The following is a 50,392-nucleotide window of genomic DNA, read 5'->3' on the forward strand; positions in this document are numbered from 1 at the left end:
AGTAATACTGATAAAAAAATAGGGATTTAATTTATAATTTTTAAGAATTTTAAAGCATTTTATATCAAAAAAACATAAATTTACTCTTTAAACTCTTCAAGTGAAAATATACTAACAATTTGAAATTTAAAAACAAAAATAAAATTTTCTCTTTATAAAATTACTTCTTAAGCTCTTTTTTATGGGGGGGGGTATAATGGTTTTTTTATTTTTTGTATAAGGAGAATTTATGAAGCTTTCGTTTTCGGCGAGTAAAGTTTTAGTGGGTTTTGGCTTAGGTGCTGCACTTTGTAGCAATGTAATGGCAGTAGATTTAAATTCTAAAAATACCTTAGTTGAAACTCAGACAACACCAACTGAAATAGAACTAGATGGGATTAGCGGAAAAAATCTGCAAGATTATTTTGAAGTTAAAGGGCAAGATGTAGTTTTAATAAATAGAGATAGTTTAAAAGGCAATGATTTAACCATAAAATCAAACATTCCTAGATTTGATGATGAAAGCTTTTTAAATCCAGATGATAAAGATATCGATACTGATGAATTTAAGTATGTCTTTGATTTGGGTGATAAAAATACTTTAAATATCGAAAATGTTGGTATGGAAAGTTCTTACATTGCAAATCTTTATGTAAATGCTAAAGAAACCATACTTAAAGATATGAATTTATATGTCAATCAAAGCGGCTCGGTGTTCAATGGAGATTTAAGCCTTAGCGGAACTAATTTAGTAGAAGATGATACACAAAAAGGCTCAAGAGTATCTGTATATGGAAATAACCTTGTCGTAAATGGAAATTTAAATGCAGACAAAACCTTTTTTGAATTTGGCAATCCTTATGCAGTGCAAAATTATTCTATAAAAGTTGCTAATAATGCGAATATCACTAATTCTAAATTTAGCGTAAATGGTACATCTTTTAGAGATTTGCTTGCTAAAAACACACTTTTAATCCAAGCACAAGGATTTAATAAGGATATAAGCACATCAAATACAGCTGAAGCTTCATATGGCAAATTTGCAAGTGATTATATCGATATAGATAAAAATCAAGACACCTTTCAAAGTATAACACTTGATAAAAATTTGCTGGATATGGAATTAGTAGATTACAATTTAAAAGAAGTAAATTGCGGATCTAGCAAATGCTTGGTAGCAAATGGAACAGCAACTGAGCATTTAAAAAATACTCTAACTCAATTAAAAATTGACTTAAAAATGCTAGAAAAACTAATAAAACAATTTAATGATAATGAACAAATAAAAAAACAGCTTGAAGACCAAAAAAATAAATTAAATGAAATAATACAAAAAGGCGAAAACAATCCAAACTTAGACAAAGAAGTAGTAAAATTATACAACCTTAAAGAAGGAAGTGCTGAATATAATGCTGTACTTAATCTTAGAGAAATCGCAGACAAACTTGTAGATCAAGGTTTAGGACTAGATTTAAAAAGTTTTAGCGGTGTAAAACTAGCCCTACAAATCAAAAAAGACACAGACAATACAGGTAAATCTGTATCCAATCTCAATTCAGCTTCTAGTGCAGTAAATACCACTATGAATATTTCTAATGATGTTTCTATAGGTTCTCGTGTAGCAATGCTAAACAATCCTTTTGGAACTTATGCTTCTAAAATGAATGGCCTTAAATTTGCTGCTTTAGATAGTGATATGAGACCAAGCTATGTAAATGAATATACCAATAGTATTTGGGCTAATGCTTTTGGTGGTGCTAACATTATCGATGGAGATAGTGGTGCAATGTATGGTGCTACCGTAGGGGTAGATAAACAAGCTAATGATAATGTTTTATGGGGTGCTTATTTTACTTATGCAAATGCTAAAATCAAAGACAATAATTTAGAACAAAAAAGCGATAACTTCCAATTAGGTATGTATTCTACTATCAATATAGCTCCACAATGGGAACTTAATCTTAAAGCTTATGCTCAAGTTTCTCCAACTAAACAAGACAATATTCAAACAGATGGTGCATATAACTCAGATTATACAAGCAAATTCTTAGGATTTAGTGCTAATGTAGGTCGTGTGTTTGACTTTAGTGATAATACTTTATTTATTAAACCTTTTGCAGGGATAAATTATTATTTTAGTTATACTCCATCTCATACAGAAAATGGTGCTATTGCTAAAGATATTGATTCTATGAAAAACAATTCTGTAAGTGTTGAAATGGGTGCTGAATTTAGAAAATATATGAATGAAAACTCTTATATTTTTGTAACTCCAAAAATAGAACAATTTGTTATCAATAGTGGTGATGATTACACAGCTAACCTAGCTGTAAATAATGCTTTCTTTACTAGCGTAGAAGCTAACAACAAGAAAAAAACATACGGACAAATTATCGTAGGGGGTAATGTAGATTTTACAAATCAACTCAGTATAAATCTTGGCTTTGGTGCTAAACAAATACTAGCAGGTAAAGTAGATAATAAAAATGAAACTTACTTAAGTGGTCAAGTAGGACTTAAGTATAAATTTTAATCTTAAACTTTTTGAGAATTCTTTACAACGAAATTCTTGTTAAAACACAAGAATTTAAAAGTTTTAACCTATATAGTACGGCAATCTCTGCCGTGCATAGGATTAAAAGAGATATAACAAACACGCTTTTTTACTACGCAGTGTAGATTAAAATGTAAATGTTTTTAAGAAATTAAATTAGAAATAAATTTATTTTAAAATATTTTTAATCACTTTTACTTTGACTAAATTTAAAAACATCTTAAAAATTAATAATATTCCTTAATAAAAAAAGATAAAAAATGCTAAAGTTTAAAAAACCTAGTGTTTATGGAGATTAGAATGATTAAAGAACAATATTTATAATTGCTTTAATTGTTCTTATTCTTATAGCTAATTTAATCAAACAATAAAATATGTTAAAACCTTACTTAGTCAATCTTTAAACACAAATTCTTACTAGGCTTTGGTAGAGAGTTTAGCCTAGATCAAATCTCACCCCAAAATAAAAATCTAATTTAATTAAACTTATTTTATTAATGAAAAAAAGTCCTTAATATAAAATATCGAATTTAAGTATAAGAATTTTATAAATATTTAAATTTAAAAATCTCTCTTAAACTAAGAGAGATTGATAAAAAATTAAATTTTCACATTAGGATCATAAGAAAAACTAGGTTCAATTTGCTTTTTATTGCTTAATTCTTTATACCAATAAGAATGTAAAATATAAACCTCTTCTTCTTCTTTATAACCACTAATCATAGAATGGATACTGCCTTTGATTGCAAATACTGCCATATAAATATGCACGCCAAAAAACACTGCACACACTATACCCAAGAAATTATGCACTATAGCTGAAATTCTTAAAAGTTCAATTTGAGTTAAACCAAAAAGACCTTGAATTGCCGTGGAATTAAAATCAAGAAAATACATAAATCCACCTGTAATTATCATCAAAAATCCACCAAATACAGCTATATAATACCAAGATTTTTGACCAAAATTAAACTTACCTGCAGGTACAGGACGTTTTACTTTGCTTAAATAACCACCTACTATCATCATCCATCTGATATCATAACTTGCAGGAAGCATTCTTTTAATCCACCATAAAAACATAGGGATTATAGAGATGATAAATAAAACCGTTGCAAAAGCATGTAAATTTTTACAAACTCTTACAAAAAGTCCACCTCCAAAAGTCGCCCCAAACATCATCACAAAACCAGTTGGCACTAAAATCACCCAAGAAATTGCCGCGATAAAATGAAAAAGTCTTTCAAATAATGTAAAAGCATAAATTTTCTTTCCATCGTGTGAAAATTGCTTAGGTCCTATAACCATATAATGCAAAGCAAATGCAGACAATACCGCAATAATAGCGATTAAAGCTATAGTAGCTATATATTCACCTTGCAAAGTTGTCCAAAGTTTGCCAAAAGTATCATAATTTGGGATATTTGTAATACGATGAAAATCCCAAATTTGAGTATCTTGTCCCATTCTCTCGCTACCATAAGCAAATAAACTTACCACGCTTAACAAAAGCGTTACAAATACTTTTCTCATAAGCGTTCCTTTCCTGTGTAAGCAATCTTCCACTCCAAACTTTCTGAAGGATTTGGAATGCCATAATTTCTATTCATAAGTCTATTATGATAAATCTCTTCTATTTTAGAACTTTCACCTACTAAAAGTGCTTTTGTCGAACACATCGCAGCACATACAGGAACTTTTCCTTCTGCGATACGATTTTGACCATAAAGTTCTCTTTCTTTTTCTGAATTCGTTGCTTCAGGGCCACCTGCACACATAGTACATTTATCCATAATGCCTTTATTTCCAAAAACACTATCTTTTGGAAATTGTGGTGCACCAAAAGGACAAGCATAAAGACAATATCCACAACCTATGCAAATTTCTTTATCGTGCAAAACAATACCATCAGCACGGATGTAAAAACAATCCACAGGACAAACGATAGAACAAGGAGCATCATCACAATGCATACAAGAAATAGAAGTTGAAACTTCTTTTCCTTGAATTCCTTCATTTAAAGTAATTACACGGCGGCGGCGAATATGAATAGGAAGCTCATGTGCTTCATCACAAGCTACCGCACAACCATTACAATCAATACAACGCTCATTATCACAAAAGAATTTCAAGCGTTCTTTTTCCAAATTTGCAAAATTTACCTTACTCATTTTCCATCCTTACTGATTCTACAAAGCCCACCTTTAGTCTCTGGAATCTGACACATGATATCATAACCATAATTTGTTACCGTGTTAGCACTTTCTCCGCTTGCATAAGGCTTAGTTCCTTCTGGGAAATTGTGCGTTAAATCCACGCCTTGCATAACTCCTGTAAAATGGAAAGGCAAGAAAATCATATCTTTTGCTACACCTGGATTAACCTTCGCTCTTACATGAATTTTAGTGCCTTCTGGAGAATGCACCCAAATCATATCTCCTGCTTTAATGTCTTGCTCTTTTGCTAATTCAGGATTGATCTCACAAAACATTTCAGGTGTTAAACGCGTTAGATACATAGACGCTCTATTTTCCATACCTGCACCATTTAAATTCACAAGTCTTGCGGTAACAAGATTAAGCGGGAATTCTTTAGAATAATCCTTAGCTTGTTGCACAGAAACAAATTTAGTATCCACGCGGTAAAGCGCTTTTTGATCTTCAAAACTTGGATATTTTTGCACCAAATCGTTTCTTGGAGAATGTAAAGGCTCACGGTGGAGTGGAATTTTATCTTTAAAAGTCCAAACTACAGCTCTAGCTTTAGCATTTCCATAAGGAACTATGCCTTTTTCTATACATTTAGTTGCTATGATATTGCTATCATCATAAGACCAAGTTGATCCCATTTTTTCTTTTTCTTGAGCACTTAAAGTAATGCCTAAAACTTTTTCTATATTATCTTTAGTAATTTGTGGATAACCTGTATCAATAGGCGAATTTAAAGGCGCATTTTTAGCAAGTAAACTCTCTCCTTCATACTCAAGTCCAAAATTGTTTCTAAAGCCCATACCACCTTTTGCTACTTCAATGTCGGTATTATAAAGCACAGGAGAACCTGGATGCTTATCACTCCAACAAGGCCAAGGAAGCCCGTAATACTCGCCAGCAACTTCGTCTTTTCCTTCTAAAGTTACCTCATCAAATTTATCCCAGTATAAAGTATGTTTTTTAAGCCTTTCAGGACTCCAACCATTAAGCCCTATACTTCTAACTGCTTTTGCAATTTCTCTTGTTGCATTTTCAGGCCAAACGATCTCACCTTTTTCATCGCGTAAAGTCTTGGTAAAGTCTTCATAAAAACCTAATTTTTTAGAAAGCTCAAATAAAATTTCTTGATCTTCCATGCTTTCATAAAGTGGATCTACAACCTTAAATCTCCATTGTCCACTACGATTTGTAGCTGTTACACTTCCGCTTGTTTCAAACTGTGTTGCTGCAGGTAAAAGATAAATCCCATCTTTTCTTTCTGCGATAATCCCTGCTTCATTTACAAAAGGATCAGCCAAAACTAAAAGCTCTAAAGCTTCCAAACCTTCTTTAACTTTTACTTGTTGTGCGGTTGAAGTGATACCATTTCCCATAACTACTAAAGCTTTTAAAGGCGTTCCTGCATTATCGATAGCATCATTTCCATCTTTTCCATTTAAAGCTGCTGCCCACCATCTAGCAAGTGAAAGTCCGGTTTTATGCATCCAATCTTTACTTACAAAATTTCCTAAAAGCCATTCATAATCCACACCCCAAATTTTGGCATAGTATCTCCAAGTCGCTTCATTTAAAGGATAATAACCAGGTAAATTTTCACTCAAACAAGCCATATCCGAAGCACCTTGAACATTATCGTGTCCGCGTAAGATATTAACTCCGCCACCAAATTTACCTATATTTCCAAGTACCATTTGCACAATAGGTGCTAAACGTGTATTTGAAGTTCCTACAGTATGTTGAGTTAAACCCATAGCCCAAATAAGCGTAGTTGGTTTGTTTTTAGCTACTTCGTGAGTGATTTGCACCAAAAGTTCTTTAGAAATTCCCGTAACATTTTCTACTTCTTCGGCTGTCCATTTTGCTGCTTCTTCGCGAATTTTATCAATTCCAAAAACTCTTTCATCAAGATATTTTGTATCTTCTAAACCTTCATCAAAGATGATTTTTAGCATTCCATACATGAAAGCAATGTCAGTTCCTGGACGAATTCTTGCATAAATATCCGCTTTTGCTGCACTTTTTGTAAATCTAGGATCTACAACGATAAGCTTTGCACCTTTTTCTTTTGCTTTTAAGAAATGTCTAAAACCCACAGGGTGATTTACTGCTGGATTTGCTCCAATGATAATGATACATTTACTTCTTTGGATGTCTCCAAGATGGTTTGTCATAGCGCCATAACCAAATGTATTCGCCACACCGGCGACTGTTGCGCTGTGTCAAATTCTAGCTTGATGATCTACATTGTTCGTTCCAAAAAATGCTGCAAATTTTCTTATATAATAAGCTTGTTCATTATTAAGTTTTGCAGAACCTAAAAACATAACACTTTCAGGATTTTCTTTACGATAAGCAGCTAGTTTTTCTCCGATCTCACTTAAAGCTTGCTCATAACTTATGCGTTTCCATTCTCCATTTTCTTTTTTCATAGGATATTTTAAACGCACATGTGAACGCACCATATCGATCATATCAGATCCCTTGCAGCAATGTCCACCTGAACTCACAGGATGATCTTGAGCGATTTCTTGACGCACCCAAACACCATTTTGCACTTCTGCAATAATCCCACAGCCTACAGAACAGGCTGTACAAACTGTTTTTACTTTTTTACTACCTTCATAAGCTTCTTTAAGCTCATCAGCACTCGCTTCTCTTAAAGTTTCACTTCTAGCAAGCAACGGTGTTGCTAGGCTTGAAAGTGCTGCCATTTTAAGAAAAGAACGACGCGTAAGCTTGATATTTTCACCTACACTTGACATTACTCAGCCTTTATATAATAATTTTCCCAATTAGCACTTCTTTGAAAAAGCACTTCTTTTTTCTTACTTTTACCTTTAACCAAATCTTTTCTTTCTTCATCTTTAGCTAGAGCTAAAGTTGTGCTACCAAGCACTCCAGCAGCCCCTAAGGCAAAAGCGGATTTTTTAAGAAATTCCCTGCGATTTTTCACGAGTCCTCCTTTGTTTATTTGCTTCTCTTCTTAAAAATTCTGAACGCGATAGATCGTTTTGCACTTTTTTAGAATTTATTTTTGCAGGTTTTTCCACTTCAAAGCAAAGTCTTTCAAATTCCATAAAAGCCGATGCAATACTTGCAATTTCCTTATATAAATTCGCATTTTTATTCATGAAAACATCGCCTAAAAACTCATCAATGCTTTTATTGATCACTTTTTCAAAAAGCTCTTTGGCTAAATCATCTTCATTTTGCCTTAAAAATTCACTCATTAACAATAAACAAAATCCAACACTATCTTCACTTTCTTTAAAAAATTTTTCATTGCGTCTTATTTTACTTTTGACTAAAATTTGACGCACGCAAAGTAAAGGATTTGAATTTTCAAAACCTTCTTCTATGTAAGAAAAAGTCGTTGGGATGCTATTTTTAAGACTTAAAAAAAGCAAATCATATTCTTTAAAAAATGCTTGTATAGAATTTTCATCATCTAAATGCTTAAGCAAGATATCAAAATTTGATTTTAAATTTTCATCAAATAAACATTCTTGCATTGTCTTTAAATACTCTTGTAATTTTGACAATCTTTCTTCAGAAAATGAAAAAACAAAAAGCTCTCCTAGACATTGATAATAAAGACTTCTAGCTAATCTTAATTTTTCCAAATCCATTAAAGCCCCCATGCATTCAAAATTTTCAAAAATAGCTTTAAATTTTGCTTGAATGAATATTATGCAAAATATACCTAATATTCATTTTAAAGCCGATTTTTAAATCGATTTATCTTAATACTATTTGATTTAAAAATCACTGAATTTCAATAAAATTCCACAAGGATTTAAAATATTAAAAAATCATACCAAAATATTGAAAATTAGATATTTGAGTTGATTTTATATTTGAAAAAATAAAATACTTTGCATAAAATTTATATCTTTGATTCTCTTCCAAATAAAATTAACATTTTATGCAAATTATAAATAATACTAATTTCTTAAAGAATAATCCTTATAAGAAAATTCTCTTATCATTTGAAGTTCATTTTTTACATTTAAAAGCATGAGATTTGGAAGTCTTATACCATTAAAAGTTGTGTTTTTCACAATGGTGTAATGAATTTGATCTAAAAAAACAATTTTATCGCCGATTTTAAGCTTTTTATCAAAGGCGTATTCTCCCATTACATCGCCCGCTAAACAAGTATTTCCAGTAAGCAAATAGGAAAATTCGCTTTCTTTTAAGTCTGAAATTTTTTCATTTTCTCTTGTGGCTAAAATTCTAGCATTTAAAACTTCACTTGTATAAGGCATGATGATAGTATCTGGCATATGTGCTTCGCTTGAAGTATCTAAAATGGCAATTTGTTTTTCATTTTCTATGATATCTACTACACTAGCCACCAAATTTCCTGTTTGCCAACCCACCGCTTCGCCTGGTTCAAGATAAACTTGCACACCGTATTTATCACTGAAATTTTTACACAAAGCAATAAGTTTTTCAACATCATAGCCTTTTTTAGTGATGTGATGTCCTCCTCCAAAATTCACCCATTTCATTTGCCCTATCCATTTACCAAATTTCTCTTCAAAAGCCTTTAAAACAGCTTCTAGAGCATCAGCACTTTCTTCACAAAGTGCGTGAAAATGAAGTCCTTCTATAGCATTTAAATCCACATTTTCAAAATCTTTAGCACGAATTCCAAGTCTTGAGTATCTTCCACAAGGATTGTAAAGTTCTTTTGGGGCTAGAGAAAATTCAACATTACAACGAAGACCTAAGGAATTTTTTTGTGTTTTGCTTTGAAATTTATGAAATTGAGCTAAAGAATTAAACACTATGTGATGAGATAAACTGGCTATTTCACCTATTTCATCTTCTTTAAAAGCAGGCGAATAAGTATGAATTTCTTTATCCATGTATTCTTTAGCAAATTTTGCTTCCCAAAGTCCGCTACAAGTGCAACCTTTTAGGTATTCTCCGACAATTTTCATCGCTCCTGAAAAAGCAAAACCTTTTAAAGCTAAAAGCACTTTAGCACCACTTTTTTCACCAACACTTGCTAAAAGCTCACAATTTTTTCTTAATTTATCTTCTTCTAAAATATAAGCTGGAGTTTGAATTTTTTCATAAAACATTATTTTTCCTTGATTAAATTGCTAAAATCATAACAAAATTAAACCAAATTTTCAAAATAAATATTTACTAAAACTAAAAAAATAATGACTATAATATAAAAAATCAAGCAAAAGGAAAAACTAATGAATAGAAGAAATTTTTTAAAATTTAATGCACTCACTCTAGCAAGTATGGGTGTAGCCTATGCAAATCCTATGCACGATATACACTCCATGCATAAAAATCATTCTATAAATCATGACTTAGATACTTCTTTTATAAACTTTGCTCCAAAAAATTTAAAGCTTTTAGATCCAAAACAATTCCCCCAAGGAGAAATTTTAAAAGCCTTGCCTTTACTCAAAAATGAAAGTAAAGAAAAAAATATTTTTCGTGCTACCCTAGAAATCAAAGAAAATCATATAGAGCTTATCAAAGGTAAAAAAACCTTATTTTATACTTACAATGGCCTCGTGCCTGCTCCAAAAATAGAAGTTTTTGAAGGAGATAAACTTGAAATTTTAGTCAAAAACAAACTCAAAGAAGCTACAACTATACATTGGCATGGCGTTCCTGTGCCACCTGATCAAGATGGAAGCCCACATGATCCTATCTTAGCAGGAGAAGAAAGAATATATCGTTTTGAAATTCCTCAAGATAGCGCAGGAACTTACTGGTATCATCCACATCCTCATTATACGGCTTCTAAACAAGTTTTTATGGGTTTAGCAGGGGCTTTTGTGATCAAAGCAAAAAAAGATGCTTTAAGTCATTTAAAAGAAAAAGATTTGATGATTAGCGATTTGCGTCTTGATGAAAACGCTCAAATTCCAAACAATAACCTAAATGATTGGCTAAATGGTAGAGAAGGAGAATTTGTACTCATTAATGGACAATTTAAACCTAAAATCAAACTCGCCACAAACGAACGCATACGCATTTATAATGCTACTGCAGCAAGATATTTAAATTTACGCATACAAGGAGCTAAGTTTATACTTGTTGGTACTGATGGTGGACTTATAGAAAAAGCTATTTATAAAGAAGAACTTTTCTTAAGTCCTGCTTCTCGTGTAGAAGTTTTAATCGACGCTCCAAAAGATGGGGAATTTAAGCTAGAAAGTGCTTATTATGATAGGGATAAAATGATGGTAAAAGAAGAACCTAATACCCTATTTCTAGCCAATATTAACCTAAAAAAAGAAAATGTAAAACTTCCAAAAAAATTAAAAATTTTCAAACCTTCAGAAGAACCTAAGGAATTTAAAGAAATAATCATGAGTGAAGATCATATGCAAATGCATGGTATGATGGGAAAAAGTGAAAGCGAATTAAAAATCGCTCTTGCGTCTATGTTTTTAATCAATGGCAAAAGCTATGATTTAAAACGCATTGATTTAAGCTCCAAACTTGGAGTAGTTGAAGACTGGATAGTGATAAATAAATCTCACATGGATCATCCTTTCCATATACATGGCACGCAATTTGAACTCATCTCATCAAAACTCAATGGCAAAGTTCAAAAATCCGAATTTAGAGCCTTAAGAGATACTATAAATGTGCGTCCTAATGAAGAGTTAAGACTTAGAATGAAACAAGATTTTAAAGGGCTTAGAATGTATCATTGTCATATTTTAGAACATGAAGATTTAGGAATGATGGGAAATTTAGAAGTAAAGGAATAAAATGGTAAAAGTGGAATTTTTAGGCCCCATAAATAAAGAAAATTTAGAACTTGAGGTAAAAAATTTAAAAGAATTAAAAGAAATTTTGCAAAAAGATGAGAGTTTAAAAGAATGGCTAGAACTTTGTGCCGTATCTTTAAACGATGAAATCATTTTTGATGAAAACACTAAGTTAAAAGATGGTGATAAAATAGCACTTTTACCGCCAGTTTGTGGGGGTTAAATGAAACATTTTACACTTTATCAAGGTTCTTTAGATATTCCTAAAATTTATAGCCAATGGTATGAATTTGCCAAGGATAAAAACTGCGGTGCTTTACTGACTTTTTGTGGTATTGTGCGTGAAGAAGAAGGCATTGAGGCACTTAGTTTTGATATTTATGAACCGCTTTTAAAAAAATGGTTTAATGAGTGGCAAAAAAGAGTAGATTTTGATGGTATTAGCTTGCTTTTTGCTCACTCTATAGGCGATGTGGCGGTTCATGAAAGCTCTTATTTTGCAGGAATTTTAAGCAAACAAAGAAAATTAGGACTTAAACTTCTTAATGAATTTGTTGAAGATTTTAAAGCGAGTGCACCTATTTGGAAGTATGATGTGATAAACAAAGAAAGAATTTATGCCAAAGAAAGATCAACCAAACTTTGCGGTGCAGGACTTTTAAAAGGATAAAAAATGTTAATGTCTTATGAAGAAAGTTTAAAAATTTTACATTCTCATATCAAAACCTATGAAAAGATTGAAAAAATAGCTCTTACAGAGTGTTTAGGACGCATTTTAGCTCAAGACATAAAAGCCCCTAAAAATCAGCCTGAATTTCCAACTTCGGCTATGGATGGTTATGCGATCAAATTTGAAGATCAAAATAAAACTTTAAAAATTTTAGGCCTCACACCTGCGGGCACTATGCCACAATTTAGCGTGCAAAATGGTACTTGTGTAAAAACCTTTACAGGCTCACTCATGAGCGAAGGAAGCGATACTTTAGTCCCTGTTGAAAATGTACGCGTAGAAAATGATACTCTTTTTATAGAAAAAAAAGTTCCCCAAACTTTTGCCGTGCGTGCGGTAGGAGAAAACTATAAAAAAGATGAAATTTTACTCAAAAAAGGCACAAGGTTAAATTATAGCGAAATAGCTCTTTTGGCTGAACTTGGATTTTTTCACATTAGTGTGTTTATAAAGCCTATTGTAGGAGTTTTAAGTAGTGGAAGTGAGATCAAAGATCTAGGAGAAGCCTTAGAAAATCCCGCTCAAATCCGCTCTTCAAATCATATCGCCATAGCTAATTTAGCTAAAAATTTAAATTGTGATACAAGGGTTTTTCCTCTTTTAAAAGATGATGAAAAAGCCACTTTTTCTACCCTTGAAAGTGCTTTGCAAAGTTGTGATATTTTAGTTACAACTGGCGGAGTTTCTATGGGGGATTTTGACTTTTTGAAAAAAGCTGTCAAAGAATACGAAATCATCATCGATAAAGCCGACATAAAACCAGGTAGACATATCAAAATAGCCAAGGCTAATGAAAAATTCATTATCGCCTTACCAGGTTTTCCTTACTCGGCTATGGTAATGTTTAATCTTTACGCAAGAGAGATTTTAAACTCTTGGTTACTTCAGCCTAAAGACTATATTTGCAAAGCCTTCTTACAAGGAAGCTACAAGAAAAAAACACCTTATTTGGAATTTGTCGCTTGTAACATAAAGTTTGAAAATGGACGCATTTTAGCTAATCTTGAAGGTAAAAAAGAAGGCTCTAGTGCGATTATAAACAATCTTAACAATAAAGCTGCCCTTATGGTGGTGCCAAAAGAATGTGAAATGTTAGAAAATGAAAGTTTAGTGGATATTATCTTTATGCCTTGAAATTATTTAAATAATTTTATTTCGATTTTAATCAACCATAAATTTCAATAAATTTCAAATTTGCAACCTCCTTTTAGTGGAGTAATTAGCCCTAGCGGAGTTTCAATCCACTAGGGTTTTTAGTCCCTTTTTAAATTTCTTTATGGTAAAATCCTCCTGTTGTATTTGTGTATATCACATTAGTTTTAGTCCCTTTTTAAATTTCTTTATGGTAAAATTCTTCAAAAACCAAAAAGTCTAAAGTGTTGGTTTTAGTCCCTTTTTAAATTTCTTTATGGTAAAATAGATATTTACCAGATAATGAAAATTTCAGGGTTTTTTAATAAAAATAGCAAAAATTGCTATAATCTCATAAGAAATTTAAAAAGGGACTAAAATAAAGAGTTTGCGGGACTCTGCGGGGTTACAATCCTCTAAAACCGCTTTTAAAATTCAAATAAATTTTGCTGGTGATATTTTTCTTGTTTTTTGTTTATTTGAATTTCTTCATTATTTGAATTTTTGTATTTAAATTCTCCATGACTATCTATATCAAAAAGCGTTAAATTAGTTTCGTTATTAACTTTTTCGTTAAAAACTATGCCACCAAGCAAAAGCTCCATTTTATCAAACTGCTTTTCAGTGATGATTAAAGCCCTTACATTTCCATAAGGTGGCAAAATCTTTTTTACATTTTCAATAGAACTTTTTGCGGAACTTAAACCCTTGCAAATACGCATATAAACGCTAAATTGCAGCATAAAATAACCTAATTTTATAAGATTGTTTCTAAATTTACTTGCTAGTTTTTGCTCTTTTTTACTTTTAGTTGGCACATCAAACATCAAAAGCACACGCATAAATTTATCTTCAATCATCAAATTTCACTATCTTTAGTTCATCTTCATACAATAAAGCATTTTTAAAATTTGCCACATAATGATTTATCGCTCTATTTAAAGGATAATTTTGCCCATCAAAATTGATTTTGCTTTGTAAATGACCAATCAACGCTCTTTTGTCATCTTTGTTTAAAAACTCACTTTCACCCACAAGTTCTAAAACACAATCATCAACACTAGCCCTAAACACTTCTATCAAATCATCACAAAGCGCAAAAGAATTATAAATATTATTGTGCTTTATGCCAAGCCAAGGCAAAAGTCCACTGATACAAACTGCTCTAATAATACAAGCCCTAATGATTGCATAGCCATAATTTAAAGCAGAATTTTCAAAGCAAAGCTCATCTCTTGAAAAAGAAGCACCAAACAAAGTTTTAAAATACAACACCGCCGCAACAGCTTCAATATTTTTACTATCATTTAAGGTTACTTTTTTAGCCAAATTTACAAGCTCATTGCTTTGCTCTATTTTATTGTGTTTTTTCAAAACAAAGGCTTGATTTAGGATTTTGTTTTTAATGATTTTTTGCCATAAAATAGCCTTTTTTTGAGCACTTACATTCATTTGCTCTTTTGCGATTTTTGCACTTTGAAAATGCCCTAAAAAAGGAGTAAAAACACCATTTATACTATGAGTTTCATCACAGGTTAGCAAGATGATTTTATGCTTTGCAAAAGCGTTAAAAAGTGCGGAACTCAGGCTTGCTTGCAAGCTTTCTAAAACGATGATGTTTATATCTTTTAAAAACAATTTTGCTACATTTTCATCTTGCTTAATCACAAGATGATTTAGCTCTAAATTTAGCTTGGCATTAGAGCTAATAAGTAGTGTTTTAAAAGCTTCATCGTAACTCATTTTTTAAAATCTTCTCTTTGTCTAAACTCAGCCTTTGTCACTTCTCCAAGTGCTGAAACTATATATTTTTCAAATACTTTTAGATTTTGAATTCCTATGCTTTTTGCGATTACTTCTTTTTCATTTGCATTTTTAAACAATATTTTTTGATTTTTGCTTAGCGTTTCAAATTTATTATCGTGTTTTGAAACAGTTAGGCTAGCATTTGAGCTATCCAGCCTTTCATAATAAACAAGTTCTGGCTCTTGCATATCTTTAGTTTGAATTAAAATCAAACTATCTTTGTATAAAGAAAAGCAAAACTCATAATTTTCATCCATTAAAATCCAATCTTTTATAAGACCTGACTTTTTATCTTTACCTTGCACCACGGCTTTATTTGGTAATACTTTTAAAGCAAAATCCATGGTATAAATTGGCACAGCATAAAATTTATTTGTCTTTTTGTGTTTAAAAATATCCACTCTAAACATATCACCATTGCTAACGATTTTACCATTTACTTTGCGGATTTTACCAAGCTCTAGGGCTTTTAAAACTCCTTCTTTTCCGCCGTATGATTGATAGAATTCTTCTTCTTTTCTAAATGTTTCTTCATGTAAAGCTCCACTTGGCTTTTTTCTCTCAGGTTTTGAGACAAAAATTTCATCAATTTTATCTAAAAGCTTTTGCCTAAAACCACTAAAAGGCTCAAAAAACTTCCTTTTGTTTTTATAATCTAATTCACTAATTTTTTTTGCATAAAGTTCTGCAGTGTTGCTTTCTTGCTCTTTTTTAAAATCTGAAAAAGCCTTTACGATAGAGTTGTTTGCATAAGCAATAATTGCTGCATCGATGGCATGATGAAGATGGTTATTTCTATCCTTAGTGCTAAAGCCCCAAGTGTGTCTTAAAGTGGATGTTAGCATACCGCTTTTTGCTTCTACATGCACTTTTGAGCCTTTTTGTGTGTCGTTTAATTTTGTATTTTCATCATCACTTAAAGGTAAAAAATCTAAATAATCTTTAGTATAGTTTAAAACAAGCCTTGCGATGTAGCGAGTATCGTTTAGATTTCTATCTTTAAAGTCTTTTTGCTCTTTGTCTTTGTAGTTTTTATCTAAAATTCTTTTTTGCTTTTTAGTAGGTAAATTTTTTGCTAAAACTTCAATTTTCTGCCATTTTACTCTATCATTGCCAAAGGTTTCAAAGGGGGTTTTATTAAGTTTTTCTTGATTTTGCTTGGTAAAAACTAAAACTTTATTCATATAAGAATCATCAAAACTTCTAGAATAAGGGTAAATATGGTCAATTTCAAGCATTTTTTCATCTTGCAAATCACTAATTTTAATCTTTTCCCCACTATAAACACAAAATTCTTTTTGTTCTTTAAATAATCTTAATTTTAAAATATTTTTACTATTTATTTTTAAGCCTAGTTTCTCACATTCAAGTTCGGCGTCTTTTTTGGCCTTGTAGTTTTCGTTTTGCTCTTTTTCTATTTTAGCTCTTTGACTGTGATTTTTACCTACTTCTCTTGCTAATTCAATGTTTATTTTATGCACTTTACCGTATTTTTTAAGCAAGGCATTTAAGACCTTTCTATATTCTTTAATCGCCCTTAAAACCACAGAATTAGTTACTTCATCTTTGTAATAAGTTTCATTAAATGCGGGTAAAAAGTCTTTTTTATCTTCATTAATTGCTACTTTTAAATTAAGCTCATTGCAAGCTTCATCGTATTTTTTACCTTCAAGCATTAAAGGAGTGATAAGTTTTAAGGCTTTAAAACTTATATTTAAATGGTCTTTAAATTCCAATTTGCTTAAGCTATCAATTTGATTTTGATTTAAATCATATTTTGCTAAAGCCTTTTTAAGTTTAATCTCATCTTTTATAAGGGTAATATCTTTTGCTATTTCATTTAAATCATCTTGGCTTAAATTATGCTCACCTAGGGCTTTTACAAATTCTTTGTATTTTTGAAACTCAATAAAATAAGTTCCTTTTTCTCCTTTAAACTCATAATCATTACTTAAGCCCAAAAGCTTTTTTGTTTGTTTATAAGTTAGAGTGCCGTTTTTTAAAACTTCATTTAAAAGCGTGTTTAAATCATCTTTTGTATATAAAATTCCTTCAGTATTTTTAAGATTGTTTAAAAGATTGATAATTCTTGTAAGCGCTACAAACATAAAAGCTAAGGGCGAATTTTTTGGCGCTCTTTTTTCATCAGTAAAAAAACTACAATTTCCCACCAAATGAGAAAAATCTTTTAAAGCCCTTTTATAAAATGCTACACTAAGCACTTCTTCTTCAAATTTCTTTGAGAAAGAAAAGCCAAATTTTCTTTGTTTTTGAAAAATAAGCTTTAATTCGTCTTTTAAAAAACTTTGCGCTATGCAGCGTTCATAACTTTCTTTTTTATTTCTAACATTTATAAATTCTTTGGAATTTTCTTTGAATTTTTGAAAATACTCTTTATAAAGATACTCGCCTACACTTTGATAACTTACTAATTTTTCTTCATTTTGCTTGATAGCTTTTAAAATCTCGCCTTTTTCTTCATCACCATTATTTTTAATATCATCATAGCCACGCCTTTTTGCAATATGTAAAATCACTCTTGCAAAATCTTGCTTACTTAAAAGCTCGTTTAAAGCTCTAAATCTTAACTCATAAGGACTAATTAAAGAGCCTTTATAAGCCTTAGCTAAACTTTCATCAAAGCTTTGATAATCTTCGTAATTTAACTTAAATTCATTTGCGATTAAATGTTTTAAGTGATTTAGCCTTGCTTTGCGTCTAGCAAGGCGTTTTCTAGCACTTCTTGCAAGGCGTCTTGGCAAGGCTAAGGATTCTCCTGTTTTAGGATTTTCAGCCTTTGTAAAAATCCTAACTCCGCAATCTTTTAACTCATCATTTTCGCTAAATGCCCAGCCAATAGAGCTTATTCCTATATCAAATGCCAAAATTCTTGCCACACTAGATCCTTTTTAATATTTATGATTTGTTTATAATTATAATATAAAAATCATTTTTTATACAAACATAAACCTTTCAGTAACCAAACTATACATATTATTAATTTTATAATGCAAAAAATAAGTAAAATTTTAAATGAAAAATATTTATTAGTTAAATTTTAGCTAAAATAAAATAAAAGCTAATAATAACCTTAGGAGAAATCATGCCAATTTTTATGATATGTTCTACACTTTTAGCGGTAATTGTTGTTGCTTATTATATACTCAAAAAATACAATCCTATTTTTGTATTTTTTCTTTCAGGTATTATCTTGCTTATTTTTGCTTTTTACATCACAGGAGCACCTATACCAAAAGCCCCGAGCAGAGAACATGCAAGCTTTTTGAATGTTTTACTTGATAGCTATGCTTTTATCACAGCGACTTTTAAAAGTCAGCTTTCTGGAGTAGGACTTATTATCATGAGTGTGGCAGGTTTTGCTGCCTATATGAAACATATCAATGCTTCGGCAAAACTTGCTTTTTTAGCAAATAAACCCTTAGGAAAAATCAAAAATAAATACTTGATTTTAAGTGGAACTTTTGTTGTTGGAATGGCTTTAAAAATCGTCATTTCTAGCTATGCTGGATTGCTTTTGCTTTTGTTAGCATGTATTTATCCTGTTTTAATCTCACTTAAAATCCGTCCTATTACAGCTGTATGTGTGCTTTCTTTAATTGCGCTTGATTATGGTCCAAAAGATGGAAATTCAATCAATATGGCAGATATAGTAGGACAAAGTGATAATGTCGTAGGGCTTTTTTTAAATTACCAAATTTATAGTGTGATTGCCTATGTTGTAGTTATTGCCATCTTGATTCCTTTTTATTTTGCTTGGATTGATAAAAGAGATAAAGAAAAAGGTGTTTTAAATGATGAAGTTGAAATTCCGCAAATCATTGATCCTAAATGCCCTACTTTTTACATACTCTTTCCTTGGTTACCTGTTGTATTTTTATTTACAGCGTATTTTTTTACTATCAAGCTCGATGTTGTAACAGCAAATTTTGTAAGCATTTCTTTAGTTTTTCTTGTTGAATTTGCAAGACACAGAAATGCTAGAAAATTAGGCGAAGATATGATGGTGATTTTAAAAGCTATGGCTGAAATTTTTATCTCAGTCGTAAGCATAATCATCGCCGCTGGAGTATTTGCTGAAGGCATTAAAGCACTTGGTGGAGTTAATATCCTTGCTAACGCGGTTTCAAATCTTGGAACAGGAAATTTTGCATGGTTTGGAATTCTTTTGAGTATAGCTATTTTAAGCTTTTTAGTTTATTTTGCCACAGTGATTATGGGAAGTGGAATTGCTGCTTTTAATGCTTTTGGAAAACTATCTCCTGATATAGCTACAAAATTAGGCGTTGCACCTATTACTCTAGTTTTACCTATAGAAATTGCATCTTGTTTAGGTCGTGCAGCTTCACCAATAGCAGGCGGAATCATAGCTTTAGCTGGATTTGCAAAAGTAGCTCCAATGGATATTATAAAACGAACCACTCCTCTTTTACTTATCGCTATGCTTGTAAATGTACTCGTAGCCTTTTATCTAGCACAAACCAATCCTTTGCCAAAAGAACAAAACACTACAAAAATAGAACTTAAAATACACAAATAAAGCGTATTGACGCTTTATTTTCACTCTAAAACAATACCTTCATTAATGCAAATTTCGCCGATAATAAAGGCATCTGAATTTTCTAAAACCTTACTTACATTAGAAGGATCTACAACCATTACTAAACCCGCTCCCATGTTAAAGCTTCTATACATTTCGCTTTCTTCTACAGCCTGTCCTATAGTATAAAAAATTTCAGGAGTTTTAAGATGATGTTTGCGTATAGTTGCACCCATACCACGAGGTAAAACGCGTGGTAAATTTTCTACTAAACCACCCCCTGTAATATGTGCTAGAGCACTGATATAAGGCTTTAGTGTAAGAAAATCACGCACATAAATCCTTGTAGGTTCTAACAAAATATCAATTAAATTTTTACCCTCTATCTTGTCATCAAATTTTAATTTTAAACTTTCAAAAAGTACTTTTCTAGCTAAAGAATAACCATTTGAATGAAGTCCTGAACTAGGAAGTGCCAATAAAATATCACCATTTTTAACAAATTTACTTCTATCAATCTCATCTTCTTCAGCCATACCCACTGCAAAACCCGCAAGATCAAAATCATCTTTTGCATACATTCCAGGCATTTCAGCAGTTTCTCCGCCAATTAATGCACAATTTGCCATCTTACATCCCTTGGCAATGCCTGATACAACAGCCTTTGCTACTTCTACTTCAAGCTTGGCTGTAGCATAATAATCTAGGAAAAACAAAGGCGTAGCAAAATTACAAATCAAATCATTCACACACATTGCTACTAAATCTTGCCCTATAGTATCATATTTTTTAGCATCAATTGCCAAGCGAAGCTTGGTACCAACCCCATCTGTTGCACCTAAAATCACAGGCTTTTTAAAACCACTTGGCATTCTAAAAGCACCAGCAAAAGAACCAATTCCACCTACAACATTATCATTAAAAGTTTCTTTAACCAAAGGTTTTATAGCCTCTACAAAGGCATTTCCATTATCTATACTTACGCCTGCATCTTCATATGAAATTTTCATTTATTTTCCTTTAAGAACTAAAAAGGTATTTTAACGAAAAAAGTTTTAATAAGGCATAAGATGAAAAATGCTTTTTTTGTAACCGCTTCAATTGCTTGTGGCAAAAGCACTTTTATAGAAATAGCGAATTCTTTAGGCTTTAAAAGCATTAGTGCAGACAAAATCGCTCATAAAATTTTAGATGAAAATGCTTTAGAACTTGAAAAGATTTTTTCTCCCTTTAACTTAAAAAATTTACTCACAAAAGAAAAGAAAATCGATAGAAAAATCCTTGGAGAAATTGTTTTTAACAACAAAGAAGCTAAAAAAACCTTAGAAAATTTCACTCATCCTAAAATTCGAGCTAAAATTTTAGAACAAATGCAAATTCTAGATAAAGAAAATAAAGCTTTTTTTGTAGAAATTCCTCTTTTTTTTGAAAGCGGTGCTTATGAAAATTTAGGCAAAGTCATCGTAATTTACACACCTAAAGAATTAAGCCTTAAAAGAATCATGCAAAGAGATAAACTCAGCTTAGAAGCTGCAAAAGCAAGACTTGATTCTCAAATAGATATTGAAGAAAAACTTAAAAAAGCAGATTTTATCATTAAAAATACTAATTCTTATGCCGATTTTAGGCAAGAATGTGTTAAAGTAATACAAGAAATTTCTAAAGGAAAAATGTGAAATTTTATAAATATTGTGCAAGTGGGAATGATTTTGTCATCACAAATGCTGATAGAAAAGAAGATAGAAGTGCTTTAGCTAAAGAACTTTGTAATCGTTATGAGGGTATAGGTGCGGATGGCTTTATCGTGATATTGCCTCATGAAAAATACGACTTTGAATGGGAATTTTATAATAACGATGGCTCAAGGGCTGCTATGTGTGGCAATGGCTCAAGGGCTGCGGCACATTTTGCACATCATATTAACAAAATAAATCCTAACATGAGTTTTTTAACCGGTGCAGGAGTAATAAAAGCAAAGGTAAATCAAGATAAAGTTGAAGTATCTTTAGGTAAAATAAAAAGTGTACAAAATACTTTTGAAGAATTAGGAAAAACTTGGCAACTTTGCGACACTGGAGTTCCACATCTAGTACATTTTTGTCAAAATTTAGATGAATTTGATACAATGCTTTGTCAAAAAATGAGACAAAAATATAATGCCAATGTTAATTTTGTAAAAATTTTAGATGAAAATCATTTAAAAGTTCGCACCTATGAACGCGGAGTTGAAGATGAAACCTTAGCTTGTGGCACAGGAATGGGGGCTTGTTTTTATCTGGCATTTTTAAATAAAAAAGTACAAAATAAAGTTAAAATAACTCCTAAAAGTGGTGAAGAGGTAGGGTTTGCATATAAAAATGAAGAATTGTTTTTTGAAGGAAAGGTAAAGTATTGTTTTGAAGCCAATTATAATTTTTCTTAGTCTTTTTCTAATCCCACTTTTTGCTGCTGATGATCTAAAGAATGGATTTGGAGAGGAATATTACAAACTTGATATAGATCAAAAAAGACAAATTTTTTTTATAAAAATGAATGAAATGTTTGATCAAAGCTTTAAAAAAATTGAACAAGAAAGAGCCTTTATCGAAGCTTTTTTTAAAGATGCTTACAAAACAGGCTTTAGGACTTCAAACCAAACAAATCTTGAAAAACTTATCATGATAAAAAACAAATATCGTATTGAAAATCTTTATGATTTTGCAGAATATAAAAAACGTATTCAAAAAATTCCAAAATCCATGGGTATAGCCCAAGCTTTAGTTGAAAGTGCTACAGGTACCAGTCGCTTCGCAAGAGAAGCAAACAATCTTTTTGGAGAATGGACTTGGGGTGAGAAAGGTTTAATTCCTGATTTAAGACATCCAGATAAAAAACACAAAATTAAAATTTTTGATAGTCTGCAAGATAGTGTTGACTCTTATGTTTTAAATTTAAATCGTCATTTTGCTTATGAAAAGTTTCGCGATGCAAGAGCTAAATTTGAAAGCGAAGGCAAAGAGATAACAGGGCTAGAGGCTATTAAAACTTTAGATTCTTATTCTGAACGCAAGGGATATTATATCAATCTTATTACAAAAATCATCAAACGATACAACCTTGAAAAATACGATACAAAATCAAACAACGCCTAAAATCCAAGTGAAAATTTATCAAAAGATATGATTTCAAATTTAATCCCTTGCTCAAAAAAACTATCCTCGCTTGAAAGAGTGATAAAAATCACATGAAAAATTCCAAGTTCTAAAGCCTTTGGTAAAATTTTCTTAGCACGTAATTTAATCAAATCAATATCTAAAGTTGGACTTGAAATATAAGCAACTTTAGATATTTGACTATAAAAGTTAAAGTATTTGTTATAAAAAAATTCTTCTTTAAATTTAAACAACTCGCTTAAAACTAAATTTTCAAATAAATGTGAAAAATCTTTTGAAATACAAAGATTATTTCTTAGGCCAAAATCTTTAAAATAAATCTTTTGAAGTTTTTTTTCATCATGTTTTAAAGTATAAATCACATAAGTATTTTCTAATTTTTTTATAGCTTGATAAACACTATCTTTTGAAGTTTTTAATCTTTTTTTGAGTTCTATAAATATCTTAGAAATACTGATTTGCTGACCCAAATTTAAAGCTAAATACTTTAAAATTTCTAATTCTAAAAGAGTAAAGCTTTGTCTTAAAAGTATGTTTTTTTCTCCAAATTTACTCCGTCCACTTTGCAAAAAAAGACCTACTAAATTATTTATAGGTAAATTTTTCTTACTTACACTAATAAATTCTTCAAAATCAAAATAATCAAGTTCAAGTTCTTCAAACCCATTTACATTTAAATCTTTTATATTTGTACTTAAGATGATGGGAATTTTAATTTTTTCTAAATTAGGGATAAAATCCAAATTATAAAGGCAAAGAATTTTAATTTGTAAATTTTCATTCAGAAAATCAGAAAGTCTTTCTAAACTTTGTTTTTCAAAACGTGTATCATATAAATCTAAAAACAAAATTTCACTTGCTTTAAATTGAGATAAAAAATTAAAAATAAGCGTTTTTTTACCACAAAATCGTGGGCCTTTTATGATAATATTTAGTTTTGAAATTTGAATTTTTCTTTCATAACTTACTTCAAATTTAGGATGGTTTTCATAAAAAAAATTAAGTACTTTCAATTTTATCCTTTAAAAAAAGGATATTATAACCTAGTTAGTATAATTGGGGCATAAAGCCCCTTAAATTACATTTTGCAAGCACCTTGTAAAGTAGCGCCTATCATCCAAAGACTTTTTTCATATTTTGCGATATTTTCTTGCGCAAAAGCAACTGTTGTGGTATCACTTTCTTTTTCTGCTGCTTCATTGAGTTTTTTAAATTCTGCTAAAAGATATTCATAATCTTGTTTGATCAGTTCTATGACTTCAAGCGGAGTAAAGCAATCTTTTGCAACTTTTGGACTTTTTGCATTTTCCATTAAAACTTTTTGGCAAATGATAGCTTTTTCGCCAAGTTGTAAAACTCTTTCAGCACAACTATCAAAAAGTTCTGCCATTTCTTCATAAGCTTTTTCTGTGTACTCGTGTATAGAAAAAAATTGCAAACCTTTTACATTCCAGTGATAATTATGAAATTTAACCCATAGATGATGAGCATCTGCTTGCATTTGTAATAATTGTTTTGTAACTGACATGATTGACTCCTTTTTTTGATTTTTAAAATTATAGTATAAAATTCTTAAATAATAATTATTATTAATTAAAAATTTTTATTATAATTTTAACTTAAAATTATTATACTCTTTTTTTAATGAATTTTGATTAAGAAATTAATATATTTTTTAAGATCAACTTTCCAACTTCCACACCAGGTTGATCATAAGTGTTAATCCCTAGCATAACACCGCAAGTTGAAGTAAAAAGTTCATAATAATACATCAAATATCCCGCATGCCAAGCGTCAAGTTTTTCAAGTTCTATCACATCAACACTCAAATTTTCGGCGATTAAAGCATGCATAGTTGCATCACATTGGGCGTTTAAAAGTTCGTGAAGATTGACTTTATTACTTAAAGAATCTAAAAATTTAAAATGAATATCAGGGATAATAGGTGCTTTTTGAGCGTCTTTGATTTTTAAAAAAGTTACAGTTTTATTTTTAGGTCCATCCATGATGAGTTGTAAAAAACTATGCTGATCTCTTGCTCCAATGAGTGCAACAGGAGTTAAACCTATGCGTTTATAGCCTTGCTTTTTACCTAAACTTTCAGCAATAAGCTGGATATACCATTCGTTAAAGCCTTTAAAAGCATCACTATATGAAAAAAGCACATTGATATTGGCATTTTTGTGTGTGCAATAATGATAAGCCTTTTGTAAAATTTCATCTTTTTTGCGAGTAAAAAAATCTTCAAAACAAGCTTTAGCTCCTTCTAAAAGAGCTTTGGCATTATAGCCACAAAAACAAAGTGGAACTATACCCACGGCTGAAAGTATGCTAAAACGACCTCCTACATTTGCAGGGATAAAAAAGCATTTAATACCTAAATTTTCACCTTCTTGATGAAGTTTTGAATCCTTATCGGTAATAAAAACAAAGTATTTTTTTAATTCTTGCATATCAAGTTTAAAATGTTCAATAAGAAGTTTAAAAAGCGATACAACTTCTATAGTGCTACCTGTTTTACTGATGATTAAAAACAAACTTTCTTCAAGCTTGATTTTTTCTAAAGTCTTATTAAAAGAATGTGAACTTGTGTTATCGAGTATAAAAAGTTCTCTTTGATTACTTTTTTCATTAAAAAGCATATCACGCAAGGCTTTTACACCGCAACTTGAACCACCCATTCCCACTAAAACAATATTTTTTATGTGTTCTTTGTCTTTGATAAAAGCCAAACTCTCATCAATCAGGCTTAAGCTCGTGTCAATAAGATGATAATACCCTATATCTCCACTTTTTACCTCATCATTAATACGATTTGCATAAGAGCTTATAGTGTGAATTTCACTTTGTTTAAAAAAAAGTGTATTGTTTAACATTTACTTTTCTCGTAAAAATAATTTGTAGCCTCTACAAAGCCTTCTACACTTCCACAATCAAAGCGTTTCCCTTGAAATTTATAAGCTAAAACCATACCATTGGTTGCTTGAGTTAAAAGTGCGTCGGTAAGTTGAATTTCTCCATTTTTTCCTGCTTTAGTATTTTCTAAAATTCCAAAAATATCAGGAGTTAAAATATATCTTCCTATGATAGCAAGATTACTTGGAGCTTCATCAGGACTTGGTTTTTCTATCATAGAATTAACCATGATAAGATTTTCTTCTACAAAATTTCCAGAAATTACTCCATAGTTTGAAACTTGCTCTTTTGGTACTTCCATCACAGCTATGATGGTGCAGCGATATTTTTCATAAATTTTTACCATTTGAGCCATAACATTTAAGCCTTCTTCATTGACACACAAATCATCAGCCAAAATTACACCAAAAGCTTCATCGCCAACCAAAGGTTTACCTTTTAAAACCGCATCACCTAAGCCTTTCATTTGATTTTGTCTTGTAAAAGTAAAGGTGCAACGATTGATCAAAGAGCGAATTTCATCAAGTAAGTATTCTTTTTTTGTACCTGAAATTTGATGCTCAAGTTCATAAGAAATATCAAAATAATCCTCTAAAGCTCTTTTTCCACGTCCTGTTACAAATCCCATATTTTCCATTCCTGCTTCCAAAGCTTCATCAACCCCATAATGGATCAAAGGTTTGGTTAAGATAGGTAACATCTCTTTAGGTAAAGTTTTTGTTGCAGGTAAAAATCTCGTCCCATAACCTGCCGCAGGGAAAATACAAGTTTGAAGCATAAAAATTTCCTTTTATTTTTTTTATCATTATAGCTTATTTTTATGAATTTTTATGCAACAAGGCAAAGTTCTTTTTGCTTGTTATTCAAACTCTGCCTTAGCTAATTTAACAATGGTTTCTACTACTCCAGAATCTTCGAGCGTTGAAATATCTTGTTTGATTTCTTCACCTCTTGCTATAGTTCTTAAAATTCTTCTCATTATTTTACCACTTCTAGTTTTTGGTAAACCTGGAGTATAAAGAATTTTTTCTATTTTAGCTATAGGTCCTATCTCTACTCTTAAAATGTCATTAAGTTCTTTTAAAGTTTCTATAGCTCCGCCAAGATCACAACTGGATGCAGGACTTAAAACCACAAAAGCAAACAATGACTCGCCCTTAATCGCATCCAAAATACTCACTACAGCTGATTCTGCTACACTTGGATGTTTAGCAATAGCGCTTTCAATTTCAGCTGTTCCTATACGATGTCCTGCAACATTAACCACATCATCTGTTCTTCCTGTGATGGTAATATAACCATTTTTATCGTAAAAAGCACCATCGCCACTAAAATATACAGCTTTTCCATCTTTTTTAGCTTGAGAAAAATAACTTTCTATATAATGTTCATCATTACCCCAAATTCCACGAATCATCGAAGGCCAGGGTTTAGTTATACAAAGCAATCCATCTTCATCCTCATCTTTTTTATTGCCTTCTTCATCAATAACTTCTGCAAAAATTCCTGGTAAAGGCAAGGTGGCACAACCTGGTTTTAAAGGAGTAGCGCCTGGTAAAGGCGTGATCATATGTCCACCTGTTTCTGTTTGCCACCAAGTATCGACTATAGGACTTTTAGTTCCCCCTATTTCATCATAAAACCACTTCCAAGCACTAGGATTTATAGGCTCTCCAACCGTTCCAAGCACTTCAAGCGTACTTAAATCATATTTTCTTGGCTCATCAGGCGCATCAGCATGAAGCATTCTTATGGCAGTTGGCGAAGTGTAGAATTTGCTTATTTGATACTCTTCTATCATTCTCCACCAACGCCCAGAATTTGGATAAGTAGGAGTCCCTTCATGCATTATAGTCGTTGCTCCACATGCTAAAGGCCCATAAACTACATAAGTATGTCCTGTAATCCAACCCACATCAGCACTACACCAATAATTATCATAATCTTTAATATCAAAAACCCATTCCATAGTCATTTGTGCCCAAAGTATATATCCTGCACTTGCATGCATAACTCCTTTTGGCTTGCCCGTTGATCCTGAAGTGTAAAGCAAAAACAACAAATCCTCGCTATCCATGATTTCGGGTTCACACTTATAAGATTCATTTTTCACAAGTTCGTTATAAACATAGTCCCTTCCTTTAATATATTCTATAGGCTCATTATTGCGTATAACTATAAGTACTTTTTCTACACTTTCACACCCTTCACTTAAAGCCTTATCTACTGCAGGTTTTAACATATAAGGTTTGCCACGACGAAAAGCACCATCAGCCGTTACTACAAGTTTAGCTCCTGCATCTATAATTCTATCTCTTAAGGCTTCAGGAGAAAACCCTCCAAATACCACACTATGAATAGCCCCAATCCTTGCACAAGCTAACATTACTATAGCTGTTTCTGCAATCATAGGCATATAAATTACAACCCTATCGCCTTTTTTTACTCCGAATTTTTTAAGCAAATTGGCTGCCTTGCAAGTTTCATGCAATAATCTTCTATAAGTATAAACTTCATAATCCCCCATTTCACCTTCAAAAATCAAAGCAGCTTTATTGCGTCTTGTTTTCATATGACGATCAAGACATTGATAGCTTACATTTAAAGTTCCACCTTCAAACCATTTATAAAATGGAGCTTTATCCTCATTTAGCACTCTTGAAAAAGGCGAAAACCACTCGATCTTCTCAAGTGCTTGTCTTTTCCAAAAACCTTCAAAATCTTCCTTGGCTTCATCGCATAAATCATAGTATTCACATAAATTTTTTATACGAGCATTACGAGAAAATTCTTTACTTGGCTTAAAAAGCTCTTGATTATTTTGATTAAGCATAAAAACTCCTTTATGATTATTTTTAAACATTATATAAGAGTTTATTTGTATTAAATACAAATTTAAAAAATAATTAAGATAAATTTTATAAAAAATGAGAATATTTGTAATATTTTATTTAAATTTTATAATGTATGTTAATTTAAGAAACATATTGCATCTTCATAAAAATAAAGACTGAGTTCTTTGTATAATTTTAAATCGAATTTTAAAAATTCTTGTTTTTCTAAAGCAAATTCTAAAATTTTATCCATACAACTTACCCTTATAAAAACATCACTTTTCCTACTTCTAAGTGCTATAATATAACATTTTTCTAAAATAAACTCATAATTATTTTTTGGGATATTTTTAGAATTAAAAAAAGAAATTTTATAAGGATCAATCGCAATTTTACTTGGAGGTTTTTTAAAATCTTTATATTTTTTACAATTACTAAAATCTATAAAATTACAAAATTTTACACCTTGATTTTCTAGCTCAAAAACATTAGTATTTTCAAATTCTAAAATTTCTCCACTGTGTAAATAAAGTTTTTTTTGAGCCAAAGAATCTAAAAAATGTTTATCATGGCTTGCGATTAAAAAACCTGTATTGAAATTTTCGTGCATTTTAAGAATAGCTTTTTTAAATAAAAGCGTAGTATTTTTATCCAAAAAAGCACTCGGTTCATCAAGTAAATAATACTTCGCTCTTACGCTTAAAGCTATAGCAAAAGCTATTTTTTGACTTTGTCCTGATGAAAGTTCATTAGGATATTTACTTAAAAGACTTTCATCTAAATTTAAAAACATCAAACTTTCTTTTATACGTTCTTCGATATCTTCTTTAATCCCATAAGTTTTTAAAGTAAATAAAAAATTTGCCCTTACGCTACGATTTAACAAAATAGGCTCTGGAAAAAGCAAATAAATTTCACGCTTTTGTTTATTATTAAGTTTAAAATTTCCAAAATAAGAAATATTTTTTGAAAAATCTCCTTCTAAAAATTTTAATATTCTTAAAAATGTAGATTTTCCACTTCCATTCGTTCCCATTAAGATGCTAATTTTACTTGTATCAAGTTTTAAATTTTTAATTTTTAAAACTTCTTTGTTTTGATAGTTGAAAAAAAGATTAGAAATTTCTATCATTTTATGTTCTTTTAAGTTTGTGTGTAATGAAATTTAAACAAAAGGCAATGAGAATTAAAACCAAAGCCAAAGCTATACCACTAGCAAATTCGCCTTTGTTGGTTTCAAGAGAAATAGCCGTGGTTATGGTTCTAGTGTCGTATTTAATATTTCCACCCACTATCATCGCTACTCCTACTTCTGCTACAATGCGTCCATAAGCTAGTGCAACGACGCTAATCAAAGCAAAGCGTAATTCATAAATCATCATTAAAACAAGTTTTAAAGGACTTAAGTGAAAAGATTTTATAAGTAAAAAATGTTTTTTATTCATATTTTCTATCAAATTTGAAAAAAGTGCGATCACTATAGGAAGTGCTAAAATAAACTGCCCTAAAATTAAAGCCTTTATAGTAAAAAGTAGTCCAAATTCTCCCAAAGGTCCTCGACTTGAAATCAGTGCATAAAGTATAAGTCCTACCGCAACTGTTGGAAAAGAAAGGCTAGTATCTATGATAAGTTTTATAAAGCGTTTAAATTTAAAATCAAAAAAGCCTAAGATAAATCCCAAAGGAAAACCTATGAGCAAAGCTAAAACTATAGAAATACTTGAGCTTAAAAGTGTAGTTTTTATAGCTGAAATTACACTTTCATCAGCATTAAAAAGTAAAAATAAAGCTTGTTTAAAACCATCAAAAATATAATCCAAAAATATCCTTTTTAAAATAAGTAATTTTAGCATAATTATGCTAAAATATTTTTTTATGTAAATTTATAAGGAGAAAAAATGAAAAAAATCATTTCTTTAGCCCTTGCTTTAGCTTTAAGTGCAAGTGCAGCAGAACTTAAAATGGCAACCACAACAAGCACTGACAATACAGGACTTTTAGATGCTCTAAAGCCTCTTTATGAACAAGAAAGCGGCAATACCTTAAAATGGGTTGCAGTAGGAACAGGTGCGGCTTTAAAAATGGGTGAAGATTGCAATGCTGATGTACTTTTTGTACACTCTCCAAAAGCAGAAAAAGAATTTATAAAAAAAGGTTTTGGCGTGGATAGAACCCCTGTGATGTATAATGATTTTATCATCATTGCGGATAAATCAATAGCTTCTAAATTTAAAGGCAAAAATTTAAAAGAAAGTTTAGAACTTATCAAAAATGAAAAACTCACTTTCATCTCAAGAGGCGATAAATCGGGTACTGATAATAAAGAAAAAAGTCTTTGGAAAGATCTTGGTGGTGTGCCTGAAAAAGAAAACTGGTATCAACAAAGTGGACAAGGTATGCTAGCAAGCATTAAAATCGCTGAAGAAAAAAAAGGTGTGATTTTAACTGATCGTGGCACTTATATCAAATATGAAGCCAGTGAAAAAGGAAATCCAAGTTTAGTCATTGTAAATGAAGGTAATGATAGCCTTAAAAATTTTTATTCTGTTATAGCAACAAATCCTAAACATTGCAAAAATGTTAATTATACTGAAGCTAAAAAATTTATCAATTGGCTTACAAGTGACGATACTTTAAGTTTTATTAGCGGATTTAAACTGCTCTATAAACCTTTATTCGTAGTTGATGCAAAAACAAGGAAAGATTAAAATTAAGCAGGTTTTAGCCTGCTTAAAATATTATTTTTACTTATTGTAACTTTTTTATTTATTTTTCAAAACTTTCAGCTTATTTAAAATTCTTCTTTAGATACAATAAAATCAATAATTAAATATACAAGGTCAAATAATGTTCAAAGTAGATTTAAATAGTGATTTAGAGGAAAGTTTTGACACCTATAAAATGGGAATGGATGAAAAAAATTTTAAAAATTTGTAAGCTCAGCAAATGTCGCCTGTGGCTTTCATGCGGGTGATCCTTGTGTAATGGATAAGACCTTAAATTTAGCCAAGCAAAATGGTGTTTGCATAGGAGCACACCCATCTTATCCTGATCTTTTGGGTTTTGGAAGACGCAATATGCAAATAAGCTTTGAAGAAGTCAAAAACCATGCCTTGTATCAACTAGGAGCTTTGGCTTTACTAAGACAAAAGGTATGAAAATACAGCATTTTAAAGCTTATGGCACACTTTATAATATAGCAGCTATTGATAAAAATTTAGCGATAAACGCGTTGTAAAAATGATAAAAGAAGGCAAAGTTACAAGCATAAATGGCAAAGAAATTGATTTAAAAGCGGATAGTATTTGCGTTCATAGGGATAATGTAAAAGCTTTAGAATTTGTTAAAAAAATCAAAGAAAATTTAGAAAAAGAACAAATTCAAATTTGTGCTTTGGAAAATTTTATATAGGTTTTAACAATGTTTAGTGTGCATTTTAGTGGAAGCAAGGCTTTGCTTTTGCTTTTTATTAAACAAGAAATTTCACCTCAAATCAATGCTTATGTTTTAAGCACGAAACAAAGGATACAAAAAGCCCTAAAAGAAGGTGAAATTTTATGGTATTGATGAGTTGATAAGTACTTATGCAAGCTTGCTTATATACTTTAATCCTTGTATACTTTCTTTAAATTCTTTGCTTGATTTTTTGAAAAAAATTAAAAAGGATATTAAACTTACGGAGCAAAACTCAAGTCTTTGTATAGAAGTTCCACTTTGTTATGATGAAGAATTTGGACTGGATTTAGAATTTCAATCAAATTTAAAAAGAAGAACTTATATCTCTTCACACTAAGCCTTACTATCTTGTTTTTATGCTAGGTTTGGCAGGTTTTCCTTATCTTGGAGGTTTGGACAAAAAACTTTTTACCCCACGCCTTTCAAGCCCTAGAGCAAAAATAGAAGCTGGAAGTGTAGGTATAGCCAATAAACAAACAGGAGTTTATCTTATTTCAAGTCCAGGGGATTGGTAAATCATTGCTAGAACATCTTTGGAATTTTTTGATAAAGAAGATGAAAAAATTCCACTCTTTTAAAAGCGGGTATGTTTTTAAAATTTAAAGCCATTTCAAAAGATGAATTTTTTGAGTTCCAAGAGCAAGTTGCTAAAAAATCTATCAAAAGGAAATTTATGAGTATAAAATCATTGAAGCATTTATAAATTCGAGTTTGCAAGACTTTGGTAGAAAAAAATTTGCTAAATTTGGCATAGCAAGAAGTGGGGCTATGGATGAAGATGCCTTAAGAATGACAAATATCTTACTTGGAAACAAACAAGATGAAGCAGGAATTGAGCTTTATTTAAAGGGTGGAAAATATAAATTTTTAGATGAGAATTATTTTGTTTTAAGTGGGGCTGAATTTGAGGCAAAGCTTAATAATCAAAAAATAAAAACTTGCAAGGTATATAAAGCAAATAAAGGCGATATTTTAGAACTTGGTTTAGCAAAAATAGGTTTTCGTGGGTATTTATGCGTAGCAGGTAGCTTTGAAGTAAAAAGTTTTTTAAACTCTAAATCCAGCGATGCTAAAATGAGAGTTGGAATTTTTAAAGGAAGAGCTTTGCAAAAAGATGATATTTTAAATACTCATAATACTTTTATACCTTTTAATTTAGAAGCTAGAGAATGTGAAAATCCTATTTTTAAAAGCTCAAAAGATCCTATTATACGCGTTATTTTAGGAACAAATAAAGATGTTTTTACTCAAAAAGGCATAGATGCTTTTTTAAATACTAGTTATAAAGTGTGATAGAATGGTGATTTATACAGAATCTAGCAAAAGTATAGAGCATAAAAACTCAACAGATATTATTTCAGATCCTGCAGTTTTTGGAAGCATACAGGTACCAAAAAGTGGTATTCCTATCATTTTAATGGCAGTAGGACAAAGCACAGGAGACTATACAAAAATAGCCACGGTTATAGAAAATGATCTAAGCTTTTTTGCCATAAATATTGATAAAATATATAGCACCTATAGCCAAGGCACAACCTAACAAGGTAAGTGCATTTGGCACCTCATCTAGTATAAAATAGCTGCAAATTAAAGCACTAGCAGGAGTGATTAAAACAAAAGAATTTGCCTTAACACTCCCTAAAATGTGAATCCCATAATAATAAATACTAGTACCTATAATAGTTGATAAAAAAGCAACGACAAACATACTGATCCAAAATTTAAATTCAAAATGAAAAATTTCATAACTTTTTACATCAAACAATACCCAAGAAAACATTAAAACAGAAATGAGATTAATATAAAAGTTAATCGCCAAAGGGTGAGCTCCTTTGGCTTTATGATTAAACACTGCTATCAAAGCCCAAATAAAAGAACAAGTTAAAAATAAAATATTAAATTTACCAAATAAATCTTCTAAACTCCCTAAATTTAACAAACAAAATCCAGATAATAAACCTAAAAATAATCCTAAAATTTCACTCTTTGTGATCTTGTGAGTTGATTTTTTATCTTTTTGAAATAATATCGCTATCATAAATATAAAATAAGAAAAAATAGGAATCATAGTTGTAACCAAAACACCGCCTTTTCCAGCTAAACCATGCTTAATGGCAATAAAAAATACAAAAGTATAAAACCCATTTAAAATTCCTGCTATCAGCACCCATTTTAAAATAGATTTTTCAAGCCTTAAAGGAATTCTTAAAAAGCCTAATACCATCAAAGAGCCTAGCAAAACAAAGAAAAAACGCCAAAAAGTAATCACAGAAGTATCAGCATAAGCTGATAAAATCTTAGAAGTAGGCCAAGATGAGCCCCATAAAAACATAGCTAAAACAAGCAAGATATACAAATACTTTGTTCGAGTCAATGTTACACCTTGAAATTTTTAAGTCAAATTTTTTAAAAAATTTTTTTCAAGTGTAGTTCATACTCGTTTAGATATTTTTCCACTTGAGGATTTTTTACCACATCATTACACATAAAAGTTGGTAAAGCTTTCATACCTATAAATTCATGAGCCTTATGCAAATGCCAATACACCATATCTACACCCTTTCCTTCAAAAAATTCATTTTTATCATTAAAGGCTTCAAGAGGTGCATTCCAAGTGAGAGAAAACATGTATTTTTTACCATGATCTAAACCACCTTTTCCGTAGTTTTTACTAGGATTTTCATGAGTTCTTCCATCATTTTTAAAAAGCACTCCAGCACCCAAACCAAACACTTCATCGATATATTTTTTAACTATCCAAGGCTCGCCCATCCACCAAGCTGGCATTTGATAGATCACAGCATCAGCTTTTATAAATTTTTGTATCTCTTCTTTAGGATCATATCCTTGATCTATGTGAGTTTGATCTACTTCGTATCCTAATGTTTTTAAAATTTCTAAAGCATGATTATGCAATGTTAAATTAAGCTGTCCTTTTGAACTTCCAAATTCTTTAGCACCATTAAGCAAGAGTATATTTTTCATTTTTATCCTTTTTTAAATTTTATGATACAATTATAACTTAGCATAATATCATTTTCAATACAGAAAATAAAGTAAGATACTATACTAAAGGAATGTTAAATGACTAAAGAGAATTCTCAGTGCAATTTCGAAGAATGTGGATTTAACTATACTCTAGCATTAATTAATGGAAAATATAAAATGAGTATTTTATACTGCTTATTTCGCTATGAAATCGTGCGTTATAATGAACTCAAACGCTTTTTAAGCTCCATATCTTTTAAAACTTTAACCAATACCTTAAGAGAACTAGAAAATGATGGTTTAATTATCAGAAAAGAATACGCTCAAATTCCACCCAAGGTAGAATATAGCTTATCCAAACGCGGACAAAGTTTAATTCCCATTTTACAAGCTATGTGCAAATGGGGCGAGAAAGACAAAAAGGAAAAAAATGCTTGAATTAATTGGCGAACTTTCTTTACAAAATTATATGGGAGAATGGCTTGAAATGGCTAGAAAACCCGCCTTTTTTCAAAAATCTTGCCTAAATTCAAAGGCAAAATACGAGCTTAAATATAAAAATGGTGTTCCTTATGTAGAGATTGAGAATTTTTGCAGTAAAGAAAATGAAATTTCAAGCATAAAAGGTAAGGCAAAAATCGTTTCAAATAGACAATTAGCAGTGAGATTTAATATCTTTATGAACCTTTTTAATAGAGTAAATTATGAAATCATTTTTATTGATAGCGAGTATAAAGTTGCCATTGTGGGTAGTCCTGATAAAAAATATCTTTGGATTTTAGCAAGAAATATAATAGATGAAAAAAGCACAAAAGAGCTTTTAGACATCGCTAAGCAAAGAGGATTTGACATTAGCGATGTAGTTTTTGATAAGTATTAAATTATTCTTTTGTCATATCAATAACATAGCGAAATTTAGCCTTTCCTGAGGTTAGATTTTCATAAGCTTTATCGATTTCTTGTGGGGTAATAAGCTCGGTTTCTGGATAAATTCCATGTTTTAAAGAAAAATCAAGCATTTCTTGAGTTTCAGCAATACCGCCAATTAACGAACCATAAACCTTTTTGCCTGCCTTATGTACAAGCTCGTTTATGCCTATATTTACCTTATCTTCCACAGGAGGTAAGCCAACTATAGCCATTTCGCCACCAAATTTAAGTAAATCCAAATAAACAGCAGGATTATAAGGCGTTGGAATGGTTGAGATGATTAAATCAAAGCGTTCTTTTACGGCGTTTTTATCGCAGCTTGTGTAAAATGAGCTTACACCCATAGCCAAAGCATCGGCTTTTTTGTTTTCATTTCTAGCAAAAACGCTAACCTTTGCACCCATTTTAACAGCGTATTTTACAGCCATCATACCAAGTCCGCCAAAGCCTGCTATAGCAACGCTTGAGCCTTCTTTTATCTTAGAAAATTTTAAAGGCGAGTAAGTGGTAATACCCGCACAAAGCAAAGGTGCAACCTTATCCATCGGTGCACTTTTTGGCACACAAATGGCAAATTTTTCACTTACAACTATGTTGTTTGAGTAGCCCCCATAAGTGTTTTCATTGCCATGAAATACATCGCAACTATTGTAAGTAAAGATGGTTTTGCCATTTTCGCAAAACTGCTCTTGTGAGCGTTTGCAAGCATCGCACTCACCACATGAATTTACCATACAACCAACCCCTGCGTAATCTCCTACTTTAAATTTACTCACATTTTTACCCACAGCGATAACTTCTCCTGCTATCTCATGCCCAGGCACGCAAGGATAAGTAGCTTCTCCCCACTCGCTTCTTGCGGTGTGAATATCGCTATGACAAATGCCTGCATATAGGATTTTAATCAAAATATCATTATCACCAATAGCGTGGCGGCTAAATTCAAAGGGTGTAAATTTCGCATCCTTGCTAAGCATTGCATAACCTTTACTTGCAATGCGATTGTTTTCTAAAATTTTGTATTGCATTTTTGCTCCTTTTTTGATTTTTTATAATTATAAAACATTAGAGTAGCTATAAGTCAAGAGAGAAAATAATTTTTTAAAAATTAGAAAAATACTTGATGTGTTAAAATTTTTTTGATTTTTTAACGTATTTTTTTATAATGTTAAAAATCTTTAGAAATTTTAAAATATAAAAGAATTTATACAACCAAAGCTACTTCTAAATATAAAGAAATTGTGTGATAAAGGGGCGATTTAAATGAATGGAATATATAAAATAAAACAAATTTTTATAGCGAAGATTTCTTAGAGATTTTATTTTTTTATCCTTAAACAAGGATAGAATTTTTAATAAAGTATTAAAAATTTATAAAAATTTAATATTTTTAAAGTATATCAAAATGGATAAAAATCATTATTATATAAATATAAAACTTTTAAGATTTTTTTTAAAAGGAATTTTTAGATGCAAAGCAAAAAAAGAATTTTAGAAAAAATTAAAAATATTGCTTTTATTTATAAACAAATTCGTCTTATAACACTTGAAGGTTCAAGAGTAAATAAGAAAGCTAAAAAGGATAAATATCAAGATTATGATATTTCATTTTTTCTAAAATCTAAAAATTTGAGAAAATTATTAAACCTAAACAAAAGCAAAGATATCAAAAAAGCAAAATTACCTAAATTTATTAAAAATTTTGGAAAAATTTTATTTTATCAAGCGCCTGAAAGCTTTGAATTCTATAAAGCTGATTTGCCTAAAAATTGGGTGAGTTTTTTGGTGATTTTTAAAAATGGAGTGAGAATAGACTTTAAATTTATCCCCTTAAAATCATTGAAACATTATTATAAATTTGAACCTTTAAGCAAAGCGCTTATAGATAAAGATCAAAGATTTAAGAAAACTCAAAATGAGAATGTTTTTTGCATTAAGAAACCAACAGAAAAAGATTTTGATGAAATATGCAATGAGTTTTATTTTACTTTTACAAAATTAGAAAAAGCTCTTTTAAGAAAACAATTTATAATGTCAAATTATTTGTTAAATTCTATGCGTGAAACACTTTTTGATATGCTTAGTTTTAAAGTGGGGCTTAAATTTGGTTTTGAAATTTGGCTAGGTAAACAAAATACTGATATTCTAAACTTTTTAAAGCAAAAAGAAATAAAAATTATCTTAAATTCTTTTAATACTACTTCACTTGAACAAATTGAAAAAACAAGAAAAAAGCTTGAAAATTTATTTCACAAAAACACCAAATTTGTAGCAAAAAAGAATGACTTTAAGCTTTTTTCTTATCGAAAAAATGTAAAAAAATATTGCAAAATTTTAAGAAAATTGTAAAGTAACCGTTATTCAAATTAAAATATGTTATTATTGTTTTAAAATTAATTTAGGGTTAAAAATGAATTTTTCAGAGCAGGATACAAGGGTTAAAATTATAGATGAGAAATTAAAATTAGCTTTATGGAATGAAGAAAACATAAAAAGAAATTATTATTTTACAGATGGTAGGAAACTTTTAGGTGGTAAAAGAGCACAAAGAAAATTTGCAGATTATTTGCTTAGATATGAAGGAAACAACCTTACTATAATAGAAAGCAAAGATCCTTTAGATGGTTTATCTCAAGGCATAGAATATGCAAAAATTTTAAATGTGCCTTTTGTATATAGTAGCAATGGAGAAAAAATTTATGAATACGATATAAGAAGTCATAGTGGTAAATATATAGATAAATTCCCAAGTCCTAAAGAACTTTTTGATAGGATTTATGGCAATGTCAAAGAATGGCAATACAGGCTTTTAACTCAAAATGTTATGTATATTCCGCAAAAAGAATTAAGGTATTATCAAAAAATAGCCATAGACAAAGTCATAGAAGCTATTATAAATAACAAAAATAGAATTTTACTCACTCTTGCTACAGGCACAGGAAAAACAACCATAGCTTTTAATTTGTGCTATCGTTTGTTAGAGGCAAGATGGAATAAAGAAAACAAAGATCAAAAGCCTAAAATACTATTTTTATGTGATAGAGTGAGCTTAAGAGATCAAGCCTTAGGAGAATTTAATCCTATAGAAAGTGATTGTAAGGCAATTAGTGCCGAAGAAATAAAGAAAAATGATGGAAAAATCATAACAAATGCAAATGTTTTCTTTGGAATTTATCAAAGCTTAGCCGCAAATTCAAAAGAACAAGAAAACACCCAAGAAGAACAAGAGAGCAAATTTTATCTTCAATACCCAAAAGATTTTTTTGATCTTATCATCATAGATGAGTGCCACAGAGGTGGAGCAAACGAAGAAGGAAGCTGGAGAGCTGTGCTTGAATATTTTTCCTATGCGACTCAGCTTGGTTTAACCGCTACTCCAAAAAAAGAAGAAAACATAGACACTTATGAGTATTTTGGTGAGAGTGTTTATGATTATAGTCTTAAAAGTGGTATTGAAGATGGATTTTTAACCCCTTATAAAGTCAAACTCATAAAAACAACTTTGAGTGATGGTTATACCTATAATCCTGATGATTTGATACAAGGTGAGCTTGAAAAAGGCTTTTATAAACAAAGTGAGTTTGAAAGAAATATCTTTTTACCAAACTATAATGACTTTATCGCTAAGAAAATTTTAGAGCTTATAAATCCCATGGATAAAACTATAATTTTTTGTGCAAATCAAGCTCATGCAAACGAGGTAAAAAGAGCTATAGATAAATATAAAAGCGTTAAAAGAGATGATTATTGTGTAAGAGTTACGAGTGATGAAGGTAAAATAGGGCTTGATTATCTAAAATTGTTTCAAGATAATGACAAAAGCTATCCTGTCATACTTACTAGCTCTAAAATGCTCACAACTGGAGTTGATGCAAAAAATGTGCGAAATATAGTATTGCTAGCAAATATAGGTTCTATGGTGGAATTTAAGCAAATCATCGGGCGTGGCACTAGGGTTTATGAAGGCAAAGACTTTTTTACCATACTTGATTTTGTCGGTGCGACTAAGCTTTTTTATGATCCAAAATGGGATGGTGAAAAAATAGAAGAATTAAAAGAGCAAGATGAAAAAGAAAAAATCACTAAAGAGCATATAAAACAAACAAAAGAAGAAAGCAAAGAAAAAAAGAGCGTAACCATACACTTAAAAGGCACAAAACTTAAGGTTTTAGATATCACAACTACTTATGTAGGAGCACAAGGTAAGCCACTTAGCACTAAGGAGTTTTTGGAATTTTTGATAGGAAAGCTTGGTGAGTATTATGATGATGAAGCAAAATTGTGTGAAATTTGGAGTGATCAAAAAAATAGAGAAAGATTTTTAAAAGCCCTTGCAAATGATGGAGTAGATGAAGATGCTTTAAAAGATCTAAGAGAAATTTTTCAAAAAGATTGTGATATATACGATGTTTTAGCGCATTTAAGCTTTAATGCCGAGATAAAAACAAGGCAAGAGCGTGTTTTGCAAGTAGAAAATAGTGAGTTTTTGAAACGCTTTCAAAAAGAAAAAGCTATAAAATTCATAGAATTTTTACTAAATAGATATCAAGAATACGGCATAAAAGATTTTGATGATGGCTTAAAACCGCTTATAGAGCTTAGTTCTTTAGGCAATGTAAGAGAATTGGCCGATGAATTTGGTGGCTTAGAAATTCTAAAACAAAGTTTTGATGATTTACAAAGGGAGATTTATTTAAAATAATTATAATTAAATATTTCTAAAAACAAAGGAGATTTTATGGCAAAAAATGTAGTTGAATTGCATAATAAACAACTTGAGAAATATTCTGATTCATTAAATGAATTGGTTCAAAAATTAGGTATACCAATAGATGTATTTCAAAATTATAATGACAGAATAATAGTTATAGTTAATCTTGAAAATATTTTATCTCGCATTGAGAAACATAAATTACAACAAGCAAACTATATTTCAAAATTCATGGCTTCCATTTCTGTTGGTTTATTTGATGCTGCGTTAAACTATTTATGGAATGAAACTATACTAAATATCAGAAATAAAATAATACAATATGATATCTCTTATTTTTTAGAGCAATCTTCTTTAAATGAGAATAATAAACGACAAATTAAATCAGATGAAGATTTGAGTAAATTAACGGATTTTGATTTATTAAAAGGTGCCAAAGAAATTGATTTGTTGAGTGAGACTGGTTATAAAAAATTAAATTATATTAGAGAGATGCGAAATGAAATGAGTGCAGCACACCCAAATAACAATGCTTTGAATGCTTATGATATGCTATCGCATTTGCAAACTTGCATAGATGAAGTAATTTGTTCTAAAGAGTCAGAAATAGCAATAAAAGTGAAAAAATTTCTAGGAAATATTAAAAAAAACTCTTTATCTGAATTAGAGATTATAGAAATTGGAGCATTTATAGAAAATCAATCCGATAAAAAAATTAATGCTTTAGCATTAGGTTTATTTGGTATTTATACTGATGAAAATACTGCTAATTTTGTTATTGATAATATAGATGCTTTATATCCATATATATGGAACAATTTAAAAGATGAAATAAAGTATAAAATTGGTATTAAAATTGCGGAATATTCTGCAAATGGTGACAATAATAGAAGTGCTAAGGGAAAAGAGTTATTAAAAAATGTTGATGATGGAATGTCTTATTTATGTAAAGAACATAAAATTGTAGAACTAAAAAAAGAGTTGGAAAATCTTATCAATGCGCACAATGCATATGATAATTTTTATAAAGAGCCATATTATGCTAAAAAAATAGAGAATTTGGTTGGTAAAAAATTTGATATTCCAAAAAATATAGAATATGAGTATGTTTTAACTATAACTAATGTATTTTTGGGTAATGGATGTGGAATTTCATGGGAGGCTAATGAAATTTATTTGTTTCTTATGGAAAATTTTACAGAAAATCAAATTAAATTAGCTATACAATCAATTTTAGAAGATGAGATAAATAGAAAGTTAGAATTTAGTAAAATAGCAAGAGAACAATTTTTAAAAATGATTGGAATATTTAAGAAAAAATTAAAAAATTCTAATTTGATTAAAATATGTGAAGATATGGAAAAAAGTCAAAATTTATATGCTTTTTTCGGAAAAGATATTGATGAAGAGTCAAAAAAAAATATTTTAAATACTCGCTTTAGTTAATGATGAATTATTGGGAAGTTAAAAAGCTTGGTGATATTGCTGAAATTTCAAGCGGTGAAACACCATCAAGAAATAAAAAAGAATATTGGGAAAATGGAATTATACCTTGGGTAAAAATAAAAGACATTAAGGAAAATTTTATTTCTACCACTAAAGAATTTATTACAGAGAATGGCTTAAAAAATTCTTCAGCAAAATTATTTAAAAAAGGAACTTTGCTTTATTCTATTTTAGCTATTTGTGTTTTTATTATATTTGTTACTTTCATGATGAGTAAGTATTATTCACAACAAGCTATAGAAAGTTATAAAGAAATTATGATGGAAAATAATATATGTCAAAATTTACAAAAGTAAAATTAAAAAATTGTGCAACTTTTATAAATGGTATGGCTTTTAAGCCTATTGATTGGGATGTAAAAGGCTTACCTATTGTTAGAATTCAAAATCTTACAGGAACAAATAAAAATTTTAACTATTATTCTAAAGAATACAATCCTAAATTTGAAATTAATAATGGAGATTTGCTTATTTCTTGATCTGCAAGTTTGGGTATATTTATATGGAATAATGATAAAGCTATTTTAAATCAACATATCTCTAAAGTTGTATTTTACAAAATAGAAATTAATAAAAAATATTTTTATTTTTGCATCTTAGATGTTTTAGAAGAGATGAGTGAAAAAACCCATGGTTCTGTTATGAGACATATAACTAAAGGTGATTTTGATAATATTGAAATCCCATTACCATCACTTAAAAAGCAAGAAAGGATAGTGGGAATTTTAGATGAGTTAATACAAAGTGCTTTACAAAAAGCTTTTAATCCTTTAAAAGATAATACTAAGAAAAATTATCAACTCCCGCAGGGTTAGGAATGGAAAAGTCTGGGTGATATAGGGGAAATAATTACAGGAACAACGCCTAACAAAAATAATCCGAATTTTTATAGAAATGTATCCATTGTTTAAACCTAGTGATTTAAATGGAGATATGATAATAAAATATGCTAGCGATAATTTATCAAAATTGGGTTTTAACAATGCAAGAAATATACCAAAAGATACGATTTTAGTGGTTTGTATAGGCACTTATAGGGAATAGGATTAAGTGGAGTTAATGGAAGTTGTAATCAACAAATTAATGCTATTATCCAAATTCTAAATTTCTACCAAAATTTTTATTTTTTTATGCTTGAGTAATTATTTTCAAGAGATTCTTAAAAATAACGCATCTCAGGCAACTTTACCTATTATAAATAAAACAGAATTTTCTAAATTACAAATCCCCCTGCCTCCATTGAAAGAACAAAAGCAAATTGCTTCACATTTAGATGAGCTTTCTTTAAATATAAAAGATTTAAAGCAAAATTATCAAGCACAGATAAAAAATTTACAAGAGCTTAAAAAATCATTGCTAGATAGAGCTTTTAAAGGAAGATTATAAATGTTAAAAAATTTGCCAAATTTTAACACATTGGCTTGATATGTTAAAAATTTTTGATTTTTTTAACATATTTTTTTATAATGTTAAAATTTTTAGAAAAAATTAACATATTGGAAAATTATGAAAGAATTTATACCTCAAAAATTGCCTTTAAATATAGAATTAAATGCAAATATTTATAGTCTTATCATTAAAGCTTCTAGAAAATTAGCAGAGTTAAATGGACTTAGTAAAAGTATACCAAATCCAAGTATTTTAATCAATGCTTTGATTTTGCAAGAAGCAAAAGATTCGAGTGAGATAGAAAATATCATCACAACACATGATGAACTTTTTTTATCACGAGTTGATGAAAACAAACTCACAAGAGCAGCAAAAGAAGTGAAAGATTATGAAAGTGCTTTGAAAAAAGGATATGAGTTATTAAAAAAAGAGCAGTTATTAAGAAATGCACATATTTTAGAAATTCAAAAAAGATTAGAAAGAAATAATGCAGGTTTTAGAAAACAAAGTGGAACTATGCTTAAAAATCCTATTACAGGAGAAATCAAACACATACCACCCCAAAATCCTAATGATATACAAGAACTTATGGGAAATTTAGAACTATACATTAACGATGATAGTTTAGATGAATTTGATTTTTTAGTAAAGATGGCAATTATACATTATCAATTTGAAAGCATTCATCCTTTTTATGATGGCAATGGCAGAACGGGTAGGATTATAAATATACTTTATTTAGTATATAAAGGACTTTTGGATTTTCCTATTTTATATCTTAGTGCTTATATAGTAAAAAATAAAGATGAATATTATAAGCTTTTGCAAAAAGTGCGTGATGAAGGAGCTATTTTAGAATGGATAGAATACATACTTAAAGGCATAGAGCAAACCGCTGTAAAAACTATTGAAACTATTATTACGATAGAAAAAATGATGCTAAATGTAAGCGAAATTTTACAAAATAAAACGAATTTTTATAGTAAAGATTTTGTGGAGCTTTTGTTTTCTCATCCTTATACAAAGATAGAATTTTTAATAAAAACATTAAATATTTCTAGACAAAGTGCTTCAAAATATCTTAAAATTTGTGAAAATTTAGGGGTATTAGAGTGTATTAAAATGGGTAGAAATAATTATTATATTAATATAGAACTATTAAAACTTTTCAAAAAAGGAATTTTTTAATACAAAATAAAATAGATAAAATTACAGATATTTTAAGAAGAGATGATGGTATAAGCGGTGCTATGCACTATACAGAACAAATTAGCTGGATACTTTTTTTAAAATTTTTAGATGATTATGAGACAAATTTAAAAGATTTAGCGTTTTTAGATGGCAAAGATTATAAAAGCATTTTGCAAGAAAAATTTAGCTGGAGTATTTAGGCAGCGCCTAAAAAAGATGGCAAACTTGATGTAAAAAATGCTTTAAATGGATCAGATTTGCTTGAATTTGTAAATAAAGAGCTTTTTCCTTATCTTAAAAATTTTAAAAATAATGATGATTTTAAAAGTATAGAGTATAAAATCGGTGGAATTTTTGAGTTTATAGACAACCGCATAGCAAATGGACATACTTTAAGAAAAGTGATAAATATCATTGATGAGATTAGTTTTAATAAAGAAGATGAAGTATTTGCCTTAGGTGAAGTTTATGAAAAACTTCTAAAAGATATGGGTAGCAATGGTGGAAATAGTGGAGAATTTTACACCCCTCGTCCTTTGATAAAGGCTATGGTGGAAGTAATAGATCCTAAACCAAAAGAAAGAATTTATGATCCATCTTGTGGTAGTTGTGGATTTTTAGTTGAGAGTTTTTTACATATTTTATATAAAGACAGAACCAAAGGCAAAAAAGCAAATTTAAGCGTAGAAGAGCTTGAATTTTTAAAAAATGATGCTCTTTTTGGTAAAGAAAAAACTCCACTTAGCTACGCAATGGGCGTTATGAATATGATACTTCATGAAATTTCAAGTCCAAATATCATAAAAACAAACACTTTAAGTAAAAAAATCACAGATATAACAGAACAAGAAAAATACGAAGTAATACTTGCAAATCCACCTTTTGGAGGTAAAGAAAAAGAACAAATTCAAGAAAATTTTCCTATAAAATTAAACGCTACTGAACTTTTGTTTTTAAACACATTTTAAAATCTTTAAAAAACAACGGAAGATGTGCGATCATCGTGCCTGAAGGTGTGCTTTTTCAAAATTCAAATGCCTTTGTGAGTGTAAAAAAGATTTACTAGATGATTTTAATTTAGAATGCGTTTTGAGTTTGACAAGTGGGGTATTTTTGCCTTATAGTGCTGTTAAGACTAATGTGCTTTTTTTCTCTAAAGGTAAAAAATGTATTTGTGAAGGCGATGGAGTTTATTACTACGAGCTTATACCGCCTTATAAACTTACTAAAAACAAGCCTTTAGAATACGCACATTTTAAAGAATTTCTAAAATGCTACAAAGAAAGAAAAATCACTGCTAATTCTTGGCTTGTTAGCAAAAAAGAGCTTGAAGAAAGAAATTATGATTTAAGTGCTAAAAATCCAAATGTAAAAGAAGAAAAAATCCTAAGAACTAGTGAAGAGATTTTAAATTCTTTAGAAGAAAATCTAAAAACACAACAAGAATATCTAAATGAGCTTAAAAGCATACTAAAATGATTGCAAGTTTTTTGATAAAACTAATTTACAAATAACTTATAAGCTCAATTTACAATAAATATTTATTGCTTGCATTCTACTTTTTAATATCATCAAGCAAATTTAGAGCATTTAAAGCCCTTGGATAACCGATATAAGGAATAAGAGCTGCAATGATATTTAGCAACTCTTTTCTACTTTGCCCCATATTAAGATTGCCTTGTATATGGGCTTTTACTTGATTATCTAGACCGCCAAGTGAGATAAGATATACAAGGGTTAAAAGCTCTCTAGTTTTTAGATCAAGTCCCATGCGTGTATAGTAGTCTCCAAAACAATTCGCACTCAAAAAATCATTTATAAAAGCTTTATCTTCTGGTGTAGTTTCTATCATTTTAGTGATATTGGCTTCACTAAAAATAGCATTTTGTATTTCCCTGCCTTTTATTTTGCGATTTTCTTGCGTAGTAGTACCTTGTGGAGTTAAAACTAAGGCGATATTTAGTTTTTTAAACACTTTATTGCAAAGGCTTAAAAAATCACATACTCTAGCAAAACCCACATAAGGCGTAGCTTGATAAATCACTTCTTTAATGACAATAGGACTTATATCGTTCTTGATTACACCTTGAAGTAAAGCTTTAAACTCTATTTTTCCACCTACTGCTAAAGTAGAAGCAAGAGTGATTAAAAAATATTTTTGTGTATCCAAATTTGCTTTTATAAAGCTCTCATCAAAAGTAAAATTTATATGATTGATAAAATACTCTTTATCACTTGCAAAAAGTTGATCCTTTTTTGCTCCTCCTAAGAGTTTTTCAAAAATTTCTCTTGCTTTTTGTCTTAATTGCATGGTTTTATCCTTTGTGGTTTTTAAAATTTGTGAAAAAAGAGCATTTAAAATACTCCAAAAACATAAAAGTTTTTATAAAATTTTTGTGTTTTATTTACAAATTTCTTTACTCTCTTGCTTCTTTTAAGGCATTTTCATATTCTTCATCGCTTACAAGCTCAAGCCATTCTACATTTTTACCTTCTTTTTCGCCTGTAAGTGCTATGTGTGCTCCACTACTTGTATTAGTTGCACCATGAAAATGCTTTACTCCTATAGGACAGCTTATCACATCGCCTTTTTTAGCTATAAAGGCTTTTTGCCCTGGAACTTTTGTGATGATTTCGCCCTCTGTTACGATTAAGGTTTGTCCTTGAGGATGAGTATGCCATGCACTTCTAGCACTGGCTTCAAATTCAACCAAAGCCCCACTAAAATTTCTCCACTCATTTGATTTAAACATCATAGAAACTTTTACATTTTTGCTAAAAAATTTACTATCGCCTTTAAAACTTCCATGAATTCCTTTACTTTCAAGTTCTTGCATTTACACTCCTTTAACAAAACTACATAAAACCATTACAATAAGAAATAAACCAAACTTTTTATTTCCCAACTCTAAGAGCTGCTTCACCGGCATACCGATCCCCTTTGATTATTATTTTTTCTAAAATACTCTTTAAATGATTTAATTCTTCTTGAGTAAAATGAGTATTAACAGCATTAATATTTTCTTCTAACCTTCGTAAATTTGTTGTTCCAAAAATAGGCACAATAAATGTTTTTTGCACCAAAACCCAAGCAAGAGCAATTTGTGCTAAAGTAGCATTTTTAGCTTTTGCTATATCTTCTAATGCATAAACTAAATCCAAATTAGCTTTTAAATTCTCGCTTTTAAAACGTGGAACTTGTGATCTAAAGTCATTATTTTCAAAAGTAGAATTTGCATCAAATTTACCTGCTAAAAATCCTTTTCCCAAAGGAGAAAAAGGAACAAAACCTATATTTAATTCTTCCAAAACTTTTAAAAGTTCTTTTTCTGGTCCTCTCCACCATAAAGAATACTCACTTTGAACCGCACTAAGCGGAAATACTGTATGAGCTTTTTTAATGCTTTGCACTCCTGCTTCACTCATACCCCAAGCTTTAATTTTTCCTTCCTTATAAAACTGACCCATTAAATTAGCAACTTCTTCAACTGGAACATTTGTATCAACTCTGTGTTGATAATAAAGATCTATACAATCTGTTTGCAAACGCTTCAAACTACCTTCTAAACTTTCTCTGATTTTATTAAGCGTGCTATCAACAATTTGCTTAGCACCCTCAATTCTAACACCAAATTTTGTTGCTAATACCACTTCATTTCTAAAAGATTTTATTGCTTTACCTACTAATTCTTCATTAATAAAAGGACCATAAACTTCGGCTGTATCAAAAAAATCAATACCAAGATCCTTTGCCCTATGAATGAGTGTTATCATCTCTTTTTCATCTTTAGTTTCTCCATAACCAAAGCTCATTCCCATACAACCAAGTCCTAAGACACTTACTTCCAAATTTCTTAATTTTCTTCTTTGCATTTTTATCCTTTTTTTATTTTTTATTAAAAACTAATAGTTCTTAATTATTAAAACATTTTTCTATCATGTTAATCAAAAGTATAAAACCTAACATCTGGTGTAAGTCAAGAATAAAATTAAATATTTTTAAATTTTTACTCGTTTTTTCCGTTTAATATAATCTTTACTTAAAGGATTTAGCTCATCTTTATTTTCCATAACCATTTTTTCATAATAATCTATTTTAAAATCAAGTTTTTTTATAATACTCTCCAATTTTTTCATATCTTTTAGTGTTTTTTCTTTTAATTTTAAAATAATCTCTAATCTCTCTTTTGCAGTACTCTTTCCTTTAGCACATAAAAAAATATATCTTTTAAGATCCTCGATACTCATGCCAATTTGTCTATAACAATCCACCCAAATCACCCATTCTAAATCTTTTTCACTAAAATAACGCACTCCATTTTTATCTTTTTCCACAAAGGGAAATAAACCTTTATCTAGCCAAAACCTAAGTGTTCTACTAGAAACTCCTGTTTTTCTTTCTACCTCTATGATCGTATAAGCCATTCTAATCCTTTATAAGTATAAATTTCATACAATTCAATTTTTAACTAAATATTTTATTATTTTATATTAATGCTACTTTTTAGAAAAATACATATAATTTTCAATTAATATAATTAAATTTTTAAATTTTCAAGATAAAAGTCAAGAAATATTTTATATTTTTTGATAAAATAATACTAGATTTAATTTTAAATTTAAAAATAAATACAAATAAAGGAAAAAAATGAATAGTATAAAATTTAAGCTTTCTCTTATTGCAAATTTAATTGCAATTTTTGCCTTAATTATTCTAGGTATTGTAAGTTTTTATTTTACAAAAACCTCACTACATGAAAGTACTCTTAAAAATCAAACTGACCTGCTTAAAGTTACGCAATCTACTGTTGAAAATTTTAGGTCAACAAATATATCTTTTACTGAGAATTTAGAAAAAGATATAATAAATTTACCTTATCAATCTTTAAATACCGAAGAAAATATTATTAACAATGTTGGTCCAATATTGAAATATTATCGCCATAGTACAGACGCATTAAATACTTATTTAGGTTTAGCAAATGGAAAAGTTTTACTCAGCGAACAAGCTAATGATAACAAAAAAATAATGCCTAATTTATATGATAATTTGGATATAAAAGCAAAAGAATGGTATCAAGGAGCGTTAAAAACGAATAATGTTTTTATTACACCAACATATTTAGATACTGCAACAAAACAATATGTGATAACATATTCTAAAGCTATTTATAAAGATGGTAAATTTATTGGGGTGTTAGGTATAGATATGCCATCTGAAGATTTACAAAATTTAGTTGCAAAAACTCCTGGAAATACTTTTTTATTTGATGAAGAAAATAAAATATTTGCTGCAACCAATAAAGAATTATTAAATCCGTCTATTGATCATTCTCCTGTTTTAAATGCATATAAGGCTAATGGAGATTATAACTTTTTTACCTATGGATTAAAAGGACAAGAAAGACTTGGAACTTGTACTAAAGTCTTTGCTTATACAGCTTGTATTACCGAAAGCGCTGATATTATAAATAAACCTATTCATAAAGCTGCATTTATTCAAGCCATTGTTGTCATTATTGTAGTAGTATTTAGCGTCATCCTCCTTTATTTCATCGTATCAAAATATCTCTCTCCACTTGCAGCTATCCAAA

At 29.9% G+C, this 50,392-nt stretch carries 41 protein-coding genes and 7 pseudogenes; 24 read left to right on the forward strand and 24 right to left on the reverse strand.

Features of this window, described 5'->3' with window-relative positions; genetic code table 11:
• Nucleotides 1–1,396: 1,396 nt before the first annotated feature.
• Nucleotides 1,397–2,512: pseudogene (locus AJ884_RS10285) on the forward strand (autotransporter outer membrane beta-barrel domain-containing protein); the annotation flags it as partial.
• 621 nt (nucleotides 2,513–3,133) lie between these two features.
• On the opposite strand, the gene AJ884_RS02815 reads toward AJ884_RS10285, so the two are convergent.
• The 6 genes from AJ884_RS02815 to nspC form a co-directional block, all read right to left on the reverse strand.
• Nucleotides 3,134–4,066, reverse strand: a complete 933-nt coding sequence (locus tag AJ884_RS02815; protein WP_044778902.1) for a formate dehydrogenase subunit gamma — start codon at nucleotides 4,064–4,066, stop codon at nucleotides 3,134–3,136.
• Complete coding sequence (gene fdh3B / locus AJ884_RS02820) at nucleotides 4,063–4,704, reverse strand: formate dehydrogenase FDH3 subunit beta (RefSeq protein WP_002851264.1); 642 nt, start codon at nucleotides 4,702–4,704, stop codon at nucleotides 4,063–4,065. The genes AJ884_RS02815 and fdh3B overlap by 4 nt, the downstream gene beginning before the upstream one ends.
• Entirely contained in the window at nucleotides 4,701–7,505 is a 2,805-nt protein-coding gene (locus AJ884_RS02825) for a formate dehydrogenase subunit alpha (protein WP_079889223.1), read from the reverse strand. The genes fdh3B and AJ884_RS02825 overlap by 4 nt, the downstream gene beginning before the upstream one ends.
• A complete protein-coding gene (locus AJ884_RS02835; RefSeq protein WP_002851537.1) occupies nucleotides 7,505–7,696 on the reverse strand; it encodes a twin-arginine translocation signal domain-containing protein in 192 nt (63 codons plus the stop codon). The genes AJ884_RS02825 and AJ884_RS02835 overlap by 1 nt, the downstream gene beginning before the upstream one ends.
• The gene (locus tag AJ884_RS02840) at nucleotides 7,671–8,384 is read right to left on the reverse strand and encodes a molecular chaperone (RefSeq protein ID WP_002851502.1); all 714 of its coding nucleotides are present in this window, start codon (nucleotides 8,382–8,384) and stop codon (nucleotides 7,671–7,673) included. The genes AJ884_RS02835 and AJ884_RS02840 overlap by 26 nt, the downstream gene beginning before the upstream one ends.
• Nucleotides 8,385–8,687: 303 nt before the next feature.
• Complete coding sequence (gene nspC, locus AJ884_RS02845; RefSeq protein WP_002881767.1) at nucleotides 8,688–9,836, reverse strand: carboxynorspermidine decarboxylase; 1,149 nt, start codon at nucleotides 9,834–9,836, stop codon at nucleotides 8,688–8,690.
• A gap of 123 nt (nucleotides 9,837–9,959) precedes the next feature.
• Here nspC and cueO point away from each other — a divergent pair, with 123 nt between their 5' ends.
• The 4 genes from cueO to AJ884_RS02865 are packed head-to-tail and all read left to right on the forward strand — an operon-like array spanning nucleotide 9,960 to nucleotide 13,365.
• Nucleotides 9,960–11,501, forward strand: coding sequence for a multicopper oxidase CueO (gene cueO, locus AJ884_RS02850; protein WP_002871116.1), 1,542 nt, complete (start codon nucleotides 9,960–9,962; stop codon nucleotides 11,499–11,501).
• 1 nt (nucleotide 11,502) lies between these two features.
• Nucleotides 11,503–11,724 (forward strand): MoaD/ThiS family protein, encoded by a 222-nt coding sequence (locus AJ884_RS02855; RefSeq protein WP_002779488.1) that lies wholly within the window; start codon nucleotides 11,503–11,505, stop codon nucleotides 11,722–11,724.
• On the forward strand, nucleotides 11,725–12,171 hold the full coding sequence (locus AJ884_RS02860; protein ID WP_002871117.1) for a molybdopterin synthase catalytic subunit: 447 nt from the start codon (nucleotides 11,725–11,727) through the stop codon (nucleotides 12,169–12,171).
• A 3-nt stretch (nucleotides 12,172–12,174) separates the two neighbouring features.
• A complete protein-coding gene (locus AJ884_RS02865) occupies nucleotides 12,175–13,365 on the forward strand; it encodes a molybdopterin molybdotransferase MoeA (protein ID WP_002881768.1) in 1,191 nt (396 codons plus the stop codon).
• A gap of 425 nt (nucleotides 13,366–13,790) precedes the next feature.
• On the opposite strand, the gene cas2 is transcribed toward AJ884_RS02865, so the two are convergent.
• The 3 genes from cas2 to cas9 are packed head-to-tail and all read right to left on the reverse strand — an operon-like array spanning nucleotide 13,791 to nucleotide 18,065.
• On the reverse strand, nucleotides 13,791–14,222 hold the full coding sequence (cas2, locus tag AJ884_RS02870; RefSeq protein WP_002797817.1) for a CRISPR-associated endonuclease Cas2: 432 nt from the start codon (nucleotides 14,220–14,222) through the stop codon (nucleotides 13,791–13,793).
• The gene (gene cas1, locus AJ884_RS02875; protein ID WP_002881128.1) at nucleotides 14,215–15,105 is read right to left on the reverse strand and encodes a type II CRISPR-associated endonuclease Cas1; all 891 of its coding nucleotides are present in this window, start codon (nucleotides 15,103–15,105) and stop codon (nucleotides 14,215–14,217) included. Before cas1 ends, cas2 begins: the two co-directional genes overlap by 8 nt.
• Nucleotides 15,102–18,065, reverse strand: a complete 2,964-nt coding sequence (cas9, locus tag AJ884_RS02880; RefSeq protein WP_070286427.1) for a type II CRISPR RNA-guided endonuclease Cas9 — start codon at nucleotides 18,063–18,065, stop codon at nucleotides 15,102–15,104. Before cas9 ends, cas1 begins: the two co-directional genes overlap by 4 nt.
• Nucleotides 18,066–18,271: 206 nt before the next feature.
• Here cas9 and dcuC point away from each other — a divergent pair, with 206 nt between their 5' ends.
• Nucleotides 18,272–19,726, forward strand: a complete 1,455-nt coding sequence (gene dcuC / locus AJ884_RS02885; protein ID WP_002881123.1) for a C4-dicarboxylate transporter DcuC — start codon at nucleotides 18,272–18,274, stop codon at nucleotides 19,724–19,726.
• Between the two features lie 20 nt (nucleotides 19,727–19,746).
• On the opposite strand, the gene purM is transcribed toward dcuC, so the two are convergent.
• Entirely contained in the window at nucleotides 19,747–20,736 is a 990-nt protein-coding gene (purM, locus tag AJ884_RS02890) for a phosphoribosylformylglycinamidine cyclo-ligase (protein ID WP_002862173.1), read from the reverse strand.
• Nucleotides 20,737–20,796: 60 nt separating this feature from the next.
• Between purM and coaE the strand changes: the two genes are divergently transcribed.
• From coaE to AJ884_RS02905, 3 genes are read left to right on the forward strand one after another with little or no spacing between them, the layout of a single operon-like run.
• A complete protein-coding gene (coaE, locus tag AJ884_RS02895; protein ID WP_002909035.1) occupies nucleotides 20,797–21,402 on the forward strand; it encodes a dephospho-CoA kinase in 606 nt (201 codons plus the stop codon).
• Entirely contained in the window at nucleotides 21,399–22,148 is a 750-nt protein-coding gene (gene dapF, locus AJ884_RS02900) for a diaminopimelate epimerase (RefSeq protein ID WP_070284001.1), read from the forward strand. Before coaE ends, dapF begins: the two co-directional genes overlap by 4 nt.
• Nucleotides 22,123–22,857, forward strand: a complete 735-nt coding sequence (locus AJ884_RS02905; protein ID WP_070278705.1) for a glucosaminidase domain-containing protein — start codon at nucleotides 22,123–22,125, stop codon at nucleotides 22,855–22,857. The genes dapF and AJ884_RS02905 overlap by 26 nt, the downstream gene beginning before the upstream one ends.
• On the opposite strand, the gene AJ884_RS02910 is transcribed toward AJ884_RS02905, so the two are convergent.
• The 7 genes from AJ884_RS02910 to tupB form a co-directional block, all read right to left on the reverse strand.
• Nucleotides 22,854–23,891 carry a DUF4143 domain-containing protein gene (locus AJ884_RS02910; protein WP_070278706.1) on the reverse strand — a complete coding sequence of 346 codons (1,038 nt, stop codon included), beginning with the start codon at nucleotides 23,889–23,891 and terminating at the stop codon, nucleotides 22,854–22,856. The genes AJ884_RS02905 and AJ884_RS02910 overlap by 4 nt on opposite strands.
• Before the next feature lie 65 nt (nucleotides 23,892–23,956).
• Nucleotides 23,957–24,406: a Dps family protein gene (locus tag AJ884_RS02915; protein ID WP_070243204.1), complete on the reverse strand. Its 450-nt coding sequence runs from the start codon at nucleotides 24,404–24,406 to the stop codon at nucleotides 23,957–23,959.
• A gap of 127 nt (nucleotides 24,407–24,533) precedes the next feature.
• Nucleotides 24,534–25,754 (reverse strand): glucose-6-phosphate isomerase, encoded by a 1,221-nt coding sequence (locus AJ884_RS02920; RefSeq protein WP_070278707.1) that lies wholly within the window; start codon nucleotides 25,752–25,754, stop codon nucleotides 24,534–24,536.
• Nucleotides 25,748–26,572, reverse strand: coding sequence for a UTP--glucose-1-phosphate uridylyltransferase GalU (gene galU, locus AJ884_RS02925; RefSeq protein ID WP_002871129.1), 825 nt, complete (start codon nucleotides 26,570–26,572; stop codon nucleotides 25,748–25,750). The genes AJ884_RS02920 and galU overlap by 7 nt, the downstream gene beginning before the upstream one ends.
• An 81-nt stretch (nucleotides 26,573–26,653) precedes the next feature.
• Entirely contained in the window at nucleotides 26,654–28,627 is a 1,974-nt protein-coding gene (gene acs / locus AJ884_RS02930; protein ID WP_070286428.1) for an acetate--CoA ligase, read from the reverse strand.
• Nucleotides 28,628–28,764: 137 nt separating this feature from the next.
• Nucleotides 28,765–29,760, reverse strand: a complete 996-nt coding sequence (gene tupC, locus AJ884_RS02935) for a tungstate ABC transporter ATP-binding protein TupC (protein WP_044778913.1) — start codon at nucleotides 29,758–29,760, stop codon at nucleotides 28,765–28,767.
• Between the two features lies 1 nt (nucleotide 29,761).
• Nucleotides 29,762–30,448 carry a tungstate ABC transporter permease TupB gene (gene tupB, locus AJ884_RS02940; RefSeq protein WP_002871132.1) on the reverse strand — a complete coding sequence of 229 codons (687 nt, stop codon included), beginning with the start codon at nucleotides 30,446–30,448 and terminating at the stop codon, nucleotides 29,762–29,764.
• Nucleotides 30,449–30,526: 78 nt separating this feature from the next.
• Between tupB and tupA the strand changes: the two genes are divergently transcribed.
• The 4 genes and pseudogenes from tupA to AJ884_RS09800 all read left to right on the forward strand — a co-directional run.
• Nucleotides 30,527–31,336, forward strand: coding sequence for a tungstate ABC transporter substrate-binding protein TupA (gene tupA, locus AJ884_RS02945; protein WP_002862184.1), 810 nt, complete (start codon nucleotides 30,527–30,529; stop codon nucleotides 31,334–31,336).
• A 139-nt stretch (nucleotides 31,337–31,475) separates the two neighbouring features.
• A pseudogene (locus AJ884_RS02950) lies at nucleotides 31,476–32,039 on the forward strand (5-oxoprolinase subunit PxpA).
• Nucleotides 32,040–32,048: 9 nt separating this feature from the next.
• Nucleotides 32,049–32,768, forward strand: a pseudogene (locus tag AJ884_RS09870) (5-oxoprolinase subunit B family protein); the annotation flags it as partial.
• Nucleotides 32,754–33,576: pseudogene (locus AJ884_RS09800) on the forward strand (biotin-dependent carboxyltransferase family protein); the annotation flags it as partial. The pseudogenes AJ884_RS09870 and AJ884_RS09800, both read left to right, overlap by 15 nt.
• Here the strand turns inward: AJ884_RS09800 and AJ884_RS02965 are convergent.
• Both AJ884_RS02965 and AJ884_RS02970 read right to left on the reverse strand, forming a co-directional pair.
• Nucleotides 33,562–34,458 (reverse strand): DMT family transporter, encoded by an 897-nt coding sequence (locus AJ884_RS02965; RefSeq protein WP_070278709.1) that lies wholly within the window; start codon nucleotides 34,456–34,458, stop codon nucleotides 33,562–33,564. The pseudogene AJ884_RS09800 and the gene AJ884_RS02965 overlap by 15 nt on opposite strands.
• A gap of 32 nt (nucleotides 34,459–34,490) precedes the next feature.
• Entirely contained in the window at nucleotides 34,491–35,069 is a 579-nt protein-coding gene (locus AJ884_RS02970; RefSeq protein WP_002867872.1) for an NAD(P)H-dependent oxidoreductase, read from the reverse strand.
• 99 nt (nucleotides 35,070–35,168) lie between these two features.
• On the opposite strand from AJ884_RS02970, the pseudogene rrpA reads away from it, so the two are divergent.
• Nucleotides 35,169–35,515: pseudogene (rrpA, locus tag AJ884_RS02975) on the forward strand (MarR family transcription factor RrpA).
• Nucleotides 35,503–35,952, forward strand: coding sequence for a lipocalin family protein (locus AJ884_RS02980; protein ID WP_070278710.1), 450 nt, complete (start codon nucleotides 35,503–35,505; stop codon nucleotides 35,950–35,952). The pseudogene rrpA and the gene AJ884_RS02980 overlap by 13 nt, the downstream one beginning before the upstream one ends.
• Before the next feature lies 1 nt (nucleotide 35,953).
• Here the strand turns inward: AJ884_RS02980 and AJ884_RS02985 are convergent, their stop codons facing one another.
• A complete protein-coding gene (locus tag AJ884_RS02985) occupies nucleotides 35,954–37,030 on the reverse strand; it encodes an NAD(P)-dependent alcohol dehydrogenase (protein WP_053872489.1) in 1,077 nt (358 codons plus the stop codon).
• Between the two features lie 442 nt (nucleotides 37,031–37,472).
• Here AJ884_RS02985 and AJ884_RS02990 point away from each other — a divergent pair, with 442 nt between their 5' ends.
• The 8 genes and pseudogenes from AJ884_RS02990 (at nucleotide 37,473) to AJ884_RS03020 (ending at nucleotide 46,277) form a co-directional block, all read left to right on the forward strand.
• Entirely contained in the window at nucleotides 37,473–38,351 is an 879-nt protein-coding gene (locus AJ884_RS02990; RefSeq protein WP_070274150.1) for an aminoglycoside 6-adenylyltransferase, read from the forward strand.
• A gap of 61 nt (nucleotides 38,352–38,412) precedes the next feature.
• Nucleotides 38,413–40,704: an EcoAI/FtnUII family type I restriction enzme subunit R gene (gene hsdR, locus AJ884_RS02995; protein WP_070286429.1), complete on the forward strand. Its 2,292-nt coding sequence runs from the start codon at nucleotides 38,413–38,415 to the stop codon at nucleotides 40,702–40,704.
• A 36-nt stretch (nucleotides 40,705–40,740) separates the two neighbouring features.
• Complete coding sequence (locus tag AJ884_RS03000) at nucleotides 40,741–42,159, forward strand: hypothetical protein (protein ID WP_070233902.1); 1,419 nt, start codon at nucleotides 40,741–40,743, stop codon at nucleotides 42,157–42,159.
• Between the two features lie 2 nt (nucleotides 42,160–42,161).
• Nucleotides 42,162–42,515, forward strand: a complete 354-nt coding sequence (locus AJ884_RS03005) for a restriction endonuclease subunit S (protein ID WP_214283696.1) — start codon at nucleotides 42,162–42,164, stop codon at nucleotides 42,513–42,515.
• Nucleotides 42,494–42,697, forward strand: a complete 204-nt coding sequence (locus AJ884_RS09875) for a hypothetical protein (protein ID WP_173403810.1) — start codon at nucleotides 42,494–42,496, stop codon at nucleotides 42,695–42,697. Before AJ884_RS03005 ends, AJ884_RS09875 begins: the two co-directional genes overlap by 22 nt.
• 48 nt (nucleotides 42,698–42,745) lie before the next feature.
• Nucleotides 42,746–43,604: pseudogene (locus AJ884_RS09880) on the forward strand (restriction endonuclease subunit S); the annotation flags it as partial.
• A 120-nt stretch (nucleotides 43,605–43,724) separates the two neighbouring features.
• Entirely contained in the window at nucleotides 43,725–44,795 is a 1,071-nt protein-coding gene (locus tag AJ884_RS03015; protein ID WP_070278713.1) for a Fic family protein, read from the forward strand.
• A pseudogene (locus AJ884_RS03020) lies at nucleotides 44,795–46,277 on the forward strand (N-6 DNA methylase). The gene AJ884_RS03015 and the pseudogene AJ884_RS03020 overlap by 1 nt, the downstream one beginning before the upstream one ends.
• Before the next feature lie 76 nt (nucleotides 46,278–46,353).
• Here the strand turns inward: AJ884_RS03020 and AJ884_RS03025 are convergent.
• The 4 genes from AJ884_RS03025 to AJ884_RS03040 all read right to left on the reverse strand — a co-directional run bounded on the left by AJ884_RS03025 (nucleotide 46,354) and on the right by AJ884_RS03040 (nucleotide 49,223).
• Nucleotides 46,354–47,109 carry a carboxymuconolactone decarboxylase family protein gene (locus AJ884_RS03025; RefSeq protein WP_070278715.1) on the reverse strand — a complete coding sequence of 252 codons (756 nt, stop codon included), beginning with the start codon at nucleotides 47,107–47,109 and terminating at the stop codon, nucleotides 46,354–46,356.
• Nucleotides 47,110–47,215: 106 nt separating this feature from the next.
• Nucleotides 47,216–47,635: a cupin domain-containing protein gene (locus AJ884_RS03030; RefSeq protein WP_070247970.1), complete on the reverse strand. Its 420-nt coding sequence runs from the start codon at nucleotides 47,633–47,635 to the stop codon at nucleotides 47,216–47,218.
• 58 nt (nucleotides 47,636–47,693) lie between these two features.
• Entirely contained in the window at nucleotides 47,694–48,671 is a 978-nt protein-coding gene (locus AJ884_RS03035; protein ID WP_070233908.1) for an aldo/keto reductase, read from the reverse strand.
• A 126-nt stretch (nucleotides 48,672–48,797) separates the two neighbouring features.
• The gene (locus AJ884_RS03040) at nucleotides 48,798–49,223 is read right to left on the reverse strand and encodes a MerR family transcriptional regulator (RefSeq protein ID WP_070210380.1); all 426 of its coding nucleotides are present in this window, start codon (nucleotides 49,221–49,223) and stop codon (nucleotides 48,798–48,800) included.
• Nucleotides 49,224–49,446: 223 nt separating this feature from the next.
• Here AJ884_RS03040 and AJ884_RS03045 point away from each other — a divergent pair.
• On the forward strand, nucleotides 49,447–50,392 hold a 946-nt coding region (locus AJ884_RS03045; protein WP_215424409.1), incomplete at its 3' end, for a cache domain-containing protein.

Source organism: Campylobacter sp. BCW_6463, assembly GCF_001762785.1.
Taxonomy (GTDB): Bacteria; Campylobacterota; Campylobacteria; order Campylobacterales; family Campylobacteraceae; genus Campylobacter_D; species Campylobacter_D jejuni.

What these genes read in the sequence shown, in the direction of transcription:
- AJ884_RS02815 (WP_044778902.1), bottom strand. Translation starts at nt 4,066, where the DNA reads ATGAGAAAAGTATTTGTAACGCTTTTGTTAAGCGTGGTAAGTTTATTT.
- fdh3B (WP_002851264.1), bottom strand. Translation starts at nt 4,704, where the DNA reads ATGAGTAAGGTAAATTTTGCAAATTTGGAAAAAGAACGCTTGAAATTC.
- AJ884_RS02840 (WP_002851502.1), bottom strand. Translation starts at nt 8,384, where the DNA reads ATGGGGGCTTTAATGGATTTGGAAAAATTAAGATTAGCTAGAAGTCTT.
- nspC (WP_002881767.1), bottom strand. Translation starts at nt 9,836, where the DNA reads ATGTTTTATGAAAAAATTCAAACTCCAGCTTATATTTTAGAAGAAGAT.
- cueO (WP_002871116.1), top strand. Translation starts at nt 9,960, where the DNA reads ATGAATAGAAGAAATTTTTTAAAATTTAATGCACTCACTCTAGCAAGT.
- AJ884_RS02855 (WP_002779488.1), top strand. Translation starts at nt 11,503, where the DNA reads ATGGTAAAAGTGGAATTTTTAGGCCCCATAAATAAAGAAAATTTAGAA.
- AJ884_RS02860 (WP_002871117.1), top strand. Translation starts at nt 11,725, where the DNA reads ATGAAACATTTTACACTTTATCAAGGTTCTTTAGATATTCCTAAAATT.
- AJ884_RS02865 (WP_002881768.1), top strand. Translation starts at nt 12,175, where the DNA reads ATGTTAATGTCTTATGAAGAAAGTTTAAAAATTTTACATTCTCATATC.
- cas2 (WP_002797817.1), bottom strand. Translation starts at nt 14,222, where the DNA reads ATGATTGAAGATAAATTTATGCGTGTGCTTTTGATGTTTGATGTGCCA.
- cas1 (WP_002881128.1), bottom strand. Translation starts at nt 15,105, where the DNA reads ATGAGTTACGATGAAGCTTTTAAAACACTACTTATTAGCTCTAATGCC.
- dcuC (WP_002881123.1), top strand. Translation starts at nt 18,272, where the DNA reads ATGCCAATTTTTATGATATGTTCTACACTTTTAGCGGTAATTGTTGTT.
- purM (WP_002862173.1), bottom strand. Translation starts at nt 20,736, where the DNA reads ATGAAAATTTCATATGAAGATGCAGGCGTAAGTATAGATAATGGAAAT.
- coaE (WP_002909035.1), top strand. Translation starts at nt 20,797, where the DNA reads ATGAAAAATGCTTTTTTTGTAACCGCTTCAATTGCTTGTGGCAAAAGC.
- AJ884_RS02915 (WP_070243204.1), bottom strand. Translation starts at nt 24,406, where the DNA reads ATGTCAGTTACAAAACAATTATTACAAATGCAAGCAGATGCTCATCAT.
- AJ884_RS02920 (WP_070278707.1), bottom strand. Translation starts at nt 25,754, where the DNA reads ATGTTAAACAATACACTTTTTTTTAAACAAAGTGAAATTCACACTATA.
- galU (WP_002871129.1), bottom strand. Translation starts at nt 26,572, where the DNA reads ATGCTTCAAACTTGTATTTTCCCTGCGGCAGGTTATGGGACGAGATTT.
- acs (WP_070286428.1), bottom strand. Translation starts at nt 28,627, where the DNA reads ATGCTTAATCAAAATAATCAAGAGCTTTTTAAGCCAAGTAAAGAATTT.
- tupC (WP_044778913.1), bottom strand. Translation starts at nt 29,760, where the DNA reads ATGATAGAAATTTCTAATCTTTTTTTCAACTATCAAAACAAAGAAGTT.
- tupA (WP_002862184.1), top strand. Translation starts at nt 30,527, where the DNA reads ATGAAAAAAATCATTTCTTTAGCCCTTGCTTTAGCTTTAAGTGCAAGT.
- AJ884_RS02970 (WP_002867872.1), bottom strand. Translation starts at nt 35,069, where the DNA reads ATGAAAAATATACTCTTGCTTAATGGTGCTAAAGAATTTGGAAGTTCA.
- AJ884_RS02980 (WP_070278710.1), top strand. Translation starts at nt 35,503, where the DNA reads ATGCTTGAATTAATTGGCGAACTTTCTTTACAAAATTATATGGGAGAA.
- AJ884_RS02985 (WP_053872489.1), bottom strand. Translation starts at nt 37,030, where the DNA reads ATGCAATACAAAATTTTAGAAAACAATCGCATTGCAAGTAAAGGTTAT.
- AJ884_RS02990 (WP_070274150.1), top strand. Translation starts at nt 37,473, where the DNA reads ATGCAAAGCAAAAAAAGAATTTTAGAAAAAATTAAAAATATTGCTTTT.
- hsdR (WP_070286429.1), top strand. Translation starts at nt 38,413, where the DNA reads ATGAATTTTTCAGAGCAGGATACAAGGGTTAAAATTATAGATGAGAAA.
- AJ884_RS03000 (WP_070233902.1), top strand. Translation starts at nt 40,741, where the DNA reads ATGGCAAAAAATGTAGTTGAATTGCATAATAAACAACTTGAGAAATAT.
- AJ884_RS03005 (WP_214283696.1), top strand. Translation starts at nt 42,162, where the DNA reads ATGAATTATTGGGAAGTTAAAAAGCTTGGTGATATTGCTGAAATTTCA.
- AJ884_RS09875 (WP_173403810.1), top strand. Translation starts at nt 42,494, where the DNA reads ATGTCAAAATTTACAAAAGTAAAATTAAAAAATTGTGCAACTTTTATA.
- AJ884_RS03015 (WP_070278713.1), top strand. Translation starts at nt 43,725, where the DNA reads ATGAAAGAATTTATACCTCAAAAATTGCCTTTAAATATAGAATTAAAT.
- AJ884_RS03025 (WP_070278715.1), bottom strand. Translation starts at nt 47,109, where the DNA reads ATGCAATTAAGACAAAAAGCAAGAGAAATTTTTGAAAAACTCTTAGGA.
- AJ884_RS03030 (WP_070247970.1), bottom strand. Translation starts at nt 47,635, where the DNA reads ATGCAAGAACTTGAAAGTAAAGGAATTCATGGAAGTTTTAAAGGCGAT.
- AJ884_RS03035 (WP_070233908.1), bottom strand. Translation starts at nt 48,671, where the DNA reads ATGCAAAGAAGAAAATTAAGAAATTTGGAAGTAAGTGTCTTAGGACTT.
- AJ884_RS03040 (WP_070210380.1), bottom strand. Translation starts at nt 49,223, where the DNA reads ATGGCTTATACGATCATAGAGGTAGAAAGAAAAACAGGAGTTTCTAGT.